This is a genomic window from Mycolicibacterium fluoranthenivorans (assembly GCF_011758805.1).
Lineage (GTDB): Bacteria > Actinomycetota > Actinomycetes > Mycobacteriales > Mycobacteriaceae > Mycobacterium > Mycobacterium fluoranthenivorans.
In genome coordinates this window covers 1,313,408-1,367,984 of sequence record NZ_JAANOW010000001.1, presented here as the reverse complement: position 1 = coordinate 1,367,984, position 54,577 = coordinate 1,313,408, and the positions used below count along the sequence as shown (strand labels likewise).

Annotated in this window: 59 protein-coding genes and 1 pseudogene (2 of these 60 cut by a window edge); 10 read left to right on the top strand and 50 right to left on the bottom strand. The window is 66.7% G+C overall.

Annotated features, from left to right (window positions below):
* From rplF to FHU31_RS06700, 14 genes are all read right to left on the bottom strand, one after another.
* Positions 1 to 515 carry the 5' portion of a 50S ribosomal protein L6 gene (rplF, locus tag FHU31_RS06765; RefSeq protein ID WP_090359839.1) on the bottom strand. Its footprint begins 25 nt before the window's first position, so the window shows 515 of its 540 coding nt (coding positions 1-515); the start codon lies at positions 513 to 515; its stop codon lies off the left edge, out of view.
* A gap of 11 nt (positions 516 to 526) precedes the next feature.
* A complete protein-coding gene (gene rpsH, locus FHU31_RS06760; protein WP_090359841.1) occupies positions 527 to 925 on the bottom strand; it encodes a 30S ribosomal protein S8 in 399 nt (132 codons plus the stop codon).
* Positions 926 to 1,013: 88 nt separating this feature from the next.
* On the bottom strand, positions 1,014 to 1,199 hold the full coding sequence (locus FHU31_RS06755; protein WP_083736047.1) for a type Z 30S ribosomal protein S14: 186 nt from the start codon (positions 1,197 to 1,199) through the stop codon (positions 1,014 to 1,016).
* Positions 1,200 to 1,202: 3 nt separating this feature from the next.
* Entirely contained in the window at positions 1,203 to 1,775 is a 573-nt protein-coding gene (gene rplE, locus FHU31_RS06750) for a 50S ribosomal protein L5 (protein WP_090359843.1), read from the bottom strand.
* A gap of 1 nt (position 1,776) precedes the next feature.
* Positions 1,777 to 2,094 (bottom strand): 50S ribosomal protein L24, encoded by a 318-nt coding sequence (rplX, locus tag FHU31_RS06745; RefSeq protein ID WP_090359845.1) that lies wholly within the window; start codon positions 2,092 to 2,094, stop codon positions 1,777 to 1,779.
* A complete protein-coding gene (gene rplN / locus FHU31_RS06740; RefSeq protein ID WP_018601827.1) occupies positions 2,095 to 2,463 on the bottom strand; it encodes a 50S ribosomal protein L14 in 369 nt (122 codons plus the stop codon).
* Positions 2,464 to 2,639: 176 nt separating this feature from the next.
* On the bottom strand, positions 2,640 to 3,050 hold the full coding sequence (locus FHU31_RS06735) for a RidA family protein (RefSeq protein WP_420372080.1): 411 nt from the start codon (positions 3,048 to 3,050) through the stop codon (positions 2,640 to 2,642).
* A 4-nt stretch (positions 3,051 to 3,054) separates the two neighbouring features.
* Positions 3,055 to 4,659, bottom strand: a complete 1,605-nt coding sequence (locus FHU31_RS06730) for a gamma-glutamyltransferase family protein (RefSeq protein ID WP_167156893.1) — start codon at positions 4,657 to 4,659, stop codon at positions 3,055 to 3,057.
* Complete coding sequence (locus FHU31_RS06725; RefSeq protein WP_090359849.1) at positions 4,659 to 5,015, bottom strand: Rieske (2Fe-2S) protein; 357 nt, start codon at positions 5,013 to 5,015, stop codon at positions 4,659 to 4,661. Before FHU31_RS06725 ends, FHU31_RS06730 begins: the two co-directional genes overlap by 1 nt.
* Before the next feature lie 53 nt (positions 5,016 to 5,068).
* Positions 5,069 to 6,514 (bottom strand): aldehyde dehydrogenase family protein, encoded by a 1,446-nt coding sequence (locus FHU31_RS06720; protein WP_167156891.1) that lies wholly within the window; start codon positions 6,512 to 6,514, stop codon positions 5,069 to 5,071.
* On the bottom strand, positions 6,511 to 7,755 hold the full coding sequence (locus FHU31_RS06715) for an NAD(P)/FAD-dependent oxidoreductase (RefSeq protein ID WP_167156889.1): 1,245 nt from the start codon (positions 7,753 to 7,755) through the stop codon (positions 6,511 to 6,513). The genes FHU31_RS06720 and FHU31_RS06715 overlap by 4 nt, the downstream gene beginning before the upstream one ends.
* On the bottom strand, positions 7,752 to 8,102 hold the full coding sequence (locus FHU31_RS06710) for a Rieske (2Fe-2S) protein (RefSeq protein WP_167156887.1): 351 nt from the start codon (positions 8,100 to 8,102) through the stop codon (positions 7,752 to 7,754). The genes FHU31_RS06715 and FHU31_RS06710 overlap by 4 nt, the downstream gene beginning before the upstream one ends.
* Positions 8,103 to 8,166: 64 nt before the next feature.
* Entirely contained in the window at positions 8,167 to 8,886 is a 720-nt protein-coding gene (locus tag FHU31_RS06705) for an iron-containing redox enzyme family protein (RefSeq protein ID WP_167156885.1), read from the bottom strand.
* Between the two features lie 193 nt (positions 8,887 to 9,079).
* Positions 9,080 to 9,532: a GlcG/HbpS family heme-binding protein gene (locus FHU31_RS06700; RefSeq protein ID WP_167156883.1), complete on the bottom strand. Its 453-nt coding sequence runs from the start codon at positions 9,530 to 9,532 to the stop codon at positions 9,080 to 9,082.
* 220 nt (positions 9,533 to 9,752) lie between these two features.
* Here FHU31_RS06700 and FHU31_RS06695 point away from each other — a divergent pair, with 220 nt between their 5' ends.
* On the top strand, positions 9,753 to 11,423 hold the full coding sequence (locus FHU31_RS06695; RefSeq protein WP_167156882.1) for a PucR family transcriptional regulator: 1,671 nt from the start codon (positions 9,753 to 9,755) through the stop codon (positions 11,421 to 11,423).
* A gap of 11 nt (positions 11,424 to 11,434) precedes the next feature.
* Here the strand turns inward: FHU31_RS06695 and FHU31_RS06690 are convergent, their stop codons facing one another.
* The gene (locus tag FHU31_RS06690; RefSeq protein ID WP_167156880.1) at positions 11,435 to 12,829 is read right to left on the bottom strand and encodes an MFS transporter; all 1,395 of its coding nucleotides are present in this window, start codon (positions 12,827 to 12,829) and stop codon (positions 11,435 to 11,437) included.
* Positions 12,830 to 13,231: 402 nt separating this feature from the next.
* Here FHU31_RS06690 and FHU31_RS06685 point away from each other — a divergent pair, with 402 nt between their 5' ends.
* Complete coding sequence (locus tag FHU31_RS06685) at positions 13,232 to 14,809, top strand: hypothetical protein (protein WP_167156878.1); 1,578 nt, start codon at positions 13,232 to 13,234, stop codon at positions 14,807 to 14,809.
* Positions 14,810 to 14,848: 39 nt separating this feature from the next.
* Here FHU31_RS06685 and FHU31_RS06680 read toward each other — a convergent pair whose 3' ends face one another.
* The 18 genes from FHU31_RS06680 to rpsJ all read right to left on the bottom strand — a co-directional run bounded on the left by FHU31_RS06680 (position 14,849) and on the right by rpsJ (position 31,358).
* Complete coding sequence (locus FHU31_RS06680) at positions 14,849 to 15,703, bottom strand: formylglycine-generating enzyme family protein (protein ID WP_167156876.1); 855 nt, start codon at positions 15,701 to 15,703, stop codon at positions 14,849 to 14,851.
* Positions 15,700 to 16,395 (bottom strand): hypothetical protein, encoded by a 696-nt coding sequence (locus tag FHU31_RS06675; protein ID WP_234901148.1) that lies wholly within the window; start codon positions 16,393 to 16,395, stop codon positions 15,700 to 15,702. The genes FHU31_RS06680 and FHU31_RS06675 overlap by 4 nt, the downstream gene beginning before the upstream one ends.
* Before the next feature lie 116 nt (positions 16,396 to 16,511).
* Positions 16,512 to 18,863, bottom strand: coding sequence for an arylsulfatase (locus FHU31_RS06670; RefSeq protein WP_167156874.1), 2,352 nt, complete (start codon positions 18,861 to 18,863; stop codon positions 16,512 to 16,514).
* A 136-nt stretch (positions 18,864 to 18,999) separates the two neighbouring features.
* Entirely contained in the window at positions 19,000 to 20,631 is a 1,632-nt protein-coding gene (locus FHU31_RS06665; protein ID WP_167160718.1) for an ArnT family glycosyltransferase, read from the bottom strand.
* 50 nt (positions 20,632 to 20,681) lie between these two features.
* On the bottom strand, positions 20,682 to 22,151 hold the full coding sequence (locus FHU31_RS06660) for a glycosyltransferase (protein WP_167160716.1): 1,470 nt from the start codon (positions 22,149 to 22,151) through the stop codon (positions 20,682 to 20,684).
* An 8-nt stretch (positions 22,152 to 22,159) separates the two neighbouring features.
* A complete protein-coding gene (locus FHU31_RS06655; RefSeq protein ID WP_234901315.1) occupies positions 22,160 to 23,596 on the bottom strand; it encodes a hypothetical protein in 1,437 nt (478 codons plus the stop codon).
* 85 nt (positions 23,597 to 23,681) lie between these two features.
* On the bottom strand, positions 23,682 to 25,625 hold the full coding sequence (locus FHU31_RS06650; RefSeq protein ID WP_234901147.1) for a hypothetical protein: 1,944 nt from the start codon (positions 25,623 to 25,625) through the stop codon (positions 23,682 to 23,684).
* A 364-nt stretch (positions 25,626 to 25,989) separates the two neighbouring features.
* Complete coding sequence (gene rpsQ / locus FHU31_RS06645; protein WP_167156871.1) at positions 25,990 to 26,298, bottom strand: 30S ribosomal protein S17; 309 nt, start codon at positions 26,296 to 26,298, stop codon at positions 25,990 to 25,992.
* 1 nt (position 26,299) lies between these two features.
* Positions 26,300 to 26,533 carry a 50S ribosomal protein L29 gene (gene rpmC / locus FHU31_RS06640; RefSeq protein ID WP_090359883.1) on the bottom strand — a complete coding sequence of 78 codons (234 nt, stop codon included), beginning with the start codon at positions 26,531 to 26,533 and terminating at the stop codon, positions 26,300 to 26,302.
* On the bottom strand, positions 26,533 to 26,949 hold the full coding sequence (gene rplP / locus FHU31_RS06635; protein WP_090359885.1) for a 50S ribosomal protein L16: 417 nt from the start codon (positions 26,947 to 26,949) through the stop codon (positions 26,533 to 26,535). The genes rpmC and rplP overlap by 1 nt, the downstream gene beginning before the upstream one ends.
* A 2-nt stretch (positions 26,950 to 26,951) precedes the next feature.
* Complete coding sequence (gene rpsC, locus FHU31_RS06630) at positions 26,952 to 27,782, bottom strand: 30S ribosomal protein S3 (RefSeq protein ID WP_090359888.1); 831 nt, start codon at positions 27,780 to 27,782, stop codon at positions 26,952 to 26,954.
* A complete protein-coding gene (gene rplV, locus FHU31_RS06625; RefSeq protein WP_167156869.1) occupies positions 27,782 to 28,249 on the bottom strand; it encodes a 50S ribosomal protein L22 in 468 nt (155 codons plus the stop codon). Before rplV ends, rpsC begins: the two co-directional genes overlap by 1 nt.
* An 11-nt stretch (positions 28,250 to 28,260) precedes the next feature.
* Complete coding sequence (rpsS, locus tag FHU31_RS06620) at positions 28,261 to 28,542, bottom strand: 30S ribosomal protein S19 (RefSeq protein WP_010908582.1); 282 nt, start codon at positions 28,540 to 28,542, stop codon at positions 28,261 to 28,263.
* 12 nt (positions 28,543 to 28,554) lie between these two features.
* Positions 28,555 to 29,394, bottom strand: coding sequence for a 50S ribosomal protein L2 (gene rplB / locus FHU31_RS06615; protein ID WP_090359890.1), 840 nt, complete (start codon positions 29,392 to 29,394; stop codon positions 28,555 to 28,557).
* A gap of 29 nt (positions 29,395 to 29,423) precedes the next feature.
* Positions 29,424 to 29,726 (bottom strand): 50S ribosomal protein L23, encoded by a 303-nt coding sequence (gene rplW / locus FHU31_RS06610; protein WP_090359892.1) that lies wholly within the window; start codon positions 29,724 to 29,726, stop codon positions 29,424 to 29,426.
* On the bottom strand, positions 29,726 to 30,385 hold the full coding sequence (gene rplD / locus FHU31_RS06605; RefSeq protein WP_167156867.1) for a 50S ribosomal protein L4: 660 nt from the start codon (positions 30,383 to 30,385) through the stop codon (positions 29,726 to 29,728). Before rplD ends, rplW begins: the two co-directional genes overlap by 1 nt.
* A complete protein-coding gene (gene rplC, locus FHU31_RS06600) occupies positions 30,385 to 31,038 on the bottom strand; it encodes a 50S ribosomal protein L3 (protein ID WP_167156865.1) in 654 nt (217 codons plus the stop codon). The genes rplD and rplC overlap by 1 nt, the downstream gene beginning before the upstream one ends.
* 14 nt (positions 31,039 to 31,052) lie before the next feature.
* A complete protein-coding gene (rpsJ, locus tag FHU31_RS06595) occupies positions 31,053 to 31,358 on the bottom strand; it encodes a 30S ribosomal protein S10 (protein ID WP_003883485.1) in 306 nt (101 codons plus the stop codon).
* A gap of 445 nt (positions 31,359 to 31,803) precedes the next feature.
* Between rpsJ and FHU31_RS06590 the strand changes: the two genes are divergently transcribed.
* Positions 31,804 to 32,277 (top strand): hotdog fold domain-containing protein, encoded by a 474-nt coding sequence (locus FHU31_RS06590; RefSeq protein ID WP_167156863.1) that lies wholly within the window; start codon positions 31,804 to 31,806, stop codon positions 32,275 to 32,277.
* 15 nt (positions 32,278 to 32,292) lie between these two features.
* On the opposite strand, the gene FHU31_RS06585 is transcribed toward FHU31_RS06590, so the two are convergent.
* Both FHU31_RS06585 and FHU31_RS06580 read right to left on the bottom strand, forming a co-directional pair.
* A complete protein-coding gene (locus FHU31_RS06585; RefSeq protein WP_167156861.1) occupies positions 32,293 to 32,631 on the bottom strand; it encodes a nuclear transport factor 2 family protein in 339 nt (112 codons plus the stop codon).
* A gap of 5 nt (positions 32,632 to 32,636) precedes the next feature.
* Positions 32,637 to 34,370, bottom strand: a complete 1,734-nt coding sequence (locus FHU31_RS06580) for a carboxylesterase/lipase family protein (RefSeq protein WP_167160712.1) — start codon at positions 34,368 to 34,370, stop codon at positions 32,637 to 32,639.
* Between the two features lie 118 nt (positions 34,371 to 34,488).
* On the opposite strand from FHU31_RS06580, the gene FHU31_RS06575 reads away from it, so the two are divergent.
* Positions 34,489 to 35,751: a cytochrome P450 gene (locus FHU31_RS06575; protein WP_167156859.1), complete on the top strand. Its 1,263-nt coding sequence runs from the start codon at positions 34,489 to 34,491 to the stop codon at positions 35,749 to 35,751.
* Here FHU31_RS06575 and FHU31_RS06570 read toward each other — a convergent pair.
* Positions 35,717 to 35,974: pseudogene (locus FHU31_RS06570) on the bottom strand (TetR/AcrR family transcriptional regulator); the annotation flags it as partial. The gene FHU31_RS06575 and the pseudogene FHU31_RS06570 sit on opposite strands and share 35 nt — an antisense overlap.
* Here FHU31_RS06570 and FHU31_RS06565 point away from each other — a divergent pair.
* Complete coding sequence (locus FHU31_RS06565; protein WP_167156857.1) at positions 35,967 to 36,182, top strand: hypothetical protein; 216 nt, start codon at positions 35,967 to 35,969, stop codon at positions 36,180 to 36,182. The pseudogene FHU31_RS06570 and the gene FHU31_RS06565 sit on opposite strands and share 8 nt — an antisense overlap.
* Here the strand turns inward: FHU31_RS06565 and mftG are convergent.
* The 7 genes from mftG to mftA all read right to left on the bottom strand — a co-directional run bounded on the left by mftG (position 36,172) and on the right by mftA (position 42,623).
* On the bottom strand, positions 36,172 to 37,554 hold the full coding sequence (mftG, locus tag FHU31_RS06560) for a mycofactocin dehydrogenase MftG (protein WP_167156855.1): 1,383 nt from the start codon (positions 37,552 to 37,554) through the stop codon (positions 36,172 to 36,174). The two genes, FHU31_RS06565 and mftG, sit on opposite strands and share 11 nt — an antisense overlap.
* Positions 37,555 to 37,562: 8 nt before the next feature.
* A complete protein-coding gene (mftF, locus tag FHU31_RS06555; protein WP_167156853.1) occupies positions 37,563 to 38,975 on the bottom strand; it encodes a mycofactocin biosynthesis glycosyltransferase MftF in 1,413 nt (470 codons plus the stop codon).
* The gene (gene mftE / locus FHU31_RS06550; RefSeq protein WP_167156851.1) at positions 38,972 to 39,715 is read right to left on the bottom strand and encodes a mycofactocin biosynthesis peptidyl-dipeptidase MftE; all 744 of its coding nucleotides are present in this window, start codon (positions 39,713 to 39,715) and stop codon (positions 38,972 to 38,974) included. Before mftE ends, mftF begins: the two co-directional genes overlap by 4 nt.
* A gap of 102 nt (positions 39,716 to 39,817) precedes the next feature.
* A complete protein-coding gene (gene mftD / locus FHU31_RS06545) occupies positions 39,818 to 41,005 on the bottom strand; it encodes a pre-mycofactocin synthase MftD (protein WP_167156849.1) in 1,188 nt (395 codons plus the stop codon).
* A 3-nt stretch (positions 41,006 to 41,008) separates the two neighbouring features.
* On the bottom strand, positions 41,009 to 42,217 hold the full coding sequence (gene mftC, locus FHU31_RS06540) for a mycofactocin radical SAM maturase (RefSeq protein ID WP_234901314.1): 1,209 nt from the start codon (positions 42,215 to 42,217) through the stop codon (positions 41,009 to 41,011).
* 2 nt (positions 42,218 to 42,219) lie between these two features.
* On the bottom strand, positions 42,220 to 42,522 hold the full coding sequence (gene mftB / locus FHU31_RS06535) for a mycofactocin biosynthesis chaperone MftB (RefSeq protein ID WP_167156847.1): 303 nt from the start codon (positions 42,520 to 42,522) through the stop codon (positions 42,220 to 42,222).
* 2 nt (positions 42,523 to 42,524) lie between these two features.
* Positions 42,525 to 42,623: a mycofactocin precursor MftA gene (mftA, locus tag FHU31_RS06530; RefSeq protein WP_167156845.1), complete on the bottom strand. Its 99-nt coding sequence runs from the start codon at positions 42,621 to 42,623 to the stop codon at positions 42,525 to 42,527.
* Between the two features lie 106 nt (positions 42,624 to 42,729).
* Between mftA and mftR the strand changes: the two genes are divergently transcribed.
* Positions 42,730 to 43,320: a mycofactocin system transcriptional regulator MftR gene (gene mftR, locus FHU31_RS06525; RefSeq protein WP_167156843.1), complete on the top strand. Its 591-nt coding sequence runs from the start codon at positions 42,730 to 42,732 to the stop codon at positions 43,318 to 43,320.
* Between the two features lie 113 nt (positions 43,321 to 43,433).
* Here mftR and FHU31_RS06520 read toward each other — a convergent pair whose 3' ends face one another.
* Positions 43,434 to 44,624, bottom strand: a complete 1,191-nt coding sequence (locus FHU31_RS06520) for an NAD(P)/FAD-dependent oxidoreductase (protein WP_167156841.1) — start codon at positions 44,622 to 44,624, stop codon at positions 43,434 to 43,436.
* A gap of 45 nt (positions 44,625 to 44,669) precedes the next feature.
* Positions 44,670 to 45,116 carry an Rv2324 family transcriptional regulator gene (locus tag FHU31_RS06515; protein WP_090359939.1) on the bottom strand — a complete coding sequence of 149 codons (447 nt, stop codon included), beginning with the start codon at positions 45,114 to 45,116 and terminating at the stop codon, positions 44,670 to 44,672.
* Between the two features lie 114 nt (positions 45,117 to 45,230).
* Here FHU31_RS06515 and ddaH point away from each other — a divergent pair, with 114 nt between their 5' ends.
* On the top strand, positions 45,231 to 46,076 hold the full coding sequence (ddaH, locus tag FHU31_RS06510) for a dimethylargininase (RefSeq protein WP_167156839.1): 846 nt from the start codon (positions 45,231 to 45,233) through the stop codon (positions 46,074 to 46,076).
* Positions 46,073 to 47,302 (top strand): ornithine--oxo-acid transaminase, encoded by a 1,230-nt coding sequence (gene rocD, locus FHU31_RS06505; protein ID WP_167156837.1) that lies wholly within the window; start codon positions 46,073 to 46,075, stop codon positions 47,300 to 47,302. Before ddaH ends, rocD begins: the two co-directional genes overlap by 4 nt.
* Positions 47,303 to 47,332: 30 nt before the next feature.
* Here the strand turns inward: rocD and FHU31_RS06500 are convergent, their stop codons facing one another.
* The 3 genes from FHU31_RS06500 to FHU31_RS06490 all read right to left on the bottom strand — a co-directional run bounded on the left by FHU31_RS06500 (position 47,333) and on the right by FHU31_RS06490 (position 50,459).
* Positions 47,333 to 48,187: a mycofactocin-coupled SDR family oxidoreductase gene (locus tag FHU31_RS06500; protein WP_167156835.1), complete on the bottom strand. Its 855-nt coding sequence runs from the start codon at positions 48,185 to 48,187 to the stop codon at positions 47,333 to 47,335.
* A gap of 54 nt (positions 48,188 to 48,241) precedes the next feature.
* Positions 48,242 to 49,501 (bottom strand): arginine deiminase, encoded by a 1,260-nt coding sequence (locus FHU31_RS06495; RefSeq protein WP_167156833.1) that lies wholly within the window; start codon positions 49,499 to 49,501, stop codon positions 48,242 to 48,244.
* A 109-nt stretch (positions 49,502 to 49,610) separates the two neighbouring features.
* Positions 49,611 to 50,459, bottom strand: a complete 849-nt coding sequence (locus tag FHU31_RS06490) for an SHOCT domain-containing protein (RefSeq protein ID WP_167156831.1) — start codon at positions 50,457 to 50,459, stop codon at positions 49,611 to 49,613.
* Between the two features lie 214 nt (positions 50,460 to 50,673).
* On the opposite strand from FHU31_RS06490, the gene FHU31_RS06485 reads away from it, so the two are divergent.
* Positions 50,674 to 52,911: a sensor histidine kinase gene (locus FHU31_RS06485; protein WP_167156829.1), complete on the top strand. Its 2,238-nt coding sequence runs from the start codon at positions 50,674 to 50,676 to the stop codon at positions 52,909 to 52,911.
* 143 nt (positions 52,912 to 53,054) lie between these two features.
* Entirely contained in the window at positions 53,055 to 53,747 is a 693-nt protein-coding gene (locus tag FHU31_RS06480) for a LuxR C-terminal-related transcriptional regulator (RefSeq protein WP_167156827.1), read from the top strand.
* 1 nt (position 53,748) lies between these two features.
* Here FHU31_RS06480 and FHU31_RS06475 read toward each other — a convergent pair whose 3' ends face one another.
* Together FHU31_RS06475 and tuf are read right to left on the bottom strand one after the other, a co-directional pair.
* Positions 53,749 to 54,150 (bottom strand): hypothetical protein, encoded by a 402-nt coding sequence (locus FHU31_RS06475; RefSeq protein WP_234901145.1) that lies wholly within the window; start codon positions 54,148 to 54,150, stop codon positions 53,749 to 53,751.
* Between the two features lie 178 nt (positions 54,151 to 54,328).
* On the bottom strand, positions 54,329 to 54,577 hold the final stretch of the coding sequence (gene tuf / locus FHU31_RS06470) for an elongation factor Tu (protein WP_090359967.1). Its footprint extends 942 nt past the window's final position; the window shows 249 of its 1,191 coding nt (coding positions 943-1,191); its start codon lies off the right edge, out of view — the gene reads right to left on this strand; its stop codon occupies positions 54,329 to 54,331.

Genomic DNA, 54,577 nt, shown 5'->3' with positions numbered 1-54,577 from the left:
CGGCGGATCTGCTCACCCTCGTAACGCACGCCCTTGCCCTTGTACGGGTCGGGACGGCGCAGGCGACGGATGACAGCGGAGATCTGGCCGACCTTCTGCTTGTCGATGCCGGAGACCGAGAATTTGGTGGGCGTCTCCACCGCAAAGGTGATGCCTTCCGGCGCCTCGATGAGCACTGGGTGGCTGTAGCCGAGCGCGAACTCCAGGTTGGCGCCCTTGAGCGCGACGCGGTAGCCCACGCCGAAGATCTCCAACTTGGTGGTGTAGCCCTCGGTCACACCGGTGACCAGGTTGGCGACCAGCGTGCGCGACAGCCCGTGCAGCGAGCGGTTGCGCCGCTCGTCGTTGGGGCGGGTCACGACGATGGCACCATCGTCATTGCGGGACACCACGATCGGCTCCGCGATGTCGAGGGTCAGGGTGCCCTTGGGCCCCTTGACCGACACGTTCTGGCCCTCGATGGCCACGTCGACTCCGGCGGGAACCGGAACCGGCTGTTTTCCAATACGCGACATGTTCTCTTCCCCTACCAGACGTAAGCGAGGACTTCGCCGCCCACGCCTTGTCGAGATGCCTGGCGATCGGTGAGCAGACCCGAGGACGTGGAGATGATCGCCACGCCCAGGCCGCCGAGCACCCGAGGCAGATTGGTGGACTTCGCGTAGACCCGCAGGCCGGGCTTGCTCACCCGACGCAGGCCGGCGATGCTGCGCTCACGGCTGGGGCCGTACTTGAGCTGCACGACCAGGGCCTTGCCGACGCGGGCATCCTCGGTGCGGAAATCGGAGATGTAGCCCTCACTCTTGAGGATCTCGGCGATATTGGCCTTGATCTTCGAGTGAGGCAGCGTCACCTCGTCGTGGTACGCCGAATTGGCGTTACGCAGACGCGTCAAGAAGTCTGCGATGGGATCGGTCATCGTCATGACAGCCGGTTCACCTTCCTCGCGGCGGTTCCCATCGGGTCATCCGACACCGTGGGCCTTCCGTGTTTTGAAATCGAATGAATGCTGGTTACCAGCTGGACTTCTGCACACCGGGCAGTTCGCCCGCATGTGCCATCTCGCGCAAGCAGATTCGGCACAAGCCGAACTTGCGGTACACCGCGTGCGGACGGCCGCAGCGGTTGCACCGGGTGTAGCCACGCACCGCGAACTTCGGCTTCTTGTTGGCCTTGTTGACCAGAGCCTTCTTTGCCATTGCTCAGTTCTCCTTGAACGGGAAGCCGAGGGCCCGCAGCAGCACTCGTCCTTCATCGTCGTTGGTCGCCGTGGTGACCACGGTGATGTCCATGCCACGGGGGCGGTCGATGGAGTCCACGTCGATCTCGTGGAACACCGACTGCTCGGCGAGCCCGAAGGTGTAGTTGCCGTTGCCGTCGAACTGCTTGGGGCTCAGGCCACGGAAGTCGCGGATACGGGGCAGCGCGATCGACACGAGACGGTCGAGGAACTCCCACATCCGGTCGCCGCGCAGCGTGACGCGGGCGCCGATGGGCATGCCCTCGCGCAGCTTGAACTGTGCGATCGACTTGCGGGCCTTGCGGATCTCCGGCTTCTGGCCGGTGATCAGGGCGAGGTCGTTGACCGCGCCGTTGATCAGCTTGGCGTCTCGGGCGGCGTCACCGACACCCATGTTCACGACGACCTTCACCACGCCCGGGATCTGCATCACGTTGGCGTAGTTGAACTCTTTGTTGAGCGCGTCCTTGATTTCCTCGCGGTAGCGCTGCTTCAGCCGCGGCTGCACCTTGGCGGTGTTTTCTACGGTGGTCATGTCAGATGTCCTTGCCATTGCGCTTGGAGACGCGGATCTTCTTGCCGGACTCCTCGTCGACGCGGTAGCCGATGCGGGTCGGGTTGCCGTCGGAGTCGACGACCATCACGTTGGAGACGTGGATTGCCGCCTCCTGCGTGACGATGCCGCCCGAGGACGCGCCACGCTCGTTCTGCGACTGAGCGGTGTGCTTCTTGATCCGGTTGACACCCTCGACGAGAACCTTGTCGCGGGTCGGGTAGGCCTCGAGGACCTTGCCCTTGGCGCCCTTGTCCTTACCGGAGATGACGAGCACGGTGTCGCCCTTGTGCACCTTCATTTACAACACCTCCGGGGCAAGCGAAACGATCTTCATGAACTTCTTCTCACGCAGCTCACGACCGACCGGCCCGAAGATGCGGGTGCCACGGGGGTCGTTGTCGTTCTTGATGATGACGGCGGCGTTCTCGTCGAACTTGATGTAGCTGCCGTCGGCGCGGCGACGCTCCTTGACGGTGCGCACCACGACGGCCTTGACGACGTCACCACGTTTGACGTTGCCGCCGGGGATGGCGTCCTTGACGGTCGCCACGATGATGTCGCCGATACCGGCATAGCGCCGCGACGAGCCACCGAGCACGCGGATGCACAAGATCTCCTTGGCACCCGTGTTGTCGGCGACCTTCAGCCGCGATTCCTGCTGAATCACTCGATCTCCTGACCTGGGTTGTGTGCACGCCAGATACCGACCTGGTCATGCGCGGTCTTGTTTCCGCAGGGCACGCAGGGTCATAGGAATATGACCGAGGTCTGCCCGCGGCAACCCCTAGAGTCTAGGGGACGCGCTGCTCAGCGCCAAATCCCAGCTCAGCCGGGGCTGCGCCGTCACACCACGGCGGCGGTCAGTTCCACCTCGACGGGCGCTCCGGACGGCAGAGACGCGACGCCGACAGCGCTGCGCGCCGGCAGTGCACCGACACCCAGTTCCGCGGCCAGCACGGCTGACGCGCCGTCAGCAACCGCGCTGAGCTGGGTGAATGTCGACGCGCAGGCGATGAAGACGGTCATCTTCAGACAACGTATCCCGGCGCGCTCGGGCAGCACCGAGCGTACGGCGGCCAGTGCATTGCCCGCTGCGTGCCCGGCCGCGGCACGCGCATCCTCGGGAGAGACGGTGTCACCGACGATGCCGGTGTAGAGCAGCGCACCGTCCCGTCGTGGCGTCATACCCGCGGTGTGGATGACACCGTCGTGCAGGACCGCGGGTACATAGTCGCCCTGTGGCAGCGGCGCCACGCGCTCAGTCGACACCGAGCGCCACGCCTTCCTGGCGGGGATCGGCGGCTCCGCTGAGCACACCACGGTCGTCCACCGAGATCAGTTGCGCGCTGCCGCCCGCTCCCCACCGCGGCTGGACGACCACGCGATGTCCCAGCGCGCTCAATTGGTCGCGCACCCCGGCCGGCACGCCGGGTTCCAGACGCAGCTCCTCGGGAGCACCGATGACGTCGGCGTCCGAGCCGGGAAACACCGTGAACCGTGGGGCGGCCACCGCCTCCGCGGGATTGCGCCCGTGGTCCAGCACGTGGGAGATCAGCTGCATGTTCCATTGCACCTGACCGTCGCCGCCCGGGGTGTTGCCGACGTGTGCGAGGGCGCCCTCATCGTCGGTGACGATCCAGGCGTTGAGCGTGTGGAGCGGTTTTCGGCGCGGTTTCACCTCGTTGGGATGTCCTGATATCAGGTAGGCGCCCCGGCCCAGCCGGTTGTTGAGCACCACGCCGGTGCCGGGCACGGTGAGTTTCGCTCCGAAGGTGAACGCCAGCGAGTGGATGAAGCTCACCGCGCGCCCGTCGGCGTCGACCGCCACCGTCGAGGTGGTGTCCCCCGCCGCGACCGCGATACGGCCACGCACTTCGGTGCGGCCGTCGAGATCGCGGCGTTGCACGTCCAGGCGTTCCGCGTTGAGGATGTAATCGACGCCGTTGCGACGGTTATCGCTGCCGCACAACGCAAATCGGTCGGCGAAGGACAGTCGGGCGGCGCGGGCCAGCCGGTCGATCGCGGCCGCGGACAGCCACTCCGTCGCACCGAGCACCCCGTCGCACAGTGCTGCCTGCTGCAGCACCATCCACCCGGGTGTCGGCAGTGGGGTCTGGTGCAGCACCATACCGGCGTAGCGTCCGGTGAGGGCAGGCTCGGGCGTCACCCGCGCCCCCGCGGTCCATTCGTCGCCGCTGAACGGCGCACCACCGGCTTGGAGCGCGGCCACGGCCCGCTCTGCGAACTCGCCGGTGTAGAAGCTGCCGGGGTTGTGCGCCAGCGTTCGGATGGTTGCCGCCAGTGCCGGCTGCGGGAGGCGGCGGCCGGCGGCCACCGGAACACCTTGCGGCGCATAGATCTCCGAGAGGCCGGGGTCTGCCGCGACCGCCTGGGCAGCCGAGCGGACATCGCCGGCGGCGCGCTCCGAGCAGGGCAGCCCGTTCTCAGCGATGCGGGCCGCGGGTTCCCACAGTTCCGGCAGCGACCGCGTGGCGCCGCCGCCGTGGAGTGCCCGCAGCGCGGCGGGTGCGCCGGGCACGGCGACGGCCAGCGGGCCATCCATCGGTATCGCGCTGAGGCCGAGCGCCGCATAGAAATCCGCGGTTCCGCCGTCGGGGCCGAAGCCGGATCCGTTGACGGTCCACACCCGCCCGTCGGGTTCCCGCACCACGGCGAAGGCGTCGCCGCCGATACCGCACTGGCCGGGCAGGGTCAGCCAGGTCAATCCGGCCATCGCCAGCGTGGCGTCGATGGCGTTACCGCCGTCGGCCAGCACCCGGGCACCGGCCAGACTGGCGGCCGGGTGGCTGCTGCTGACCATGCCGCCCACCGACAGCGCCGGCGGGCGTGGCGCCGTGCTCATCAGGCGCCCCGGCGGGCCCGGCGGGTCGGGCCGGCAGGCATCTCGCCCGGCTCCACGCCGACGAAGATCTCACCGTCCCGTTCCTCGCACGGAAAGGTCTTGATGGGCTCGGTGGCCGGCGGGCTGATCGGCTCACCGGTCTCCAGATCGAAGGCGCTGCCGTGGCAGGAGCAGCCGATACCGTCATCGCGCAGCTTGCCGGAGGACAGCAGGCAGTCCAGGTGTGTGCAGTAGTTCGAGGTGGCGTATGCCTTGCCGTTGAGCCGTGCCACCGCGAACTCGTGATCGCCGGAATAGAACCGCCGCACGATTCCCTCGGGCACCTGCCCGGATCGTGCTACCCGAACGAAATCCATTGTTGTTCTCCGTCTTTCTGTGGTCTCAGGCTGTGGTCTCAGGGCGCTGCGCGTCAGGTGTTGAGGTAGACGGTCTTCTCGGCGAGATAGAACTCCATCATCGAAGCCCCGGCCTGCTCCTTGAACGTCGCGGTGGACGAGGCCTTGTAGCCGCCGAACGGTGCGTTCATCGCCATCCCGGTGGTCGGCTGGTTGATCTTGACCAGACCGGTCCGCGACGCACGCACGAACCGCTGCGCGGTGACCAGGTCCGAGGTGACGATCGCCGCGGACAGCCCGAACTCGGTCGCGTTGGCCAGCTCGATCGCCTCGTTCAGTGACCCCGCCCGCTGGAAGGCCAACAGCGGGCCGAACACCTCTTCGGTGACGATGCGCATCGTGGGCTCGGTATCGGTGAACACGGCGGGCCGCACGAAATGGCCACCTGGACTGGCCGCCACATCCACGGTGGTGCCCCCACACCGCAGCCGTGCACCTTCGGCCACCCCGACCGCCACATAGTGCGCGAACTTGTCGAGTTGTTGCGCGCTCGCCAGTGCGCCCATGTCCACACCGTCAACCGCGCCCGGGCCGACCACCAGGGCGTTGGTGCGCCGGACGACGCGCTCGACCAGTTCGTCGTGCACCGCATCGGTGGCGATCACCCGGCTGGTGCCGGTGCAGGCCTGACCGGACAACCCGAAGGCGCCCTTGACGATCAGCGCCGCCGCGCGGTCCAGGTCGGCATCGTCGGCGACGAGCACCGGATTCTTGCCACCCATCTCCAGCTGAACCCGCCGGTGCGGTCCGACCCGGCCGTGGATGGCGCGGCCGACTTCCGTGGAACCGGTGAACGTGACCGCCGCGATGCGTTCGTCGGCGGCCACCGCGGCCCCGGCCACCCCGTCGCCCTGGACGAGCGCGATCACCGAGGGCGGCAGCCCGCCGGCCAGCAGTGCCTCGACGAGGCGTTGCCCCATGAGTGGAGTGAGCTCGGAAGGCTTGAACAGCACCGGGTTTCCGACCGCCAGTGCCGGTCCGAGCTTGCGCGAGGGAATGTTGAGCGGGAAGTTCCAGGGTGTGATCGCACCGACGACCCCGACCGGTTCGCGCAGCGTGTACACCAGGGTGTCACCGGCCGCGGGCAGCGTCACTCCCCCGCTGCGGGTCGCCTCGGCGGCGTAGAACCGCAGATTCGCCGGTGTGCGGCCGACCTCCATAGTCGCTTCGGCGAGAGTCTTGCCCTCCTCCCGGACCAGCTCGGCGATCAGTTCAGGGCCGCGCCTCTCCAACTCTGCCGCAGCCGATTCCAGGATCGCCGCGCGTCGCTCGGGTGGGGTGGCGGCCCACTCCGGCGCGGCCTTCGCCAACCCATCGACGGCGTTGGCGACATCGGCGGGCCCCGAGGCGGGGAAGGTTCCGATGAGATCGGTCGGGTCGGCCGGATTGGTCCGGGTGAAGGTGTTTCCGGACTGAGCGGGCACCCAGGCGCCGCCGATGAAGTTGAGTCCTGAGGTCATTGCTGTACCTGCGATTCTTCGTCGATGTCTGCGTAGGCGAGGTCCCACAGATCGGTGCTCTCGTCGCGCAGGGCAGCCACCTCGACCTCGCGGCCCAGCAGCTCCCGCGCGGCCATGATGTCCTCTCCACGGTCGACGGCGAAGGCGCCCCGCACGGTGGCGCCTTCGAGGTAGAAGCCGGTGAAGTCCCGTGCACCGATATCACCGCGGATCACCGGATCTCCGGTTGCCGCACCGATGAATTGGAGGTTGTGCCCGTGCTGGTCCGACCAGAACCACGGCGCGTCATCCGAGGGCATGTCGCGACCGAGTATCGCGTTCGACACCGCGACACCCTGTCTGCTGGCATTGTCGAAATGTTCCAGACGAACGTGGCGGCCCGCCCGCTCGGAGTACCGGCGTGCCACATCGCCGGCCGCGAAGATGCCCGGGATGCTGGTGCGGCCCGACGCGTCCACCACGATACCGTCGTCGACACCCAACCCGGACGCCTCGGCGACGGTCGTGTTCGGCGTGATGCCGATACCTATCACGACGGCGTCGGCCTCGAAAGGTTCTGCCGCACCGGCGATGTCGATGAGCACGCCGTCGGCGGTGGTCCAGATGCCGGCCAACCGCACCCCTGTGCGCAGGTCCACGCCGTGGTCGCGGTGCAGCCGGCAGACGGCCTCGCCCATGGCGGATCCGAGGATGCGGGCCAGCGGCACCGGTACCGACTCGAACACGGTGACCGACACACCCGCGGCGGCCGCAGTGGCCGCGATCTCCAGGCCGATGAAGCCCGCGCCGATGATGGCCAGCCGCCGCCCCGGCACCAGCACCGGGGCCAGCCGCAGGGCGTCGTCGAGCGTGCGCAGGTAGTGCACGAGATCGGGTCGCGGGCCGGGCACGGTCAGCGTTCTCGGAGTTCCTCCGGTGGCGAAAAGCACTGCGTCGGCTTCGATATCGGCCCCGCTGTCCACCGCAACGGTCCGTGACGCCGGCTCCACCCGCAGCACACTCGTTCCGGTGAGGATCTCCACGTCGTTGTCGGCGATCCAGCTGGGGCGCAGAATCCAGAGGGCGGCCTCGGTGTCGGTGCCTGCCAGGAACTCCTTGGACAGCGGCGGGCGCTGATAGGGCGCGTGTGGTTCGTCACCGATGAGCATGATGCGGCCGTCGAACCCCTGCCTGCGCAGGTTGCGGGCGGCGACGGCGGCTGCTTGTCCGGCGCCGACGGTGACGATGGTGCGCGGTGTCATATCCGCGCCTCCTCTTCGGTTCGGGCCGGCACGCGGCTTTCCGGCGCGAGGTTGACGTAGACGGTGCCGTCGTCATCGACGCGCACCGGGTAGGTGGGCTGACAGAGGCCCTGGTCGGCTTCGTAGCCGGTCTCCAGGTCGAACTGCCACTGATGGCCCGGGCAGATCACCTTGCCGTGCAGCAGTGTGCCCTTGAATAGCGAACGATCCTGGTGCACACAGAGATCGGCGAAGGCATACACCTTGCCCTCAGTCTGGAACAGGGCGACGGCGATACCACCGACCTCGACCCGCAGCTTGCGGCGTCTGCCCAGTTCGCGCGCGGTGGCGACCGCGGTCCACTCCATGATTCTCCTGTCCGATTTCGGCGCGCCCACGCTCGCGCAGCGGACGTGGGCGCGCCGAAATCACTCAGACCGCGACCGGCTCCAGCTCGGGTGCGACGTAGGTGTCATACAGACCCTTGGTGTAGGAGAACCGCATCTCGGCTCCCCACCGCACCATCTGCAGGCAACGCTGCTGCAGCTGCGGGGTGTCGGCGTGGTCCAGCACGATCTGGTAGCCGCGTTCGCCGTGCACCACGTCGGAGGTGATGTGCAGATCGAAGAACTCGATCTCGTCCTCGGTGAACTTGTAGACCTCGCGCAGCGGCACGATCTGCTTGGTGTAGATGCTGGGCACCTGAGATTCCAGCCCCACCACCAGCGCAGCCGTCGCCACCACGAAGTGCTCACGCTGCGACACCGCGTAGCACCAGGACTGCAGGCCGCGGGTGATGGCGTTCATGTTGTTGGGGTCCTCGATGCGTTGCTTGGTGGTGCCGCACGCCTCGCCGAACTTGATCAGCAGGTCGGTGTGCCGGATATCGGCGAGTTCCTCTTCGTACATGTTCTGCAACGTGAAGTCTTTGGCGCCGGTGAACTCGTCGGGGGTGTTGGCGTAGATGTTGGCCAGGTAATCGGCGAACGGTCCGACGTAGTGGAAGTGGTTCTCGGCCCAGCGGGCGAAATGATGGCGCTCCAGCCGACCCTCGGCCCACGCCTTGGAGAACGATGCGTTCTTGGCCTCGCGACCCTTGATCGCGTTCTCGAGTTCTGCGCGGAACTCCTCACGGCCCAATAGTTCGGTCATGGAATCGATCCCTTCGATCAGTTGATTTCGCGAAATCATCGGCAGAATAAGATGTTTCGCAATGGATGCGGCTGCGAGACGATGCGACGGTGCGAAGTCTGCTCTGCACCAACGACGTTAGCCAGCAGGCCGGCGTTGCGACATGGACAACTTCACCCCGCAGGAGCGACGTCACGAGTCATCGTGCACACCCTCAACGGCTGACGACGGCCGCGGTCAGCGCCTCGAACTCGGCCAGGATCGCCGCGCCGACCGCCTTGTCCTGTGCGCCGTTACCACCGCTGATCCCGACGCCACCGATGATCTGGCCGTTGAAGACGAGCGGAAATCCGCCCACGAAGACCGCGAACTTGCCCGGCAGCATGTGGCTGATACCGAAGGCCTCGTTACCCGGCAGTGCCGGGCCGTCGGGCGCCTCGTTGAACAGGTGAGTGGCCCGCTCGTGGCCCGCCGCGGTGAACGCCTTGGCGATGGAGATGTCCACGCCGGTCAACCGGGCCCCTGGAAGGCGAAGCAGGGCAAGGACATTGCCGCCGTCATCGCAGATGCACAGCGTCTGCTTGACCCCGATCTCTTCTGCCTTGGCCCGGCCGGCGGCGAGCAGGGGCAGGGCGTCGTCGAGGGTGATCCGGTAGATCTGGTGCATATCTGCTGACCTCCTGAAGTTTGTCGGTGATGACCGATTCGGGCTGTTCGCCTGGTGCATGTCTACCGGCGCAAGCGGGCGCCCGCCTTGGTCACAATGTCCGCTTTGTCGGCCGCATCATGGTCAAACTGCACATAGTCTGTGGGCAGTCGACAGTGTGATCGTGGTGGTTCGATCCGCCACCGCGACGACGAACGCGCCGCACAGAGCAGGTGAGGACATGCCAGCAGAGCACCCGCACGGTGACCGGATGACGGTCGCCGGACTGCTCGATGAATCGCTCATGTCGGGTGCCCGGGTGATGGCCGGGCACGATCACCTCGGTAGCGAGTTGCATTGGGTTCTGCCGCTTTCCGAGGTGTTGTCCGGCCACGAGCCACTCGACGGCGTCGCGGTCTACGCGCGTCCGGAAGCGCTGCTGGGCACCGCCGGCGCCCTGGCCGCGCTCGCCGCCCGCGGCGCCACCACCCTGCTGGTCGACGGTGCGGTCCCCGCCGATTTCCCGGCGGCCCTGCCTGTCGGGCTGGTGGTGATCGAGATGGCGTTTCCGGTCGGGTTCACCGCCCTGAACCGGCTGTTGGCGGAGCGGGCGCTGAGCCGGGAAGTGCACGTGATGCGGTACGCCACACACGTGCACACCTCCTTGGCGGGACTTTTTCACCGTGGGGCCGGGCTGCAGATATTGATCCGCGAGGTGTCCAACCTCGCCCGTAACCCCGCGGTCGCACTGGACGCCCGTGGCCAGATCGTGGCCCACAACGGCTTGGCCGCCGAGGCGGCGGGGGTTCTCACCGAGGTCATCGTGCCGAGGTTGACGGTCGACCTGCCGGCCGCCGCCCGGCTCTCGGGTCATCACGACACCCGTGTCGAGCACCTCGCGGACCCGCACGGCAACACCTGGACCGCCATCTCCACGGCCATCCGGCTCGGCAAGGCCTTCGAAGGCTGGGTCCTCGTCCTGGTCCCGAATTCCGCACCGGGTGCCCACGATCTGGCACGGCACATCGTCGTCACCGAGCAGGCGACCGCGATCATCGGTTCGGAGATGTTGCGACAGCACAGCGTCGATGAGGCCGAGGAACGCGCCCGCGGTGATTTCGTCCAGGCCCTGGTCCACGGCCATTTCTCCAGCGAGCACGATATGCGCGCACGGGCGGAGTACCACGACATCGACATCGATTCGCAGTTCGGCGTTTTCGTCGCGCCGGGCGCGATTCCCCATGGGGTGGACAATCCCGCGGCGAGCATGGTCCGGCTGGCCCGGTATGCCGCCAACGTGGCACCCGATCCCGCCGTCCGCTCCTATGTCACCGTGCTGGGTGACGTCCTGGTGGTGGTGCGCTCACTCCGTGGCGGCGATGACGCCGCGCGACACCGCGAGATGGTTCATTACGCCGAGGCGATGGCAGCCGAACTGGAGAATCGCCGCGGCGCTGCGGTCGCCGTGTCCTACAGCAGACCGGCCGGTGGTGCACAAGCCGTCTCGGCCACCTACCGCGAAGCCCGCATCGCGCTGGGTATCGCACGCAGGCTGGGGCTCACCGGCGCGGTGTCCTATCAGGATCTGCGGAGTTTCACGGTGCTCGCCGAGATCGCCGAGACCGAACAGAGCAAGGCACTGGTCAACGACCTCCTGGGCCCCCTGCGGGCCACTCCCGATCTGCGCGAGTTCCTGACCGGCTACCTGGCACACGGCGGGAACGTCAACGCCACCGCCCGGGTGCTCAATGTGCACCGCAACACCATGCTCACCAAGTTGGATCGGGTGTCGCGGGCGATCGGTCTCGATATCCGGTTGCCCGACAACCAGTTCACCGTCTGGCTGGCGATCCGGCTGGACCTGCTCAGCGAGGTGCACGCCGCTGTCGACCGGGAGGCCAGCTTCCACTGACCGAGGCGGCGCTATCGCTCGGACATCGGATCGGACCCGACGAACGAGCCCAGCAGTCCGAGCGCGGCAACAACGGAGACCATCGCGAACGCGAGCATGAAACCGATGGTGGTGCCCAGGCCCAGGGCGATCGCCACCCACGCCGCGCTCATCGCCGAGCCACCGAAGCGCACCAGGTTGAACAATCCGAGTCCGGTGCCCTGCGCCCCGGCAGGAGAGCGGGTGGCACCGGTGGCCGCCGGTGTCTGCACGAATGCCGTTCCGATGCCGATCAGGACCAGAACCCCCACGAAGCCGGCCAACCCCCAACGTTTTTCGACCAGATGCGTGCCGACGGCCGCACAGAGCAGGGCCTGGCCGAGGATCAGCAGCGCCAACCCGGTGCGTAAGACCCGGCGGGCCCCGACCCGGTCCAGGTACCGCCCGACCAGCGGGCCCAGGATCACCATCGAAGCCGGGATCGCCAGCAGCACCGCGCCGGCCAGCGACCCGGTCCGGCCGCTGCCGACAAGGTAGAGCGGCACCGCGAGCAGCGTGGCTCCGAGGCTGAACATGAACGCGAACGCACCCAGGGTGCTGCGCACGAACCGGGCCTCAGCCACGAGCCGGACATCGACGAACGGCTCCGGCACCCGCAGGCAATGCCGGACGAAAAAGATCAGAACCGCCACGGCCACCGTCACCGCGATGGCAACGACCGCCGAAAGACCTTGCTGCGGGACGAGTGCGACGCCGAGGATCAGCAGCCCCGACCCGAGGGTCAGTGAAGTCGCGCCGACGGTGTCGAAGCGCATCGTGGTGCCGGGATGACGCGGGATGTGGAGCAGGGTGCCGATCAGACCGGCCAGCGCGACCGGCACGAGCGGCACGAACACCCATCTCCACCCCCAGCCGTCAGCGACGAAGCCGCCCATGGTGGGTCCGATGGCCTGGCCGATGCCGTTCACCGAGGCCCACAGCCCCACCGCTCTGCCCCGCCGCTCCCCGGCGAACAGCCAGGTCAGCAGACCGAGCACCGCCGGCCCGAGGGCGGAGGCCGCCGCACCGCCCACGCAGCGCCACAGGATCAGCAGTTCCAGCGACGGAGCGGTCGCGGCGCCGAGGGCGCACACCGCGGTGGCGACCATCGAGGCGCAGTAGACCCGCCGCCTGCCGAACCGGTCGCCGATCCAGCCGACCAGCGGCATCGTCGCGGTGAACGTCATCAGGAAGCCGACCACCACGAATACGCCGCTGCCCAGCGGTGCGTCGAATTCGGCGAGGATGGCCGGCATGGGCACGTTCACCACGCTGTTACTCACCGTGCCGACCAACGTCCCGGAGAGCAGCGCGGCGAGGGCCAACGGCGTGCCGGCCTCGTCGGGGACCGCCGTGCCCGCGGGCACGCGGTTGTCTGTGTCAGTCATGGCAGGGCTTCCGTGGCCGATCTGTGTGGTGTGGCTGGGCGGTGGTGTGGCTGGGCGGTGGTGTGGCTGGGCAAGGTGCATGAGCACCCCAGAAGCCACTGTCTCACTCACGCCGCGGCAGAGGTGGCGCCCGTATGCGCCAAGGAGCACAGAGAAGCCGCTCTCAGTTGGGCATCGTGCACAGGCGGCTCTGGGCCCCTCATCGTGACGATCCGCACCCCGGCGCGGACTTTTAACGTTGGCGAAACACCGCGACATCAGGATGACAATGTCGGAACACGTTGCACAGGGGCGCACGCACAGCGTTGTGCACTCTGTGCGTTGACCCGTTCACGCAACGAGTCGAGCATTCCCCCATCAGACTGCACAGCCCACGAGCAGTTGTGAGTGAAAAGACCCTCGATGGATACACACCTCAGCGCAGCCCACTGGATCTATCTGGCCGGAATCGTGGTCATTCTCATCACGATGGCGCTGCGGAAGAACATCGTGGTGCCGGCGGTCGTCGCGACTCTGCTTACCGCCTGGGTGTTTTCGGGCAGCATCGTGACCGGACTCGCGTCGATCTTCAATGCCAGCCTGGTGGCCGCCCACGAGCTGTTCAATATCTTCCTGATCATCGCCTTCGTGACGGCGATGCTCGGCGCGCTGCGCGAGATGGGCGCCGACCGGCTGATGGTGGCCCCATTCCGGCGGGTGATGCGTGCGGGCACAAGCAGTTTCGTCGTACTGGCCATCGTCACCTACGTCATCTCACTGTTCTTCTGGCCGACTCCGGCGGTACCACTGGTGGGTGCCGTGCTCATCCCGGTGGCGATACGCGCCGGCATGAGTCCACTGTCGGTCGGCATGGTGATCGCCATCGCGGGCCAGGGCATGGCGCTGTCGTCGGACTACATCATCAAGGTCGCCCCGGGAATCTCGGCGACCGCGGCGGGTGTCGATACCGACGGTGTCGCCGACAAGGCCCTGGTGCTGTCGCTGATCGTCGGTCTCGTCGCGTTGGCCATCACCTACCTCACCCAGCGCAGGACCTGGCAGAAGCCGTCCCCGGACCTGTTGGTGGACTGGGAGAACAAGGCCGACAAGCTCGGCGTACCGATCAGTGCGGACAGCCCCGGCGATACGGGATCGGTCGGCACTCCCGGCTCGGGCCGCGGTGGTGACGCACCGGTTCCGGTCGGCGGCGCCAGCGGTAGCGCCGAAGTGCACGCCGTGACCGCGACGACCGTGCTCGCGCACGCCGAGTCCGACCCGGCAACAACGTCGAGATCATTGTCGGCCAAGGCGTTCGCGACGATTGTGCCACTGGCTTACCTGACACTGATCGTCTATCTGTTGCTGGGCAAGTTCACCAGCCTGGTACCGCCCCTGCAGGGCGGTGAGGCTGCGGGCATCGTCGGCGGTATTGCGGCGATGCTGCTGTTTGCCGCCTGCCTGACCAACAACAAAAGGGCATTCCTGGAGAGTTCCTCGACCCACATCGTCGACGGCCTGGTGTTCGCGTTCAAAGCCATGGGCATCGTGTTGCCGATCGCCGGATTCTTCTTCATCGGCAACGGGGACTTCTCCGCTCAGATCCTCGGAATGCCCAAGGGCACAACGGGACCGGCGCTCCTGTTCGACCTCATCAATGCCGCCCTGTCCCATGTCGCGCCGAATGCGTTCCTCATCGCTTTCACGGTGTTGTTCGTCGGTCTCATCGCGGGTCTGGAGGGTTCCGGGTTCAGCGGACTCCCACTCACGGGCTCGCTGTCGGGTGCGTTGGGCACGGCCGCCGGGATGGATCCCTCGACGTTGGCAGCAATCGGTCAGATGGGCAATATCTGGTCCGGCGGCGGCACGCTGGTCGCTTGGTCCTCGCTGGTCGCGGTAGCCGGCTTCGCGCGGGTCCCGGTCCTCACCCTGGCGCGGAAGTGCTTCCTGCCGGTGATGACCGGTCTGGCGCTCTGCACGGTCTTCGCGATTCTCGTGTTCTGAGGGCGCTGTCCCGGTCGGGCCGCGCGGGATTGCCCCCGGCTACGCCGCGCAGCGGAACCCGATATGCGTCGTCGCGGTGTCCCTGGACTGCGGCGACCTGGCCGCAGGGCGATAGCGGTGACAGTACTCCGGCGCGCACAGATGCGATCCGCCCTTGAGCGCCTGGCTCACCCCGGGATCGTCGGCGGGTAGGCAGCACGCGTTGGCAACCTGCCCGGTGAATTCGGTGGTCGTCCACTCCCACACGTTGCCGATCATGTCGACCAGCCCGAAGGCGTTGGGGGCGAACGTGCCGACCGGGGAGGTGCCCCGCCAGCCGGCCGCGCCGTCGTTGCGGTAGGGGAAGGCGCCCTGCCACGTGTTCGCCATCAGCTCTCCGCCCGGCTTCGCGTCATCACCCCACGCGTAGGTCGACTCCGATCCGGCCCGCGCCGCATACTCCCACTCGGCCTCGGTCGGTAACCGGCGGCCCACCCAGGCCGCGTAGGCCAGCGCGTCGGCGTACGCGACCTGAACGACGGGGTGATCGGCGGGGGCTTCGGCATGGTCCGGTCCGAACGGGTGGCGCCAATTCGCCCCGGGCGCCCAGTCCCACCACTGCCGCCAGTCCCCCAGATTCACCGGCCCGGGCGTCTGCCGGAAGACCATGGCCCCGGGTACCAGGTCAGCCGGATCCGCGCCGGGATAGAGCGCCGGATCCATCGGTCGCTCAGCAACCGTCCGGTAGCCGGTGGCATCGACGAATGCGGCGTACTGCGCGGTGGTCACGGGGTGCCGTTCGATCGCGAAGGGTGCGACCTGGACCTGCCGGACCGGTTGTTCCTCCGGGTAGAAACCGACGGCACCCATCCGGAACCGCCCGCCGGGCAGGGCGACGACTTCGGTCGGCGTCATGGCAGGAGGATCTCGAAATCTCCGGCGAGCAGTTCGGCAGCCGCGTCGAATCCGGTTGTCCCGGTGGGAGCTGTGGTGTGCACCGACACCAGATAGTTGCCGGCGTTGGTCCAGATGTGCACCACCCGATCGACGAACTCGACCGCATTCTGCGGCGTGTCCGACCATGCGCCGAGCATCTTCTGACCGCTGTACTGACACAACTCGGCGGGCAGCACGCTGATCGAACTGACCGCGGCCTCCCCCATCAGCCGGTCCGCATACTCGTCGAAGGCTTTCGCCGGCTCCAGCGCCGTCGGCGCGATGGAGATCGTCGAGTCCATCCCCTGAGGTCCCTTGAGATAGCCGCCGATGTCGCCGCTACCGCTTTGCATCGACCAGCCGTCGGGAACCGGCACCGTGATCACCGGCGCGGCCGCATCGGCCACCTTGGCGACGAAACCGACCCGCGGCTTCTGCTCGGGAGCACACGTCACCGCATCCGCCGGGATCGGCGCGCGGCTGGTGGGGACGACGCCGAAGCCCGACGAATCCGGAGCCGGCGCCGTCTTCGTCGTCGACGTACCCGGCCGGCCGGTGTCCGCGGCGACCGGGTTGCCCGCACTGGTGCGCACGCACCCAGCGGTGGCGGCGAGCACCAGACACGCCAGCACCACCGACACCGAGCGGGTCATTGCTTCGAGGTGTGTCATCAGCCTTTCGCGTGCATTTGAGCCGGTTCCTTGTTCCCCTCACGGTACGGCGCATCCGGGATGCCGACCACCACCGCCCGCAAGGCTCCGACCACGGAGCCTTGCGGGCGGCGTCCTCAGTCCTTCGAAAAGGCGCGGGCCAGTTCCCGTTCCACGTCGCGGTACGGCGTACCCGAGATGTCCACCACCACCTTGGCGATGGTCCCGCCGGTGAAGGCGAACGGTGCCTTGTAGGTGCTGGACACGGCCTGTCCGCTGTTGCGGCCGACCGCGATGCCGCCGCCCGAGAGGCCGAAACTGCCGGGGTGGCTGCGGATGCCGGCACCGGTCGCCACCACGGTGTCGTCGACGAACAACGAGACGTCCCCCAGCGGTGTGTGGCTCCCTTCGACGGTGCCGGTGCGCTCATAACGCACCCCGAAGACGTGACTGCCCAGCGGTACCGGCGCCAAGTCCGAGACCCGCTGCTCCTCTTCGCCCATGAAGTTGTAGACGTAGTGCAGTCGTCCGTCCTGGATGAACAGCACATGCCCGCCGTGCCCGGCACCGTGTTTGAACAACACGCCCTCAGCGTCAGCGGCATCCACGGTCACCTCGGCCAGCACCGAGAAGGACTGTCCGCGCAATTCGGCGGCGGCGCCGGCACCGACCTCGGCGATGTCCGGGTAGTAGGTGAAGTTGGTGCGATCGACCGCCAGGGAGGGGCGCCATCTGGCGAGCGTCTCCAAGATGTTCAGATCACCCAGCGGGAGCCCGTTGTACTTGGCGGCCTCCGCGAACCACAGTGCCTTGAGCTCCTCCAACTTCTCCGGGTTCGCACCGGCGAGGTCATGGCATTGGCTGCGATCGGACTCGATGTGGAACAACTCCCATCGGTCTTCGTCGAAGTGACCCCAGCCGGCCGGTGACGCCGCGTGCACGGCGTTGGCGAACCACCCGTCATGCCAGATCCCGCGCGTACCCAGCATCGAGTAGAACTGCGTCTGTTTGCCGGTGCTCGCCGTCGGATCATCAAGAGCGGCTTTGAAGCTCACCCCGTCCAGCGGCTTCTGTGCGATACCGCGCACCTCGCCCGGCGGGCTGATGCCGAGCAGTTCGTAGACCGTCGGGGTGATGTCGCAGACGTTGACGTAGTTGTCCCGGAACTCACCGTGGGCCTTGATTCCCTTGGGCCAGCTGATGATCGCGGTGTCCGCGATACCGCCTTCATGCGACGCATAGCGCTTGAACAGCTTGTAGGGCGTGTTGAATGCCATCGCCCAGCCGATCGGATAGTGGTTGTAGGTGTCCGGACCGCCGAGTTGGTCGTAGAAGCGCATGCTCTCTTCGACGGTGTCGATATAGCCGTTGAAGAACTTGTTCTCGTTGACCGAACCGTTGGGGCCGCCCTCACCGCTGGCCCCGTTGTCGGAGATGACGACGATGATCGTGTTGTCGAGCTGCCCGGACTCCTCGAGGTAGTCCAGGACCCGGCCGATCTGGGCGTCGGTGTAGGACAGGAATCCGGCGAACACCTCGGCCATCCGGGCGAACAGTCGCTTCTCCTGGTCGTTGAGCGTCTCCCACGGCCGGACGGTGTCCTGCAACGGCCACGGCTCACCGCCCGCGCCCTTGACGTCCAGGTACGGATTGATCGGGGACAGCTCGGTATCCGGCGGGACGATGCCGAGTTTCTTCTGGTTCTCCAGCACCAGTTCGCGATAGAGCTCGTAGCCCATGTCGAACTTGCCGGCGTACCGGTCCGCCCACTCGGCGAAGACGTGATGGGGTGCATGCCCGGCCCCCGGGCACAGATACGAGAACCACGGCTTGTCCGGCGCGATCACCTTGGAGTCGCGGATGAACTCGATTGCCTTGTCCGCCAGATCCTTCGACAGGTGATAGCCATCCTCGGGAGTCGCCGGCGGCGCGACCGGGTGGTTGTCGTAGACGAGGTCGGGGTACCACTGGTCGGTCTCGCCGCCCATGAAGCCGTAGAACCGTTCGAAACCGCGGCCCAGCGGCCAATGTCGTTTGGTGGCGGCGAGGTTGGACTCCTCCAAGGGCGTCAGGTGCCATTTCCCGACGGCGTAGGTGTTGTAACCGCGTTCGGCGAGCACCTCGGACAACAGCGCGGTGTCCAGCGGGATGCGGCCGTTGCAGTTGGGAAAACCGTCGGTGAACTCCTCGACGGTGGCCATCCCGACCGTGGTGGCGTTACGCCCGGTCAGCAGGGAAGCGCGGGTCGGCGAGCACAAAGCCGTGGTGTGGAACTGCGACAGCCGCACCCCCTTCTCCGCGATCCGCTGCATGGCGGGCATCTCCACCAATCCGCCGAAGCAATCCCAGGTGGCGATGCCGGTGTCGTCCCACACCAGATACAGCACGTTGGGCGCACCCTCGGGCGCCGTCGGCGCCGCGTACGGGCTCCAGTCCGGCTCCGAATCCCGGATGTCGACAGCGATCTTCCCATTGAACTCCGATGCCATGGCAGCCCTCTTGCAGTCGTCGGATCCGCCGTTCGCTCGACGGTCGCCCGGAGATTACACCCGTGGAGTAGGGCGCACCTGAGAAAATTGACGCCGACAACGATCGGAGGCGTTGAGCACGCGGTTCTGGCCTCCGTCAGGCCATCGGATTCACCGGATCGTGCACCCGGTACAGCCGCCAATCCGGTTGGCTGTCGCCGTCGTTGGGAATCTCCAGTTCCAACGTGGCGACATCGGATCCGGTGTCGTACAGCGTCGGGTAACGCTGATTCAGGGCATCGGAGGCCCCTCGCCCGCTGGGCGGAACCGACAGCAGGTACTTGATCCCGTGCGCGGACGGGTCGTTGAGCAACTCGACGAAATCCGGGTCAGAGGGCACGACGAAGATCTGCGGATTCTCGGAAGCCACCACAACCGCGAACCCGTACACGGTGTCGGTGATCACCGAGCTGTCCGGAAGATCGAGACTATCCAGGTACTTCGCGATCTCACGCTCAGTCGAGAAGGTGGCGACGATGCGCCGCTCGACGGCCTTCTGCGGACTGACCGAGTCGGGGTCCGGGCTCAGCACTGCGCCCAGCGCGTATTCCTGCGGTGCATAGTGCGGGGACATCATCCCCCGAGCGGCGACCGGCACCGCCACCGCGGCCAGCATCGCCACCGCCACATAACCGACCCTCGACCTATACGGAGCGGCCGCGGCGGTCGGCGGCGCGTGCCGTCCACGCCGTTTGGGTTCGGTCAGTCTGCCCTCCGGCACCGCGAGCATCGCCAGCGTCGACGCCAACGGGATCGCGGCAATGTAGAAACGCAAGAACGGAAAGGTCGCCCCCGTGGCGAAGGTGTAGGTCTGGAATGCGAGCACCGCCCCGTACATCAGTACCGGCACCGCCAGCACTCCGCGATGCGGGCTGTGCCTGCGCGCCACGCCCGCCCACAATGCGATCGGCAACAAGGTCGGCGCCAGCAGGGTGATGCACACCGCGGCGAACGCCAGACCGCCGGTGAAACTGGTGGCAGCAGCCCCGCCGGACTGTTTCAAGATCGCCGAATTCCCGTATTGGGAGCTGAACTGACCGAAGGCGTCACCGGTGATCAGCCAACTGGTCGCGGCCCAGCCGACGAAGGCCGCGGCTCCCGGCAGGCTGACCAGCAACAGGTCGAGCAGAGCGCGCCGGATGCGGGGTGCCTCCCGCGCGCGCAGGTAGGTCGTCGCCCCCACGAGCAGGCCGGCGGCCGCCACGGTGCCCACCGCGTCGTATCGAGTGAGGTAGGCCAAGCCCAACGCGATACCGCCCGCCGCCACCAGATGATGCACATCGTCATCGGTCATCCAGAGGATGAGACGGCGGACTGCCCAGGTCATGAAGAAGATGAAAGGCGCCTCGCTCATCCCGTTGGATCCGTAGAACACGATCATCGGGTTGAGGGCGAACAGCGCGGTGATCGTGACGGTATAGGCCCGGGGCAGGCCGCGGTCACTGCCAGTCGCGAAGATCTGCACCACAGCACCGGCCATGAACACCGCGGACATGACGCTGCCCGCGAATCCGCGCGCCGTCAGATCCGGGAAGAACGGCGACAACAACATGACCGGAATCTCGAGCATGGCTGTGAGAGGTGTGAAGATGAACCCGATCGCGGCCAGATGAGGATCACGGCTGTAGAGCACGCTTTCCGAGGCCTGCACCCGCGACAGCGCATCTCCGAGGATGAACCCGTTGCGCACCTGCAGCCAGTATCCGACGGCCAGGTAGGCCGTCACCATCGTGACGTACACCAGCCACTTGCACTGCCGGTCCGAGAGCAGCCGGAGCCTCACGTCGGCGCGTCCCCACCGTCAGCCGGTTTGGCCGAGAGACCGTGGAACGTCTTCTCCCAGTAGGACGGATTGCGGATGATCTGGTACACGCCCTTGGCCGCGGCGATGCTCATCATCAGCCAGAAAAGCGGCACCGTCATCGCAGCGACCAACAGGTCCGAGCGGTCGTCTTCACGCAGGGCGATGAGATTCATGTAGATCGTCGCCGCATTGCCCAACACCAACGCGACCAGGGCCGGGAAGTAGACGATCGGCGGGAACACCGCACCCACGACTGCCGGCTGACCCAAGAACCACAGCACAGTGATGAGCCAGAAGACCAGATTGAGCACGGCGATGATCGGGGTGCCGGCCAGTACCAGGTTGAATCGTAGAAAGCTACGTGGCCCGAGCACCCGGTAGAGCTGGAGTGGGTTGCGGATGTGCACGAGCCAGGTCTGCAGATAACCCTTGTACCAACGGGATCGCTGTCTGATCCAGTTGATCGGATCCGAGTTCGCCTCTTCCTGGGTTGCCGAATCGATCACCGCGGTGTGATAGCCGGATGCGTCGATGCGCAGACCGAGGTCCGCATCCTCGGTGACATTGAACGGGTCCCACGCACCGATCTCGTCGAGGACTTCCCGGCGCAGATGATTGGAGGTTCCCCCGAGGGGAATCGGGGACGTGCTCCGCATCATCCCGGGCAGCAGATAGCCGAACCACAGTCCGTATTCGGCCGTGAACCATCCCGTGAGGATGTTCTGGTGACCGTTGTGATACTCCAGTTTCGCTTGGACACAGGCGATCCGATCCGGTAACGATGCGAACGCCGCGACAACGCGGCGCAGTTGCAGTGGTTCCGGCAGATCCTCGGCGTCATAGATCGTGACGATGCTGCCGGTCGCGAAACACAGCCCGTAATTGCACGCCTTGGGCTTGGTCCGCGGATCCGCCGGCGGAACCAGCAGGATCGTGATGACATCGGATTCACCGCACGCCTGGGCGGCGGCGATGGTGACGTCGTCGTCCTCCTCAAGGAGCAGCAGCACCTGCAGCTTGTGCGCTGGATATTCCAGCGCAGACATCGCACCGATCAGATCGCCGACGACCTCGGGCTCGTTGTAGGCGGGCACCAGAATCGTGTAACGCGGAAGATCGTCGTCGGGGATGGCACGGGCTTGCTCATCGGTGATGGTGATCGGCTTCGACGCCAGACCTTCTCGGAAGATCAGTAGCCGGTCGGTCATGGTGAGCACATATCCGAAGGTGCACAGCCCGATCAGCGTCACCGCGGTCTGCATCGGAAACAACACGGCCGATATCAGCGTCACGCCGACCGCGGTGAGCAGCGTCGGTTTCTGCCACCCCCACACCGCACGCGAGGCCGACTGCATCGGATGCTCCTCGCGTAGACCGTTGATCGCCCGATCCAGCGCGAACCGTCGATGCTCCTCGGTCAACCCGACATCGACCGGGAACGGCATCTGCGGTGTCACGGGTCCACCCCCAGCGGCTCCAACTCGGCGCGCACCAGCGCGTGCCCGAATTCGGTGAGCAGCTCGTCGTCTTTGATGTTCGGATCGTCGTCGGCGGTGGCGGAATTTCCGCGGAACAACACCGTGAACATCGAGTTCAGCGTCGGAACCAGGCCACCGGTCGGCTGCGGGAACGGTGCCCAGTCCTCGTGGTTGTCCACCGCGATGGCCAGCACCCGGCGGCCCACGGTCCCGTTGGTCCACGTCCACTGCAGGCCGTCCCAACTCACCAGGATCTTGTCGTCGACCACCGAGAACAGGTCGGCCCCGGTCCCGTACCCGAGATCCACCGGACGAATGCCGCTGAGCCGGATGCCGTTGACCCGGTACATCATTCGGGTGGGATAGACATCCAACGAGAACGGCCGGAGCGTGGTGATGCTGTCGACCATCACGGTGCGCGGTCGGGAGAACTTGTCATAGTGCGGGTTCCCTCGATCGGCGACCATCTTCTGCCTGGTGAGCACCGCGCCGCGGCCGTAGTACCGGGTGACCCAGGTGTAGCGCTGGCTCTCCACGATGTGCCAGCCAGGCGGCGCCTTCATCGGCGCCGAGAAATCCATCGTGTCGACCCGCGCCGGAGAGGCGAGCCCGACCTCTGGCAATCGGACAACGGACAGCAGGACCGCGATGACGAGTACCAGTGGCACGGCCGACCAGATCTGGCGGGCGGCAAGAGGTTCCAGTTTGCGGTCGAGTACCCGCTTAGGTTCACCACGCCGGGCGGCCAGGTACATCAACGAGCCCACCACACAGATGGACGTGAGCGCGGGAACGTACTGATACAACCTCAGGTTTGCACTGGGCAGGAAGACCGCCATGAAAGCCAGGATCAGCAGACCGACCAGCCAAGCCAGATTGGAGCCCACCATCGCGCGACTGACCCGTCGCCCGACAGCCGTCGCGGTGGCCGTCGCGGCGATCACCATCGTCCCCACGCCGGCGGCAACCCGATTCCCGCCCAACACGATCACGGTCAGGTAGTACGGGAGCGGGAACACCATGAACAGCACCAGCCACGCCCAGCCGAACCGGATGACGGGGCGCAATCCGAACATCGCCACACTCGCACTGACGATGAACAGCCACATCGCCACCAGATCCAGCCGTAGGAGGTGAAAGTACAAGCCGTAGCGCTGTAGCAGGACGCCGTGTACCAGCAGCGCCATCACCAGACCCATCGTCGCGACGATGATGTCTGTCTGACGATCGTGGATGGGCAGCTCGGTGCGGTGCCGCCGTGCGATGCCGATCGCCGCCAGCGCCGCAGCAATCGGGACGATCCACACGTATCCGCCGAAGCCACCGCCGACGGTTGTCGCCCACGCACTCGCGATGGTGCGGTGGAATGCCGCGACCGTCAGGATCGCGATGAACCCCCACCGCAGGACCATCCGCGTCACCGGATGCAGGTTTTCCACCGACCGATTCCGGAGGGTCCATCTGGGCCGTTCGGAGGTGTCGGTGGCGGCGGTCACCTCAGCCGCCCTTGATGCGGCGCCGCTCCCGGATCCGCAACCAGACCGTCAACGCCAACACGATGACCAGCATCGACCCACCGATCCACCACCAGACGGCTCCGGAGGAAGTGTTGGTCGACGCGGGCTCCGCCGTCGGCTGTGGGGCAGTCACCGTGACGGGAGGGCGACCGGCGATGGAGACCAGGGCGACGCCGTCGACGATGGACCACCGACGTTCATCGGCACCCAACCACGTCAACAGCTCGTCGAGTTGAGCGGGCGCTCCATTCGACGTCGCCACCAGCACCGAACGCCGACCGTCGAAAATCACCTGCAGTGAGGCGAATTTGAGCGCAGGCTCCAGTGTCAGCGTCGTCGCGTTGCCGCCGTCGTCGTACACGTTGACGGTCATCGGGACGGCATCCGGCGCTGAGACGGGCAACGTGACCGCAGAGTCGGTCCACCCCGGTGGGGAGATCAGTACCGCGGGATTCGTGGATGCGACGGCCTCTGCGAGCGGTACCACCGAGGTGTCCATCGGCAGTGCGCTCAGCCGCTGCAAGCCAGTCATGATCTGCACCGCCCGTACGGTGTCGCCGAACCGATCATCGCCGATCCCGATCACCACGCGCGGCATCAATGCCTGCGGTAGCGACTGGAATCCGCCCGGCACGGGCGGCCGCGCCGGTTCGCTGCGCACCGCGCTCTCCCCGTCGATGATCAGTGTGATGGGCTGGAACTCTCCGCACCGACCGGTGTTGCCGGAAATACTCACCTGCACGGCCAGCGTCGTATAGCGCTGCAGCAGCCGATCGGGAATGTCCACCCAACGGTCGACCACGCCACTGGCGTCGGCAGGCCACCTGGCGATCGTCTCTGCGCCGATGGTGGCGACAAGTTGCCCACCGATGCTGTTCGGAAGCGGTGTGTAGGACCCCTGCAGATGCACTCTGATGTTGTGGGCGGCGCGGCCCAATCGGGTCTGATCCAGCGCGATCCCGACCTGCGGGTTGAGGGCGACGGCGTTCACGCCCGGCTGCCCCAGCTTACGGATCGTCGTCTCGTTGCCCGGCAGCTGCGGAGCGGAATCCAGCGGTCCGACAACGGCTTTCGATGACAGTGCGTACTTGGAGAGACCGCTGGTGAGCAGTCTTGCCTGATTCGTGAGCGCGGCGGCGGGGCCCGTGACGAGCAATGCGGGCATTCCGCCGCCGGGATACAGCGACACGCCTGCATCGGGTCCCTCGGAGACCACGATGTGGCGCTCGAGCGGGCGTGCCGAACCGGGTGGCTGCGCGGCCGGCGCAGGCAGCGGCGCCACTTCCACCGTCGGGTTCTGCTTCCCATAGTGTGAGGTGACCGCGGTGGCCAACTGCACGACGGCATTCGCTTCGGTTTGCGACGGCCGCCGGCTGGTATAGATCACCAGTTTTCGCAGGATGGGCGGCAGGAAGTCCGCCACCACGTCCGGAACCTGCTCGCGCCCGGTGTAACTCAGCGAGACGTCGGTCAGTCGTAACGGATTGGTGGGATCGAGGCAGTACCCGTCGAGCGGCAGCAGGTAGCTGCGCACCAGCAGCGATATCGCGTTGTCGACCACCAGCACCCCGCCCAGGGGTATGACGACAGGACCACGCTGCGCCGGAATGTCGGCCTGAGTGATCACCCGGTTGTCCTGGCTGACCGTGATCGTCGCGCTGCGCACGTCCACCGGCAATTGCGCGGTGAGGTTCAGCGTCGACGGCACCATCCCGGCCGGAACCGGGACCGTGAGGGTCGCGGTGCCCACTTGGCCGTACAGCAACAGATCGGGATCAAGACCCAGATCGGTCAAGGCCAGTGTGGGCGAATCCGCCAACCACGGCTGCTCCGGAACTGCGTGTGCCACCTGCACACCCGGCACCATCAGCGTCGCCACGACGACACTCAGTACCGCAATCAGCGACCGCAATCTCTCGATCATCAGGGCAAACCATATTCGCTATGCCCGCAGGTGGTAGACGAGTGGCGAAATTGATATCCACCGATTTCCAGCGTCGCGGGAAAGCCGCACGCAAAAAGGTATTTCGGCGAACTGCCGAGACAGTCAAAGCAATAACCAAAACGATTTATCCGAATTGGCAGAAAGGTTGTTCAGCAAGCATTCTCATCGGTAGGCCGAGTCGGTTTCGCCCTGTAACGATTGAAACAGCAACGTGCCATTCCACACCGTCACCCACTGCCGGCGACGTCCCTGTCGATCGGCAACTGCGGCAACAGGATCCGCGTGTCGGGCACGAGTACGCAAAAACCCCCGCCATCGGGCGGGGGTTTTCACTCATGCGGTCTTACTTGGCGCGCTCGAGCACCTCGACCAGCCGCCACCGCTTGGTGGCCGACAACGGTCGGGTCTCCATCAGCGAGACGCGGTCGCCGACACCGGCTACGCCGTTCTCGTCGTGCGCCTTGACCTTCGTGGTGGTCCGGATGATCTTGCCGTAGAGCGGGTGGCTCTTGCGAGATTCCAGCTCGACCACGATGGTCTTCTGCATCTTGTCGCTGACCACGTAACCGATGGCCGTCTTGCGACGCCCACGGGTCGTCTCGGCGGCCGGCGTGTGGTTGGGGCCTGCTGCTTTCGCAGTCTCTTCTGCCATTTTACGAATCCTCACCAACGGGTCCGGAGGCCAGACCCAATTCACGTTCACGCAGCACGGTGTAGACCCGTGCGATCTCCTGGCGGACGACGCGCAGCCGCCGGTTGTTGGCGAGCTGTCCGGTCGCCATCTGGAAGCGCAGGTTGAACAGCTCTTCCTTCGACTCGCGCACACGAGTGGTGAGCTCTTCGTCGGTCAGCTCACGCAGTTCGCCGGGCGAAATTCCCACTGCCATCAGAACTGCTCCTCTCGTGTCACGATGCGTGCCTTGATCGGCAGCTTGTGGATTGCGCGGGTGAGCGCTTCCTTGGCGATCTTCTCGTCCGGGAAGCTGATCTCGAACAGCACCCGACCGGGCTTGACGTTGGCCACCCACCACTCCGGCGAACCCTTACCCGAACCCATGCGGGTTTCGGCGGGCTTCTTGGTCAGCGGGCGGTCCGGGAAGATGTTGATCCACACCTTGCCGCCACGCTTGATGTGCCGGTTGATGGCGATACGAGCGGACTCGATCTGCCGGTTGGTGATGTAGGCGTGCTCCAGTGCCTGGATGCCGTAGTCGCCGAAGCTGACCGAGGTGCCGCCGCTGGCGATGCCACGCTGCTCCGGGTGGTGCTGCTTGCGGTGCTTGACCCTGCGGGGAATCAACATGATTAGTTCTCCGTGCTCTCGGCGGTTGCCTCGACAGCAGCGTCAGCGGTCGGCGCGGCTGTGTCGTCACCGCTCGCGGCGCGTCCGGCGTCGGTGCTCGTCGCCGTGGTACCCGATGCACCGCTACGGCGCGGACGAGTGCCCGACGGACGATCCCGGCGCGGACGATCTGCGGCGGGCGCGGCGGCGGTCAGCTCACGCTTGCCGCCGACGATGTCACCCTTGTAGATCCAGACCTTCACACCGATGCGGCCGAAGGTGGTCTTCGCCTCGTAGAGGCCGTAGTCGATATCCGCGCGCAGCGTGTGCAGCGGGACGCGACCTTCGCGGTAGAACTCCGAGCGGCTCATCTCAGCACCGCCGAGGCGGCCCGAGCACTGCACCCGGATGCCCTTGACGTTGGGCTGCCGCATCGCCGACTGGATCGCCTTGCGCATCGCGCGGCGGAACGCCACCCGGTTGCTCAGCTGCTCGGCGACGCCCTGGGCCACCAGCTGTGCCACCGACTCGGGGTTCTTCACCTCGAGGATGTTCAGCTGCACCTGCTTCTTGGTGAGCTTCTCCAGGTCGGTGCGGATGCGGTCGGCCTCCGTGCCGCGGCGGCCGATCACGATGCCCGGGCGCGCGGTGTGGATGTCAACGCGGACCCGGTCCCGGGTGCGCTCGATCTCCACATCGGCGATGCCGGCGCGCTCGAGGCCGGTGGCCAACAGACGACGGATCGCGACGTCTTCCTTCACGTAATCCGAGTACTGCTTGTCGGCGTACCACCGGGACTTCCAATCGGTGGTGATACCGAGGCGGAAGCCGTGCGGATTGATCTTCTGGCCCACTACTCCGAGCCCTCCTTCGCTTCTGCGGAAGCCTTGGTTTTGGTCGAAGCGGCCTTGCTGCCCTGGGCGCGGCGGCTGCGCGCTGACGACGCAGCGGCACCCGTCTGCTTGGGCGGACGGCTCTCCACGATCACGGTGATGTGGCTGGTGCGCTTACGGATCCGGAACGCACGCCCCTGGGCGCGCGGACGGATGCGCTTGGCGGTCGGGCCACCGTCGGCGTGAATGGTGGCGACCACCAGGGTCGCCGGGTCCAGACCGTCGTTGTTCTGCGCATTGGCGGCCGCGCTGGCGATCACCTTGGCGACCGTCTCGCTGGCCTCCTGGGGAGCCCAGCGCAGGATGTCGAGCGCCTCGGCCACGGACTTGCCGCGAACCAGGTCGATGACCCGGCGTGCCTTGGTCGGCGACATGTGCACGAAACGTGCCACCGCCGTCGCGGACGGATATTCCGTGCCTGTTTTCAACGGAGTACTCATTACCGGCGCTTCGCCTTCCGGTCATCCTTGATGTGACCCTTGAACGTACGGGTGGGCGCGAACTCGCCCAGCTTGTGCCCGACCATCGCCTCGGTGACGAACACCGGCACGTGCTTGCGACCGTCGTGGACGGCGAAGGTGTGACCGATGAAGTCCGGGATGATGGTGGACCGGCGCGACCAGGTCTTGATGACCTGCTTGGTGTTCTTCTCGTTCTGGACGTCGACCTTCTTGAGCAGATGGTCGTCGACGAACGGGCCCTTCTTCAGGCTGCGTGGCATCGCTGGCTACTCCTAGCGCTTATTCTTGCCGGTGCGCCGGCGTCGGACGATGAGTTTGTCGCTCGCCTTGTTGGGCTTGCGGGTGCGGCCCTCGGGCTTGCCCCAGGGGCTCACCGGGTGACGACCACCGGACGTCTTACCCTCACCACCACCATGCGGGTGGTCGACCGGGTTCATCACGACACCACGGACGGTCGGGCGCTTGCCCTTCCACCGCATGCGGCCGGCCTTGCCCCAGTTGATGTTGGCCTGCTCGGCGTTACCCACCTCGCCGACGGTGGCGCGGCAGCGCACGTCGACCCGACGGATTTCACCGGACGGCATACGCAGCGACGCGTAGGTGCCTTCCTTGCCCAGCAGCTGGATGCTGACGCCGGCCGAGCGGGCCAGCTTGGCACCGCCGCCGGGCCGCAGCTCCACAGCGTGGATGACGGTACCGGCCGGGATATTGCGCAGCGGCAGGTTGTTACCCGGCTTGATATCGGCGTTGGGGCCCTGCTCGATGACATCGCCCTGCTTCAGACCCTGCGGCGCGATGATGTAGCGCTTCTCGCCGTCGAGGAAGTGGAGCAGCGCGATGTTCGCGGTGCGGTTCGGGTCGTACTCGATGTGAGCGACCTTGGCGTTGACGCCGTCCTTGTCATGGCGACGGAAGTCGATGACGCGGTAGGCGCGCTTGTGGCCGCCACCCTTGTGCCGAGTCGTGATGCGGCCGTGGGCGTTACGTCCACCGGTGCTGTGCAGCGGGCGGATCAGCGACTTCTCCGGAGTCGAACGAGTGATCTCGGCGAAGTCGGAGACGCTCGAACCGCGACGACCGGGGGTCGTCGGCTTGTACTTGCGAATTGCCATTATCAGTTAATCCCTTAACTCCCGGCCGGTCAGGCCGGTGCTCCGAAGAGGTCGATCGGCTTGCTGCCCGGCGCCAGGGTCACGATCGCGCGCTTGGTGCTCTTGCGCTGGCCGTAGCCGGTGCGGGTGCGCTTGCGCTTGCCCTGCCGGTTGGCGGTGTTCACCGAGTCGACCTTGACGGAGAAGATCTTCTCGACGGCGATCTTGATCTGCGTCTTGTTCGAATCCGGGTGCACCACAAACGTGTACACGTTGCCCTCGATCAGTCCGTAGGACTTCTCCGAGATGACCGGGGCCAGGATGATGTCGCGGGGGTCGGTAATCGTTGCCATCAGACCGACGCTCCTTCTTTTTGGTCCTTCGTGTTCGCGGCGATGTACGCGTTGAGCGCCTCGACGCTGAACACGATGTCATCGGCACGGAGCACGTCGTAGGTGTTCAGCTGGTCGGCCGAGAGCACGTGCACCCCGGGGAGGTTGCGCACGCTCTTGGCACCGACCTCGTCGGCGCGGCCGATGACCACCAGCACGCGCTTGCGGTCGGTCAGCGTGCCCAGGAAACCCTTGGCGCTCTTCGTGGACGGGACCTGGCCGGCCACCAGTTCGGTGACGGCGTGGATCCGCTCGTTGCGCGCCCGGTCCGAGAGCGCCCCGCGCAGGGCGGCGGCGATCATCTTCTTCGGGGTGCGCTGGCTGTAGTCACGCGGCTTCGGCGCATGCACTGCGCCACCACCGGTGAACTGCGGCGCACGAGTCGAGCCCTGGCGCGCGCGGCCGGTGCCCTTCTGGCGGTACGGCTTCTTGCCGCCACCGGACACCTCGGCGCGAGTCTTGGCCGAATGCGTGCCCTGGCGGGCGGCAGCCAGCTGCGCGTTGACCACCTGGTGCAGCAGCGCGATGTTGGCTTCGGCGTCGAAGAGGGCAGCCGGCAGTTCCACGGAACCATCCAGCTTGCCGTCCGGGGTATGAACGTCAATCTTCAAAGAAGTCATTACTTCTCACCTCGTTTGATCGCGGTGCGAACCACGACCAGTCCACCGTTGCGCCCGGGAACTGCGCCCTTGATCAACAGCACGCCGTTCTCGGCGTCGACCTTGTGCACCTTCAGGTTCTGGGTGGTGATGCGATCGCTACCCATGCGGCCCGACATACGGGTGCCCTTGAAGACGCGGCCCGGGGTGGCGCAGCCACCGATCGAGCCGGGACGACGGTGCACGGCCTGCGCACCGTGCGAAGCACCCTGGCCCTTGAAACCGTGGCGCTTCATGGTGCCGGCGAAGCCCTTGCCCTTGCTGGTGCCGGTCACGTCGACATACGCACCATCGGCGAAGATGTCGGCGGTCAGCTCCTGGCCGACCTCGTACTCGGCGGCGGCGGCTTCGTTCTCCAGGCGCAGCTCCGCCAGGTGCCGGCGCGGGTTGACCCCGGCGGCGGCGAACTGGCCGGCGACCGGCTTGTTGACCTTGCGCGGGCTGATCTCGCCGTAGGCGAGCTGCACGGCGCTGTAACCGTCACGCTCGGTGGTGCGGATGCGGGTCACCACGTTGGGGCCGGCCTTGACGACCGTCACCGGGACGACTTTGTTGTTCTCGTCGAACACCTGCGTCATGCCCAGCTTGGTGCCCAAAATGCCTTTTCTAGCCATTTTTCTCGGGTCTCCTACTGGATGTTGACGTCGACACTCGCCGGGAGATCGATGCGCATCAAGGCGTCAACGGTCTTCGGCGTCGGGTCGAGGATGTCGATAAGGCGCTTGTGGGTACGCATTTCGAAATGCTCCCGCGAGTCCTTGTACTTATGGGGAGACCGGATAACGCAATACACGTTCTTCTCGGTCGGCAGCGGCACCGGGCCGACCACGCTGGCGCCCGTACGGGTGACAGTCTCGACGATCTTTCGCGCCGAGGCGTCGATCGCCTCATGGTCGTAGGCCTTGAGCCTGATGCGGATCTTCTGTCCCGCCACGCTTCTCCTACCTCACTACTAACGGGCCCACGGTTGGGCCATGTTCGTTCCTGCTTGGTCTAGCGCGCCACGCACGAGTGCGCCGCGCTGGCTATGCCGCCGCTGTTTACCTGTCTCTGGTACACCGACCCCCGCGCTCGGGTGTGTCGCCCTTGCGCACACTCGTCCGCGTTCGAGATTTCGCTCGCGATCGAGGTGGGGACCGGACGCGCCCGTGAGGACGCTGGTCGCATGCCCGACCAGGCGAACCCGGCTCAAGGCAACCCGAACAGTATGCCTCAGATCGGGGCGGCAGCCAAATTCCAGGCGGACGGCCCCGCGCCAACCGCGATCGGGACAGATCGGAGCACCGAGGCTGAGGCTAAGGAACCCCTCGCGGACCGAAATCATCCTGGCTTCAGCCTCGGCAGCCGGCTACATCTTACTCCGAAGTAAGGTATCGCACATGTGGCCTCCGAGCTCGACCTATCGCGCATGGCAACAGCTGTCCCGGCGGCCCGGCGGCACCCTCCTGTTCTCCGCCGCCGCCATGATCCGCGTGCCGTACTTCGCCTCGGTGCTGCCGCACGTGCGGCGGATGGAGCCCGGCCTCGCCGAGGTGACGGTGCCCAAGTGGTTCTTCGTCTACAACCATCTGCACACCGTGCATGCGATCGCGTCCTGTAACGCCGCCGAGGTGGCGATGGGGATGGCCATGGAAGCCACGGTGCCCGCCACGCATCGCTGGATCCCCAAGGCCATGACGGTCCAGTATCTGGCCAAGGCCACCTCGTCGCTGCGGGCCGTCGCGGGGTTCGAGGTGCCGGACTTCGGTGCGCTCGCCGAGGGCACCGAGATCGTCGTCCCGGTCCGGATCCTGGACCGTACGGGCGCGGAAGTGGTGCACGCCGAGATCACCACCTGGGTCACGCCGGCCTGAGCCGATCCAGTGCATCTACTCCAGGTAGGTGCCGTGGCCCTCGCACACCAGTTCCCCGTCGAAGATGAGGACCTCGTTGACCAGCTGTCCGCGCTGATTGCGGTAGTTGATGACGAGGGTGGACACACCCCGATAGACCGCGACCAGATCGAAGTGCAGGTCGGGAAGTTGCGCCAGTGCGCTGGTCCAGTACTCGCGCAACGCCGCCTTACCGCGCACCACTCCCCCACTTCCGGGCACGACGCGCCCGGCCACCGGCGAGCTGAACACCACGTCATCGTGGAAGTGCGCGAGCACGGCCTCGACATCGTGCCGGTTCCAGGCATCCACCCAGATCTGTGCGAAGTCGCTCATCGGCGTCAGCTCGGCAGTCCGGCCCAGAACGCACACTGGTGAGCCGCCGCGAAGTCGGTGACCACCCGACTGCCGTCGGGTCGCAGCTGCATCCACGACGAGAGGTCGGGGCGAGCGGAGCGACGGGGATCGAGGTCGGGGCGAGCGGAGCGACGGGGATCGAGGTCGGGGCGAGCGGAGCGACGGGGATCGAGGTCGGGGCGAGCATCAGGTTCGCCGTCGACCGTTGGCCACACCGGCCCACCCGGCACGGCGGGGACACCGGTGGTGACGAATTGCGTCCAGTACGACAGCATCTGATCGGACAGCCGCTGCTGGGCCGCGGTCAAGGCGGGCGCCCCGCCGATCTCGAACAGGTACCGCAAGTCCAGGGAGTGGCTGGCGCCCACCGAGAAGGGCAGGTGCCGCAACGGGTCCGGAGTCGGTGGAGCGGGATCGTCGAACTCGTAGCCGTACACCGGCGCCGACCTGCCCAAGTCGGTGGCCATCCGGTGCGCGACGCAGGCGAAGACACCGTCGGTGACCGCCGCGGCGTACGCCAGCGATGCGTCACCGCCGAAGCGAGTCAGCGGATATCGCGCGCCGACCGCAGCACCCTGGCGACCGAAGGTGTCCGCGAGCAGGCCCGGGTAGTCGGCGGGAGTGGACTTGTGCCCGGTACGCAGGTACTGCAGAGCCACGAACAGCGTGAATTCGTCGGCGGTGGTCCCGATGAGCACCGGGACCCTGGCCGCCTTTCCGTCGTGGATCATCGCGACCGGATCGGCCGGCAGGATCGGTGTGCCGGTCGTCGGGCCGGTCAGCCAATCACTGCCGATCCGGTAGAACCACGGTGGCTGATCGAGTCTGGCCGCGGGCAGCGCGCGGAGGCAACGCGCCGCGTCCGCCGGATCGGCGCAGCCCATCCGCGCGGCGTAGCGCAGGCTCTCGCGCCGCGCGGCGGCCAGGTCGGCCTGCGCCTGACACGGACCGCTCTGGATGATGACGGCCCGGAACAGTCCCGCCGAACCAGGCGCCACAAGGTGATCGCATACCGACATCGCCCCCGCCGACTCCCCGGCGATGGTGACTTTCGCGGGATCACCACCGAACGCACCGATGTTGTCGTGCACCCAGCGCAGCGCCGCCTGTTGGTCGGCGAGCCCGTAATTGCCGTCCCCGACGCCCGGGTGAGCGAGGAATCCCGGCGCCCCGAGCCGATAGTTGATGGTGACCACGATGACCCGGCCCTTGGTCGCCAACCAGCGCGAGCCGTACAGCTCGCCGCTGCCGTTGAGGAACGCGCCGCCGTGAATCCAGAACATCACCGGCAGCCCGACGGCACCGGCGGGCACCCAGACGTTGAGTGTCAGGCAGTCTTCCGAGATCTTGCGGCCCCAACCGGGATCGCGCGAGGTGTCCTGCACGCAGCGGGGACGGGGCTTGGTCGCGTCCCGGACACCCGACCACGGGGTGACCGGCGCGGGTGGTTGCCAGCGCAGCGGGCCCACCGGGGGCGCCGCGTACGGGATGCCTTGGAACAGAACGTAGCCGGAGGCGGCAGCCCCTTGAAGCCGGCCGTCGGCGATGTGCACCATGCCGCTGTCGAGCCCGGGGTCCGGTGTGGGCACCCGGCTGATATCGGCGACCTCGCCGGCACCGCGCGCGCAACCGCCGAGGACCAGCACGCCGATCACCGCGGTGGCCAGTAGGCGAGCGACGGAGCCGGACCACCGGCGCCCGAACGGACCGGACAGCATGATCGCCGAGCCTACGGCAGCCGATCGGCGCAAACCCGCCCGCGCGGTGGTGCGCATCGCCGACACTGGGGACGACCGGAAACCTGACACCCGTCAAGTCAACCGCAAGGAGCTGCCGATGAGCACCCCGACCACCGATCGCCCGGTAAGTCCGCAGAACCGCGTCCTGGCCGACCCAACCGCCTACGCCGATGAGGCGCGCCTGCACGCGGCGCTGCGCCACCTGCGCGCCGAGCAACCCGTCTCCTGGGTCGATTTCCGGCCGTACCGACCGTTCTGGGCGATCACCAAGCACGCGGACATCATGGCCATCGAGCGGGAGAACGACCTGTTCATCAGCGAACCGCGGCCGCTGCTGGCCACCGCCGAGGCCGACGACATGGCCAAGGCTCAGCTGGAGGCCGGGATGGGCCTGCGCACCCTGATCCACATGGACGATCCACACCACCGCAAGGTGCGGGCGATCGGCGCGGACTGGTTCCGCCCCAAGGCCATGCGTGATCTCAAGGTCCGCGTCGACGAACTGGCCAAGCGCTATGTCGACCGGATGCGCGAGATCGGGCCCGAATGCGATTTCGTCACCGAGATCGCGGTGAACTTCCCGCTGTACGTGATCATGTCGCTGCTGGGGTTGCCCGAGTCCGATTTCGGGCGGATGCACATGCTGACCCAGGAGCTGTTCGGCGGCGACGACGAGGAATACCAGCGCGGCAAATCCCTCGAGGACGGCCTGGAGGTGCTGCTGGACTTCTTCGCCTATTTCTCCCAGCTGACCGCCTCACGGCGGGCCGATCCGACCGAGGACCTCGCCTCGGCGATCGCCAACGGCACCATCGACGGGCAGCCGCTGTCCGATGTCGACACCGCTTCCTATTACGTGATCGTCGCCAGCGCCGGCCATGACACCACCAAGGACGCGATCTCCGGTGGTCTGCACGCGCTCATCGCGAATCCCGCCGAACTGGACCGACTGCGCGCACATCCCGAACTGATGGGCACCGCAGTGGACGAGATGATCCGCTGGACCACCCCGGTCAAGGAGTTCATGCGCACGGCGACCGCCGACACCGAGGTGCGTGGCGTCCCGATCGCCAAGGGCGAATCGGTCTACCTCGCCTACGTGTCGGGCAATCGTGACGAAGAGGTCTTCGAAGATCCGTTTCGCTTCGACGTCGGTCGCGACCCCAACAAGCATCTGGCGTTCGGCTACGGTGTGCACTTCTGTCTGGGTGCCGCGTTGGCCCGGATGGAGATGACCAGCCTGTTCGGTGAGCTCATCCCCCGCCTGGACGCCATCGAATTGGCCGGTACGCCCCAGCTTTCGCGCACGGTGTTCGTCGGCGGACTCAAGCACCTGCCGATCCGGTATTCGTTGCGCTGATCGAGTGGGTGGCCAGGAAACCGTCCACCGCCGCCCGGGCGATCTGCTCGTAGTCGAAATCCGCGAGCGTACTGAGCTTTCCGAGCACAATCGGCCCCAGTCACAGCGCCGCGGCCCTGGTGCGGTCGACATTGCCGAGTTGGGCGATGGCATCCGGACTGTCCAGGACGGCCGCCAACGGAGCGGGATACTGTTCGGCCACCCGTTCACGCAGGGTGCGCACCGCGGCGGCTGGCTCGATCGGCGAGGCACTCAATGCCGCAACATGTTTGGGGCCGAGCAACACCGATCTGGCCTTCGCCGCGAAGCTGTCGTTCCTTTATGCGATGCAGGGTTCGTTGACGGTACTGGCGATCGTGACGGCCGGAGCCGCGGTGCTGATCTCGATGTTCGCGCCCGGCCGGGACGGTAAGGCGCTGTTCAGGAGATGAACTCGGCCACCCGGTGACCGATCATCGCGATGGTGGCGTGCGGCCCCCGACTGGGCAATACCGGCATGATCGACCCGTCCACCACCCACAGACCGTCGATGCCGTGCACCCGGCAGCGCTCGTCGAGCACCGGACCCATCGGCGCGGTACCGCTCAAATGCTGCGTGGTGGACCAATGCGCTTCGCGCCCAGCCACTCCGGCGATCTCCCTGGCGAGTTCGGCACCGTGACGCAGGGCCGCCACATCGGCCTGCGCGCCGTCATAGTGGTGCTCGATGACGGGGGGATCGGCCAGATCCGCCGACAGCACCGAGAGCCGCCCCCGCGATTGCGGACGCATCAGAGCGATACCGATATGGGGACGATCGGCGGGACCCGCCCCGATCATCTCGGCGAAACCTGTGGTGTAGAGCCGGAGTTCGAGATCGTCCAGGTACAGGGCCGCCTCTACCGGGGGCCGGCCCGGTGCGGCCGGCCAGTCGACCGGCAGCACCCATTCCGGATGATCGCAGAACGCCGCCCCCACGGGCAGCCCGGTATGCACGGTGATACCCGCGTGCTCGAGGATGTCCGCCGGCCCGATACCAGAGACCATCAGCAGCTGAGCAGAACCAATCGCCCCGGCCGACAAGATAATTCGGTCAGCCGTCAGAGTATGCACCCCTGCTGGGCCCAGCACGTCGACACCGACGGCGCGCGCTCCGTTGATCAGGACACGCAGCACGGGAGCGCCGGAGCGCACGGTGAGATTCGGTCGGGACAACGCCGGGAGCAGGAATACCGAAGCGGGTCCCAGCCGGATCCCGTCTTCGATGTTGAGTGGTATCGCGCCGACTCCGGCCCCCTCGGGTTCGCCGTTGAGATCGTCGAGCCAGGGATACCCGAGGCCGAGCCCTCGTTGCACGAACGTCGCGCTGCCCGGGCTCAGCTGCGCGGTCCGACGGACTCGGATCGGCCCGTGCGCACCGTGCAGGGGGCCGGTGCGGTCCAGATCGGTCTCGATCGCCCGGAAATGGGGCAACACGTCATCCCAGCGCCAGCCAGGCAGCTTCCACCCGTCGAAGTCCGCAGCCCTACCCCGGCAGAAGTACCCGCCGTTGATGGCGCCCGAGCCACCCACCACGGCTCCGCGCATCACCGTCGCCGTCCGCTGGGGGTGATCGGTCAGCGAGGTGGCGTAATGCCGCGCGACCGCGCTGCCCGGCCCGATCGGGAGTCTGGTGGCATCGCGCAGGTGCGCCGACACCGCGGGATCATCGGCACTCGGCCCCACTTCGAGGACCGTGACCTTGCATCTTTCGTCGACCGAAAGGCGTTCGGCCAGAATCGAACCAGCGCTTCCCGCGCCGACGATCAGGACATCGCTGTGCAAGTTTCAGGTCACGACCGGATCTGCGGTTTGAGCGCCCCGACGTGCCGCTCCCGCACCACCCCGGTCCACAGGCCCAGCCCGTAGGCGATGTCGTCGAGGCGTTTGAGCAACAGGTAGCTGAGCACGCCGACCCGCTGCGTGTCCTGCTCGGCGTTGTTGTTGCGGCTGACCCAGTCGACGAGCCCGTCCAGGATCGCGGCCACCAGGACCACCTGCCGGCAACGCCGGAAGAACACGGCCGCCAGCAACGCCACCGGCCAGTAGTGCCGGCAGATGGCCGACGCAGCCTGTAACGCCGACCCCCACAGCCCTCGCGCCGCCATCGCGGCGACATCCCTGGGTGCGGTCTCCACCGCGTCCAGGGAGGTGGCGACCCGGCGGCCGAACAACAAGGTGATGACCGCGGCCGCGAAATATCCCAGGTTCGAACCGCTGGCAATCAGGATCCAGACCAGCAACATCCACCGGTGCACCACCATCGGCGCGGTCTTACCCGGGTGCCGCACCGAGAGCGGGGCCGCGGATTGCCCGTAGAAGGCCTTGCGCCCGAACCATTCCCGCAGCTGGGTCCGGTGATCGTGGCCCACCAGCGCGATGGGTTCATAGCGGAGCCGGTGACCGGCCTCGACGAATCGCCAGCACAGGTCGACGTCCTCCCCGGAACGCAGGGTCTCGTCGAAGCCACCCACCTCGGCCAGCAGGCTGCGCCGGCAGATGATGGCGGCGCTGGGCACATACGACACCGGTCCGTAGGGGACGACCGGCGCCTCCCGCATCCCCAGGTCCAGCGAGGAACGCACCGACTCGTACCGGGCCACCAGGTTGTCGGGCTCACGAAGACTCACGATGCGCGGTGCCACCAGCGCGACAGCGGGGTCGCAGAAGTGACCGAGCAGCGCCTCCAGCCACCCACGGCGGGGCACCACGTCGGAGTCCAGGAAAGCCACGAAGTCGGTGGTGCAGGCCGCCAGGCCGGTGTTGCGCGCAGCGGCCGGACCGCGGCTGCGCGCGTGCCGCAGCACGATCACCTCGCTGCGCACACCTTCGAAATCGGAATCCCGCACCGGCACCGTCGAGCCGTCGTCCACCACCACCACCCGCATCCCGCGCAGCGAGCGCACCAGCCGGCACAGGCCAAGGATGTTGTCACGCACCGGCACAACGACTGTGACATCGCGGTGGGACGGACCGGTGGCCGGCCGCGGGTGCGCCACCGTGGCATCCAGCAGGGTGCGGGCCAGCTGGGCTGACAAGGCGTCGTGCACCTCCAGGCGGCCACCGTCGAGCATGGTCTGAGCGACCGGCGCCAAGCGCAGCAGCCTGGTCGGCGACCCGCCGAGCAGGGCTGCGCCCTCGCCGAGGACCTTCACCCGGCGATCGACCTGGACCGCGAATCCGTCGGGCAGCCGCGGACCCGTCATAACAGCATCCCGCGTGCGTCCGGGCTCCACGCCGACACTCTGCGCACGCATCCGTCGACCATAGCGGCGAACAGCCGAGCGCCGTCCTGTTCTGTCGCAGTCGTCGGGTCCCCCAGGACCCCGATCTCACTCACCGCGGCCACCCCGCCGCGGCGCATCGCCGGCATCAACTCCGACAACGGTGCTCTGTTACCCGGCACGCGTTCCTCGATCCGCACATTCTCTGGTGAAATATGTAGCAATACAGAAGTTTCGGTATGTCCCGCATGAGCGTCGGCGCCCCGCACCGTACACGAAGACCAGGCGGCGTCGCGGCCTTCTGCTCGTAGCAGCGTCACCGCCGCGGCCAGCGCCTCGACATTTCCACCGTGACCGTTGACGAAGACCAGACGTGTCGCCCAGCTGCATGCCGACCGGCCGAACTCGGTCAGGACCAGGCGCAGCGCCTCAGTGCCGATCGATACCGTGCCGGGGAATCCCTCGTGCTCGCCGCTGGCGCCGTAGCTCACGGCGGGCGCGAGCAGCCAACCTGCGCCGATCCGGGGAGCCGCGGCGCGAGCGACCGCTTCCGCGATCCGGGTGTCGGTGTCCAACGGCAGGTGCGGCCCGTGCTGTTCGGTCGAGCCGACCGGGACGATCAGCGAGGGCTTCCCCGCGGGCGAGGAGCCATGCAGCCGATTCGACGTCGCGGTGCCGAGGTCGGTGGGGAGGGCCACCGGACGATGGTAGGCCCAATTCACCTGGCGTGCGCCGATTGTTGGCGCATGCGCTGCAATTGATTTGCATTGCGGGGCGCGGTTGCCGGACTGCGGGTCACGGCAGCCACGTCAGCCACGTCAGTATCAGCGGGCAGGAATCCCGAGGGCGCGAGTGAAACCTTGCGGAATCAAAATGTCGTCGGCGGTCAGATCGTGGATCGAGGCCTTGCCCAGCCCGCGCAGCGCCGAGTCGATCCCGCCGTGCATGATGTCGAGCACGTTCTCGACGCCGGTCTGTCCTTCGGCGGCCAGACCCCACAGGTAGGCGCGGCCGATCATGACGGCCCTGGCACCGAGCGCCACGGCCTTGACCACATCGCTGCCGCGGCGGACGCCGCCGTCGAGCAACACCTCGATCTGGTCGCCCACCGCATCGGCGATCGCAGGCAGGCAGCGGATGGCCGCCGGGGTCCCGTCCAGGTTGTTACCACCGTGGTTGGACACCGTGATCGCCGAAACCCCGGCATCCACAGCGCGTTTGGCATCATCGACGCGCACCATGCCCTTGAGCAGGAACGGTGCGTCGGGCCACTGCTCACGCAGCCACGCGATGTCTTCCCAGGTGGGCGGCGGGGTGCCCATCCACTGGCCGTAGGCCTCGAAGAAGGTCGGCCCGGGTTCCCCGCGCCTGCCCTGGTTGGGAACCCGCAGGTCCGGCGGACGCAGGTGCTTACCGAAACTCCAGAGCCACCGCGGCTTGGAGATCACCTCGGGTGACATCTTGATCATGGTCTTGAGATCCATCCGCTCCGGGATCTTGGGGCTGCCCCAGTCCCGGCCGTGGCTGAAACTCCAGTCCGTGGTCGCGATCAAACCGGCGGCGCCGGCGTCCTTGGCGCGCTGCACCCGCTCGGCGATCTCCTCGCGGCTGCCCAGCCAGTAGATCTGGAAGAAGACCTTGTCGTTGACCGCGGTCACTTCCTCGATGGGCTTGCTGGCGAACGAGGACAACCCCATGGCCGTACCGCGGGCCGCCGCCGCGCGAGCCACCGCGACCTCCCCGTCGGGGTGCACCGCTTGCACCCCGGTCGGCGAGATGATGACGGGCAGCGAAATATCTTGCCCCATCACGGTCGTCGCCAGATCGCGCTTCTCGGTGGCGCCGATGACGTGCGGGGCGAAGCCGAGTTCGGCGAACGCCTCGACATTGTCGGAGACCGACACACCCTTCTCGCTCGCCGAGATCAGCGAGGAATAAGCGGATTTGGGTAGCCGCTTCTTCGCGCGCTGCTGCGCGATGGCGACGGTTTCGAACCAGGTATCGCGGGCCATGATCTACACAGGACTTTCGTTACAGAACGACTTGGGCGGGCGAGGAGGAGTGGTGAGCAGTTTCAGCGGGATCGGGCCTTTGCGCCCGCCACTTCGCGAGTGGTCGACGCTGGGCTTGGGCTTGTCCCGCTCCAGCGCCAGAGCCGGCTCCCCGAAACCCTGGACGCACTCGGGATCCGGGCCGTCCATCGGCAGGCCGGTGAAGAACTTCGCGGCCATGCAACCACCGCGGCACGCGTCGTAGTGCCCGCACCCGGTGCAGGCCCCGGCCGACTGCGGTTCACGCAGTTCGTTGAAAAGCCGGGAGTTCTGCCAGACGTCCTGAAATCCGTTGCTGGTGAGCACGTTTCCGGCCAAGAACTGCTCATGGATGGCGAACGGGCAGGCGTACACGTCACCCACCGGATCGATCAGGCACACCACCCGACCCGCGCCACACAGGTTCAGGCCCGCGAGCGCGCCGGGCTCGCCGAGGCCCGACAGGTGGAAGAACGAGTCACCGGTGAGCACACGCTCGCCCTTGGCGACGAGCCAGTCGTAGAGCTGGACCTGCTGAGCGGCGGTCGGGTGCAGTTCGTCCCAGACGTCCGCGCCGCGGCCCGAGGGGCGCAACCGGGTGATGCGCAGCGTGGCTCCGTAGTGATCGGCCAATGCCTTGAAGTCGTCGAGCTGGTCCACGTTGTGCCGGGTGACGACCACGGAGATCTTCGCGTCCTGGAAACCCGCCGCGGCGAGATTCTCCAGCGCACGAACGGCCATGGCGAACGAACCGGGGCCGCGCACCTCGTCGTTGACCTCGGCGGTGGCACCGTCGAGCGAGATCTGGACGTCGACGTAGTCGCTGGCGGCCAGCTTCGCGGCCACCTCCGGGGTGATGCGCACGCCGTTGGTCGAGAACTTCACCCCGACGTGGTGTTCGGTCGCGTAGTCGACCAGTTCCCAAAAGTCCGACCGCACAGTCGGTTCCCCGCCGCCGATGTTCACGTAGAACACCTGCATGCGCTCGAGCTCGTCGATGATGTCCTTACACTGCTGGGTGCTCAGCTCACGCGGGTCGCGCTTGCCCGACGCCGACAGGCAGTGCACACAAGACAGGTTGCAGGCGTAGGTCAGCTCCCAGGTCAAACAGATGGGGGCGTCCAGGCCGCGCTCGAACTGATCGACCAGCCGGGGCACGGGTTGCATTGCCGGCGCGTGCGCCGAATCCATCATCGTCACTCGGAAGTCTCCCTCGGGACCAGCATCTGGGACTGTGCGAGCACGCTCAGCGCGTGCAGATAGGGGCCCTGCGCGTCATCGTCGATACCGGCGGCGCGGCAGGCGGACCGGACGTCGGGGTGGTCAGCCAGCGAGCTGACCACCTCGACGATGGTCCGGTTCTTGAGGAACGACAGCTTCCGGGTACCGAAGTGATACAGCAACGCCCCGAACGGTTCCGGCCGCACCGCCACCTGGCGGTGCAACGTCCAGGCCAACGCGGGGTCGAAGCCCGGTGCCGGGGCTGTCGGCGCCGACATGGTCAGTAGACCCCGCACATCCCGTCGATCGAGACCTCTTCGACGAGAGACTCGGTGACGAGCTGCGAAGTGACCGCTTCGGCCTGCTGATTGGGTTCCATGGACTGCCCCTTTCGTTACCGTGATAGTTACCGCAGGGTCTCGACAACTGTGACCCACGCCGCACACAATATGGCATCGAGTGCCGAAATGGAAGGGTGGTAGGCGATGAGCGTGGGACGGCGCCCTTCGACCACCCAGGGCCACATCAGCGGGGTCGCCCTGGAGCTCTTCGCGACCCGGGGTTTCGACGATGTCAGTGTCGATGATGTGGCCGCCGCGGCGGGCATCTCCCGGCGCACCCTGTTCCGCTACTTCTCGTCCAAGAACGCCATCCCCTGGGCCGACTTCGACGCACACCTGCAGTACCTGCGCGATGTGCTCAACGCGGTGCCGGCGGACGTACCGCTCGATACCGCCTTGCGCGCAGCGTTGTTGACGTTCAACGACTTCGGCGCCGAGGAGACCCCCCAACACCGGCAACGGATGCGAGTCATCCTGGAGACCGACGCGCTGCAGGCCTACTCGATGACGATGTACGCCGGGTGGCGCGAGGTCATCGCCGCCTTCGTGGCCCGCCGGCTGGGACTCAAGCCTGCCGACCTGGTGCCCCAGACCGTGGCATGGACGGCGTTGGGCGTGGCGCTGACCGCCTACGAGCAGTGGCTGGCCGACGAATCGGTATCCCTGCCCGAGGCACTCGGCGATGCCTTCGACGTGGTGGGCCGCGGGCTCGGCGAACTCACCCCGGAGAACTGACCGAGAATTCTTCGCCCAACCCCGTCGGAGTTCGGGCGCGCGGTTCTACCTCGGCCGGCACAGAGCGATTTGTGTACGTTCACCGGCGGTGGGCGCCGGTGAACGTACACAAATCACGGAAGAACGTCGGCGATCGGGGTGGCCGCGGCGATCTTGCCGCGGGCCTTCATCACCTTGCCGGGCATGCCGCCGCCGACCACGGCGGTCAGGACACCGTCGCGCTCGTAGTAGGCCAGGAACTTGCGGCCGTCATCCTCGACAAGGTGCACGATGTCATCGGCGGCAGGCTCGCCAAGACACTGGATCTTCACGTCGTACTGGTCGCTCCAGAAGTACGGCACCGTCGTCACCGCGGCACCGGCTTCCCGGCCGAGCAGCGCGGGCACCAGGGCGCGAGCCTGCTCGGCCACGTTGCTCCAATGCTCAACGCGCACTTGATGGCCCACCTCGGACCGCCAGGACGCCACATCCCCGATGGCCCACACGTGCGGCGCGCTGGTCCGGCCGGCGTCATCACAGACCACGCCGTTGTCGACCTCGATACCGCTTCCGTCCAGCCAGCCGGTGACCGGATGCGATCCGATGCCGACGACCACCATGTCGGCGTGGAGTTCGGTGCCGTCGGACAGCACGACCGTCTCGACCTTGTCGGTACCGCTGACCGAGGCCACCCCGACACCGCAGCGCACCTGCACGCCCTCGGCCTCGTGCAGCCTGGCCACCAGCGCGCCGATCTGCTCACCCAGCACCGAGGCCAGCGGCGTGGGCTGCGGCTCGACGATCACCACCTCGACACCGAGCTGACGCAGGCTGGCGGCCACCTCGCACCCGATGAACCCGGCACCGACGATCACGGCGCGCCGGGCGGTCGCCGCATGCGCACGCAGGGCCGCGCTCTCGTCGAGGGAGCGCAGGACCCGGATGCCCGCGAGGTCAGGGAAGGATGGAATGCGTTTGGGCACAAGACCGGTGGCGATGACAAGATCGTCGTAGCCGATGACCGACCCGTCCGCCAACGTCAGCGTCTGCGCGGCGGTGTCGACCGATGTCGCGGCGGAGCCCAGGCGCAGGGTGATGTCGTTGTCGTCGTAGAACTCCTGCGGCTTCAGGACGACGTCATGCGCGGGGTTACGCAGCACCTCCTTCGACAGCGGCGGCCGGTCGTACGGCAGGTGCGTCTCATCGCTGACGATGGTGAGGGGCCCGGTGTATTCGGCGCGACGCAATTGCTCGGCGGTGCGGGCCGCGGCCAGTCCACCACCGACAATGACGATTCCACCATTAGTTGTCACGTGGGTCTTCATACACGATGACAGCGGCGTTCTACGTGTCCACCCCACTGGTACTGCTCAGGACCGGGCCCGCTCGATGATGTTGGACAGCACCACAATGCTCTCACTGCGTTCGATATCGGCGCTGGCCCTGATGCGTTCGAGGGCCTCCTCCAGGTGCCGCATGTCGCGGGCGAGCACGTGCAGGATGGCATCCGAGGTTCCGGTCACCGTGGCCGCGCTGACCACCTCCGGGATATCGATCCAGGCTTGGCGCAACTCGGCGGGCGCGATGGTGCCATGGCAGTACACCTGCACATAGGCCTCGGTGCCCCAGCCGAGGGCATTGCGGTCGACGACGGTGGTGAAACCACGGATGACCCCGTGATCGAGCAGGCGATCCACCCGACGTTTCACCGCAGGTGCCGACAAACTCACCCGTTCCCCGATCTCGGCGAAGGTGGCGCGCGCGTTGTCGGTCAGTTCGGCCAGGATCCGCTCATCGGTGTCGTCCAACCGGTCCAAGGCCCCTCCTCGCGCAACAGAACGCCATTTATCGACACTGTACGCAATGAATCATTCTCTGCCACGCAATATATGGCGATTGATTGCATGCCAGGGCACGTTTACCGTTGAATCATGACGATTTCCGAGGTCGCCAGCCACTCCGCTCTGCCGCCGACCCGTGCCGCCCGCACCCGCCACTACGCCATGACGGCACCCACCCACTTCGCCGTCGAATACGCGATCAACCCCTGGATGGACACCTCGACCCCGGTGGACGCCGGACTCGCATGGCGACAGTGGGAGAACCTGCGGCACATCTATCTGGACCTCGGCCACTCCGTCGATCTGGTGGCACCCGAACCGGGCTTGCCCGATATGGTCTACGCCGCCAACGGCGGGCTGCTCGTCGGTGGCCACGCCATCGTCGCCCGCTTCGCCTATCCGCAACGGGCCGGCGAGGCCGATGCCTACGCCGCATGGATGAGCAGCCGGGGACATCAGCCCGTGCAGACCCGCCACACCAACGAGGGCCAGGGCGACCTCCTGGTCGCCGGATCGAAGATCCTGGCGGGACACGGTTTTCGCACCGACCCGCGGGCACACGACGAGATCGCCGACATCACCGGACTCCCGGTGGTCGGCCTGGAACTGGTGGATCCCCGCTTCTACCATCTGGATACCGCACTGACGGTGCTCACCGACGATGTCATCGCCTACTACCCTCCGGCGTTCACCGATACCGCCCGCGCCACCCTGGAACGGCTGTTCCCGGACGCCATCCTGGTCACCAGTACCGATGCCTTCGTGCTGGGCCTCAACGCGGTGTCCGACGGCCGCCATGTCGTGCACCCCGCCGCAGCCACCGGTTTTGCGGCGCAGTTGTCGGCCGCGGGCTTCGAGCCGATCGGCGTGGACCTGTCCGAACTCCTCAAAGGCGGCGGATCCGTCAAATGCTGCACCCTGGAAGTCCATTCATGACCATCCTGGACGGTGTGGAGGTGAATCTCACCCGCGACGCGATCTCGCTCGACGAGACGTACACCGCGCACAACTACTCGCCGCTGCCCGTCGTCGCGGCCTCGGCGGAGGGTGTGTGGATCACCGACGTGGAAGGCCGGCGCTACCTGGACTGCCTCGCGGCGTATTCCGCGGTCAACTTCGGCCATCGCCACCCGGAGATCACCGCCGCCGCACACGCCCAGCTGGACACCGTCACCCTGGTCAGCAGGGCGTTTCACTCCGACCGGCTGGGGCCGTTCTGCGCCGCACTGGCCCGGATGTGCGGCAAGGAGATGGTCCTGCCGATGAACACCGGCGCCGAGGCCGTCGAGAGCGGTATCAAGGTGGCCCGCAAATGGGGCACCGACGTCAAGGGCGTCCCGGCGAACGAGGCGAATATCGTCGTGGCACGGAACAACTTCCACGGCCGCACCACGACCATCGTGAGCTTCTCCGATGACGAGGCGGCGCGCGGCGGCTTCGGTCCGTTCACCCCCGGGTTCCGCGCGGTGCCCTTCGGAGATGCCGACGCGGTGGCCGACGCAATCGACGAGCACACCGTGGCCGTGCTGCTCGAACCGATCCAGGGCGAGGCCGGCATCATCGTGCCGCCCGACGACTTCCTGCCCCGGGTGCGCACGCTCTGCACCGAACACCGCGTGCTGATGATCGCCGACGAGATCCAGTCCGGACTGGCCCGCACGGGTCGCACCTTCGCGTGCGACCACTGGGGCGTGGTGCCGGATGTGTACCTGCTGGGCAAGGCGCTCGGCGGCGGGGTGGTGCCGGTGTCGGCGGTGGTGGCCGACCGCGACATCCTCGGCGTGCTGCATCCCGGTGAACACGGTTCGACCTTCGGCGGCAACCCCCTGGCCGCCGCCGTCGGCAGCGCCGTGGTGGGAATACTCGAAGGTGGCGAATACCAGGCCCGTTCGGCCGATCTGGGGGCCCACCTGCATGCCCGCCTGACCGCGCTGAGTGACCGTGGCGTACTCGCGGTGCGCGGCAAGGGCCTGTGGGCCGGCGTCGATATCGACCCCCGACTGGGCACCGGGAAACAGGTCAGCCTGCGACTGGCCGAGCGCGGCGTCCTGGTGAAGGACACCCACGGCCACACGCTGCGCTTCGCTCCGCCCCTCGTCATCACGAGGGACGAGATCGATTGGGCGATGGACCAGTTCATCGAAGTTCTGGCCACTGGGTGATGCCGTTGCAGGCCACGCCGGCCGGCACGGCTAGTACTTGAGCACACCCCGGTCGACGGCGATCTGGCTGCCCGACAGCGTCGCCGACGCGTCACCGGCCAACCACGCCACCACATTCGCGACTTCCTCGGGCGCCATGAACGCCGCAAGTCCCTCGTTCTTGCCGTCGGTCACCTTGTGATATGGCATCGGGGCGAAACTGTGCAGGAAGCTCGGGAACTTGGAGAAGATGGCCGCCATCGCCTCGGGCTCGATCATCGGGGTGTCGATGGAGTACGGGTGGATCGAATTGACCCGAATCCCGAACTCCCCCACCTCAAGTGCCAGCGAGTTGGTCAGTCCCACCAGACCGTGCTTGGACGCCGCGTAGTGCGAGTTGCCCGGGGTCGCCTTCACCCCCGCCGAGGAGCTGACGATGATGATCGATCCGCCGTTGCCCGCTTCGATCATCGCCGGCACGGCAGCCTTGATCGTGCGCCAGGTGCCGTTGAGGTTGACGTCGATGACGGTGTCCCACTGTTCGGGCGTCAGCTCCCACACCCGGCCCCAACTGAGCACACCGGCATTGGCGACCACCACATCGAGGCGGCCGAACTGCTCCACACCGTCGGCGACCAGCTGTTGCTGGGCATCGAAGTCACGGACGTCGACCGCCCGGGCCAGCACCTTGCGGCCGGCCGCCTCGACACCGCGCACGGTCTCGGCCAGATCGTCGGCGGTGGCCGCCGGATAGGTGATCGTGCCCGATACCGGCCCGCAGATATCGGCGGCGATGATGTGGGCGCCTTCGTTGGCCAGCCGGATCGCATGCGCCCGGCCCTGGCCGCGCGCGGCTCCCGTCACGAATGCCACACGTCCCTCGAGGGATCCGTTACCCGCCGCCATTGCCGGTCCTTTCGTCAACCCGGGCCCAGGCTAGCAGTCCGATTGGAACGTGTTCTAGTAACCGATCGCATCGCGGATGATCGGGCACGTCATACAGTGCCCACCGCCCCGGCCGCGCCCCAGCTCAGCGCCGACGATGGTGATGACCTCGACGCCGGCCTTACGCAACAGCGAATTGGTATGGAAGTTGCGGTCGTAGGCGAATACCACGCCGGGCTCGACGGCGACGAGGTTGTTGCCGCTGTCCCACTGCTGGCGCTCCGAGTCGTACCGAGTCCCGCCGGTTTCGACGACCCTGAGTTCGGTCAGCCCCAGCGCCGCCCCGACCACCTCGACAAAAGGCCTGGTCTCCTCGATCACCTCGATTCCGGGTGCGGCGTCCGAAGGCACCAGGGTGAACGGGGCGATACCGTCGACGATATCGGGATAGATCGTGACGACATCGTGGTCGGCGAAGGTGAAGACGGTGTCCAGGTGCATGGCCGCGCGTAGCTTCGGCATGCCGGCGACGATCACCTTCTCGGCCGCCCCGGCGGCGAACAACTCCGACGCGACCTGGGTGATGGCCTGGCGCGACGAGCGTTCACTCATCCCGATCAGCACCACGCCGTTGCCCGGGATCAGCACATCGCCACCCTCCAGAGTGGCCAGGCCCCAAGTCTTCTCGGGGTCACCCCACCACACCGTGGAACCGGTGTAATCGGGGTGGAACTCGTAGATGGCCTTCATCAACAGGGTTTCGTCATGCCGGGCCGGCCAGAACAGCGGGTTGAGCGTCAGGCCGCCGTAGATCCAGCACGTCGTGTCGCGGGTGTACAGGGTGTTGGGCAGCGGCGGCATCAGGTACTCGGTGACGCCGCTGTCTTCGCGGGCCAGCGCGCGGTAGCCGGTCCGCACCTCGGCGGGTAGATCGCGGGTGGCCATGCCGCCGATGAGGAATTCGGTGAGCCGACGCGGCTGCAGTGAATCGAGGAACCCCCGGGTGTCGTCGACCAGGCCCAGACCCACCTCGTTGGCGACGATCTTGCGGTCGAGCAGCCACGACCTGGCTTCCGGGATCTCCATGGTCTCGGCGAGCAGATCGTGCAGTTCGACGACTTCCACATCGCGCTCACGCATCTTGTCGATGAAGTCGAAATGGTCACGACGGGCGTTCTGCACCCACAGCACATCGTCGAACAACAGGTCGTCGCAGTTGGTCGGGGTGAGCCGTTCATGCGCCAGACCTGGCGAGCACACCAGCACCTTGCGCAGCTTGCCCACCTCAGAGTGCACTCCGTACGCCGCAGAAGGTGCCTCGTGAGGTGCAGCCATCGAAAAGTCCTTTCGCTCGAAGTCGCGATTCCGAGAAGGTCGGCGCCGCAAGCGAACCGAGCGCGGCCACCATCACCTCGGGGCGCACCGGCTGCGCACGGTCATGGAGTCACAACGCAGCGATGATCTGCTGTCGCTTGCTGGAGTATTCGTCCTCCGAGATCGCTCCGGTGGCCCGCAGCGTCTCCAGTTCCTGCAGACGCTGGGCCACCGACGGCGTGGGCGGTGCCGGTGGGACATAGCCGGCGGCCACGGGCGCCGCCGGGGGTGTGGGCGCAGGGGCGGAAGGCGCCTGCTGTGCGGCACCGGCCCGGCGAACCACAGCCTGCACCTGCGCCCGTGCCGCCGGATTGCTCCGAAGATCGATCATGCCGTTCATGCCGATGTTGTTGGCCTTGAGGATTTGCAGGATCTCCATCAGCGGACCGACCTGGCCGGACAGGTCGTAGGTTCGGTGGTCTTCGTCGATCGTGAACGTCGCGGGTACCTGCCCGTTGATCAAGGCGCTGCGCTCCCAGTCGATCTGGAACTGGTTCGTCGCCGGGTCCACCAGCACCACGACCTTGCGGGAGGTCAGCGTCCCCAGCCGGGTCACACTGGCGATGACGCGGTCCTCGGCGGTGAACGGCGCGATACCGGGGCCCGAAATGTGCAGATTGAGTTTCACCAGCGGTTGGTCGTTGATCCGGGTGCCGGTCTCGCCCATTCCGGTGATCTGCGCGAGCGCGAGCACACCGCTCGCTTCCAGCGCCTGGGTCCGCGCGGCCGATCTCGCACCGAAGTTGGCCAGCGCCAAGGCAATCAGGACGTCGGCCGCGGTGATCAGCAGACCTACCCAGAACATCCATTTCAGCAAAGAACTCTGGCCGGTGGCGAAGTACACGCCGAGAAAGATCGGCCCGACCAGACCGCCGCACAGCAACACCATCAGCTGCGCCTTCACGTATCGCCACACCATGTGCCACGCTCCGTTCGAAGTCGACGGAGCCAGACTAACGCCAACCAGCGCATTTTGGAGGCTCGCCAAAACGAATTGGGCACCTCCCATCGGACCAACTTCTTGCATATGCAATCAATGGCGGTCTTGTCCACCATTTGACCGACGGTGCCATAGACGTTCGTGCCTAGAATTGCGTGTGCTCAAGCCCGACCAGGACATCCGGGGTGTCCATGTGTCCGAGCGACAGGTGATCAGGCGCGGCCAGGACCTGGCCATCATTCTGCTCAATACGGTCACCCTTGTCGCCGCTTCGAGCACGCTGCTGCTGCCCTGGACGCCCGACTCCACGGCCGGCACGATCCTGCTCGCAGCACTGGGCTGCTGGGCTGGTTTCCGTCTCTTCACCCGGTCGCGCGCGCTTGGCTTCCAGCTGGTCGACTTCGGGTACGTGTTGACTGTCGCCGCGGCGATCCCCTGGTTCGAGTCGAATCCCGGCAATCTCTACACCAACTCGGTACCGCAGGTCATCGCCGGTACCGCCGTTATCGCCTTCACCATGGCCCAACCCCCGAAGGTGAGCTTTCCCGCGGCCGCACTGATCACACTGGCCTATGCGTTCGGCTGCGCGCAGATGATCGGCTGGCCCGACGCGGTTCGAGTGCCGATGTTGTTCTACATGCTCGGCATCGAGTGGGCCATCGCCGCGGCGCTGCTGGCGGCCGGTCTGGCCGTGGCCCGCCAGGTCGATCGGGTCCGCGCCGATAACCACGACGCCGCCCTGCGTGATGCGATCGCCGCAGCGGTGCGCAACTACGAACTCGAACACCTGGCACTGGTGCACGACACCGCCGCCTCGACGCTGTACCTCGTCGGCGAGGGCGCCGACATCTCGTCCGAACGCGTTGCGGCACAAGCCCGCCGGGATCTGGAGCTGCTGACCGGCGGCCCCACGGCACGGGAACCGCTGCCCGATACCGATATCGTCGCCGCACTCCGGAAGGAGATCGCGCACTTCCCGGTGGAGATCGCCCTGACCGGTCTGCCGAGACTCGTACTCACCGGGTCCCGGGCCCGTACCGTGCTGGCTGCCGCGCGGGAGGCGCTCAACAACGCCGAAAGGCATGCCGACGCATCGCATATCGAGATCAAGGTGGCAGCCACCTCCGTCACCGTGAGCGATGACGGGACCGGGTTCGACCTGGCCACCACCAGCCTCGGCCACGGCGTCGCCGAGTCCATCGTCGCCCGAATGCGCCGAGCCGGCGGCAGCGCCACCGTGTGCTCCGCCCCGGGCAGCGGCACCGAGGTGACGCTGACGTGGGCGCAGTCACCAGATATCGCCCCCGCCAACGCGATCGCCGACGATATCGATCACCTGACCGAACGCATCCTGGTCCAGTTCGGTCTCGGCATCATCGTCTTCGGCCTGGTTCAGCTGTTGGTCTCGGTACCGTACGCGGCCGCCCGCACCGGTTCCCCGATCCTCCAGCTCGGACTGGGCTGTATCGCGGCCCTGGTCATGATCGCGGGCGTGTCCCGGGTGCTCAACCGCGGTCCCGACGTCACGATTCCCGCCCTCGTGATCATGGCTGTGGTGATCGCCGTCCAGTCTCTGTCCGTGCCCGCGGACATGCTGGGCGGCCCCATCCAATGGCCACTCGTCGCGACGGGACTGTGCGTCCTGCCATTCGTCCTGCGGCTGCGGGTTCGGCACGGCGCCGCGGTCATGGTCGCGTTCTGGCTCGGTACCGCGATCCTCACCTTTGTTCGGCAGCCGGACGTCACCATGGCGTTCAACCTGGCTCTGTACACCGCCGGTGTCGTCATGGTGCAGATGTTCGCGCTGGCCTTTCCCGAGCTGCTGCGCAACGCCACCATCGCCGCCGCCACAGAGGCCAGGGAGCGATGGGCGATAGCCGACCAGAACCGTATCGCCGAAGCGCTGCACGACGATTACGTGCGCCGCACATCGAAACTGATCCGCGGGGTGTTCCCCCTGCTCCAGACGCTGAGCACCGGCGTCATCGACGCCGAGACCAGGCAGCGGGCGCGGCTGGAATCGCGGCGGCTACGGCTCTACATCTTCCAGTCCCGCACCTTCAGCCATCCGCTCGTCGCCGAATTGCGGGCCGCCGTCGACCAAGCCGACCGGCGCGGGGTGATCGTCACGATCAACACGGACAGCGACTTGCCCTCACTCGACGCGCACACCCGCCGCGTCGTCCTGACGCCGCTGCGAGACGCGTTGGGTCAAGCACGCAAACATGCCCGGATCGGTCTGACGGTGGCAGGTGGCGAGTTGGTCGCCAGCATCGTCTGCGACGTCGCCCGAGTCGCACCGCTGCGGGCGTACAGCACACATCCGAACGTCGAGGTCACCGTGATCGCCGACAAGGTGTGGATCAGCGTGCATCACCCCCTGGCGGTCACACCGACCACAGCAGAGGCCCAGCACCACAGCATCGCATAAAGCGCGTTAGGATCTGCCCATACATCAGTATGGTTAGCCGAGTTTCCTACTTCGGGCAAAGCGGGCGTTGCTGAGAGTAGGGTTCTGATCCGAAGACTGCGGGGGTGCACACTCGGTGATCTCATCGACTTCAGGCGAAATGCATGAATAAGGCCAAAGATCTGGGGGTGCCGAACCCCCGGACCGCCATCCCGGTCGCCCTAATTGACGACCACGACGTTATTCACGCCGGGGTCAAGGCGTGGTTTGCCGAAGCGGATCCGCCCATCGACCTCGTCGCCGACTACCCCGACCCGTCGTCTTTCCTGGCCGAGCACCCTCGAGGCGACGGCTCGATCGAGGTCGTGCTCTTCGACCTGCAGTACGAGCGTTACCGGCCCGAGTTCGAGAGCCTCAGCGAAGTCTGTGCCGCGGGGCATCGGGTCATCGTGTACTCCCATATGTCGACCGACGAGGTCATCCTGAGCAGTCTCGACGCCGGCGCGATGACCTTCCTCGGCAAGGGTGAAGACAAGCAGCACCTCTTCGACGCGATCTACGCCGCACACTCGAACACGCCCTATGTCGGTCCGCGGATGGCAAAGGCCCTGTTCAATGACCGCACCGTCGGCCGCCCCGGATTGAGCACACGGGAACGCGAGGTGCTGATCGCCTGGTTCCAGACCGAGAACAAGGAATTCGTCGCCAAACGCCTGTTCATCGAACCGTCGACGGTGCGCACCCACCTGCAGCGCGCGCGAGCCAAGTACGCGGCGGTGGGCCGACCCGCTCCCACCAAGGCGGCGCTGATCGCCCGGGCCGTACAGGACGGCATCCTCAGCATCGACGATCTGTAGCTCACATACCCGGACCTTTGACCCCCGGCGGGCACGGAGTGGGCAGGAACAACGACCAACACCAACCCTCGGGCAGTGGCGGCGTGAGGTTCGGCGGCGGAGGCGGTGGGGCCGGGGGCAGTTCGCCCTCGAAGATGTTCTGGGCCACATTGCCCTGACCGTGATAGACGTACCAGTACGTGTGGCAGACGTTGTTGTCCCACACCACCGGGTTCACCCGCAGGTTCCCGGTCTGCACCGGCGGATCGCCCGGGCACCAGCGGCACGGACCCTCCGGGCTGTCCGGCGGGCAACCGGGCCAGCTGCCACCGGGGGTTGCCTCGGCGGTGGTGGCACTGAACCCGATGCCGGCGACGGCCATGCCGATCGCCAGCAGCGGGGCGGCGACACAGGTGATCTTCATGCCGACGAGTACATCGCCTGCCAACGGCTACCGATCCCACATTCTCGGCGCCGAGATCGACATTCGGCCGAATTCCACTCGCACAAATCGGCCCAAATGTGCGTTTGGGCGCAGGGCACGCATACGAAAGCGGCGCCCACCCGAAGGTGAGCGCCGCCTCGTGCGACGTGTACCTAGATCACTTGATGATCTTGGTGACCCGGCCGGCGCCGACGGTGCGGCCACCCTCACGGATCGCGAACCGCAGGCCCTCGTCCATGGCCACGGGCTGGATCAGCTTGACGGAGATGTCGGTGTTGTCACCGGGCATCACCATCTCGGTGCCCTCGGGGAGGGTCACCACGCCGGTCACGTCCGTGGTACGGAAGTAGAACTGCGGGCGGTAGTTGTTGAAGAACGGCGTGTGGCGGCCGCCTTCGTCCTTGGA

What these genes read in the sequence shown, in the direction of transcription:
- rpsH (WP_090359841.1), bottom strand. Translation starts at nt 925, where the DNA reads ATGACGATGACCGATCCCATCGCAGACTTCTTGACGCGTCTGCGTAAC.
- FHU31_RS06755 (WP_083736047.1), bottom strand. Translation starts at nt 1,199, where the DNA reads ATGGCAAAGAAGGCTCTGGTCAACAAGGCCAACAAGAAGCCGAAGTTC.
- rplE (WP_090359843.1), bottom strand. Translation starts at nt 1,775, where the DNA reads ATGACCACCGTAGAAAACACCGCCAAGGTGCAGCCGCGGCTGAAGCAG.
- rplX (WP_090359845.1), bottom strand. Translation starts at nt 2,094, where the DNA reads ATGAAGGTGCACAAGGGCGACACCGTGCTCGTCATCTCCGGTAAGGAC.
- FHU31_RS06730 (WP_167156893.1), bottom strand. Translation starts at nt 4,659, where the DNA reads ATGAGCACGGCGCCACGCCCGCCGGCGCTGTCGGTGGGCGGCATGGTC.
- FHU31_RS06725 (WP_090359849.1), bottom strand. Translation starts at nt 5,015, where the DNA reads ATGGATTTCGTTCGGGTAGCACGATCCGGGCAGGTGCCCGAGGGAATC.
- FHU31_RS06720 (WP_167156891.1), bottom strand. Translation starts at nt 6,514, where the DNA reads ATGACCTCAGGACTCAACTTCATCGGCGGCGCCTGGGTGCCCGCTCAG.
- FHU31_RS06715 (WP_167156889.1), bottom strand. Translation starts at nt 7,755, where the DNA reads ATGACACCGCGCACCATCGTCACCGTCGGCGCCGGACAAGCAGCCGCC.
- FHU31_RS06710 (WP_167156887.1), bottom strand. Translation starts at nt 8,102, where the DNA reads ATGGAGTGGACCGCGGTCGCCACCGCGCGCGAACTGGGCAGACGCCGC.
- FHU31_RS06705 (WP_167156885.1), bottom strand. Translation starts at nt 8,886, where the DNA reads ATGACCGAACTATTGGGCCGTGAGGAGTTCCGCGCAGAACTCGAGAAC.
- FHU31_RS06700 (WP_167156883.1), bottom strand. Translation starts at nt 9,532, where the DNA reads ATGCACCAGATCTACCGGATCACCCTCGACGACGCCCTGCCCCTGCTC.
- FHU31_RS06695 (WP_167156882.1), top strand. Translation starts at nt 9,753, where the DNA reads ATGCCAGCAGAGCACCCGCACGGTGACCGGATGACGGTCGCCGGACTG.
- FHU31_RS06690 (WP_167156880.1), bottom strand. Translation starts at nt 12,829, where the DNA reads ATGACTGACACAGACAACCGCGTGCCCGCGGGCACGGCGGTCCCCGAC.
- FHU31_RS06685 (WP_167156878.1), top strand. Translation starts at nt 13,232, where the DNA reads ATGGATACACACCTCAGCGCAGCCCACTGGATCTATCTGGCCGGAATC.
- FHU31_RS06680 (WP_167156876.1), bottom strand. Translation starts at nt 15,703, where the DNA reads ATGACGCCGACCGAAGTCGTCGCCCTGCCCGGCGGGCGGTTCCGGATG.
- FHU31_RS06675 (WP_234901148.1), bottom strand. Translation starts at nt 16,395, where the DNA reads ATGACACACCTCGAAGCAATGACCCGCTCGGTGTCGGTGGTGCTGGCG.
- FHU31_RS06670 (WP_167156874.1), bottom strand. Translation starts at nt 18,863, where the DNA reads ATGGCATCGGAGTTCAATGGGAAGATCGCTGTCGACATCCGGGATTCG.
- FHU31_RS06665 (WP_167160718.1), bottom strand. Translation starts at nt 20,631, where the DNA reads ATGGTGACGGCCTACCTGGCCGTCGGATACTGGCTGCAGGTGCGCAAC.
- FHU31_RS06660 (WP_167160716.1), bottom strand. Translation starts at nt 22,151, where the DNA reads ATGCCGTTCCCGGTCGATGTCGGGTTGACCGAGGAGCATCGACGGTTC.
- FHU31_RS06655 (WP_234901315.1), bottom strand. Translation starts at nt 23,596, where the DNA reads ATGGTCCTGCGGTGGGGGTTCATCGCGATCCTGACGGTCGCGGCATTC.
- FHU31_RS06650 (WP_234901147.1), bottom strand. Translation starts at nt 25,625, where the DNA reads ATGATCGAGAGATTGCGGTCGCTGATTGCGGTACTGAGTGTCGTCGTG.
- rpsQ (WP_167156871.1), bottom strand. Translation starts at nt 26,298, where the DNA reads ATGGCAGAAGAGACTGCGAAAGCAGCAGGCCCCAACCACACGCCGGCC.
- rpmC (WP_090359883.1), bottom strand. Translation starts at nt 26,533, where the DNA reads ATGGCAGTGGGAATTTCGCCCGGCGAACTGCGTGAGCTGACCGACGAA.
- rplP (WP_090359885.1), bottom strand. Translation starts at nt 26,949, where the DNA reads ATGTTGATTCCCCGCAGGGTCAAGCACCGCAAGCAGCACCACCCGGAG.
- rpsS (WP_010908582.1), bottom strand. Translation starts at nt 28,542, where the DNA reads ATGCCACGCAGCCTGAAGAAGGGCCCGTTCGTCGACGACCATCTGCTC.
- rplB (WP_090359890.1), bottom strand. Translation starts at nt 29,394, where the DNA reads ATGGCAATTCGCAAGTACAAGCCGACGACCCCCGGTCGTCGCGGTTCG.
- rplW (WP_090359892.1), bottom strand. Translation starts at nt 29,726, where the DNA reads ATGGCAACGATTACCGACCCCCGCGACATCATCCTGGCCCCGGTCATC.
- rplD (WP_167156867.1), bottom strand. Translation starts at nt 30,385, where the DNA reads ATGACTTCTTTGAAGATTGACGTTCATACCCCGGACGGCAAGCTGGAT.
- rplC (WP_167156865.1), bottom strand. Translation starts at nt 31,038, where the DNA reads ATGGCTAGAAAAGGCATTTTGGGCACCAAGCTGGGCATGACGCAGGTG.
- FHU31_RS06590 (WP_167156863.1), top strand. Translation starts at nt 31,804, where the DNA reads ATGTGGCCTCCGAGCTCGACCTATCGCGCATGGCAACAGCTGTCCCGG.
- FHU31_RS06585 (WP_167156861.1), bottom strand. Translation starts at nt 32,631, where the DNA reads ATGAGCGACTTCGCACAGATCTGGGTGGATGCCTGGAACCGGCACGAT.
- FHU31_RS06580 (WP_167160712.1), bottom strand. Translation starts at nt 34,370, where the DNA reads ATGCTGTCCGGTCCGTTCGGGCGCCGGTGGTCCGGCTCCGTCGCTCGC.
- FHU31_RS06575 (WP_167156859.1), top strand. Translation starts at nt 34,489, where the DNA reads ATGAGCACCCCGACCACCGATCGCCCGGTAAGTCCGCAGAACCGCGTC.
- mftF (WP_167156853.1), bottom strand. Translation starts at nt 38,975, where the DNA reads ATGACGGGTCCGCGGCTGCCCGACGGATTCGCGGTCCAGGTCGATCGC.
- mftD (WP_167156849.1), bottom strand. Translation starts at nt 41,005, where the DNA reads ATGGCCCGCGATACCTGGTTCGAAACCGTCGCCATCGCGCAGCAGCGC.
- mftC (WP_234901314.1), bottom strand. Translation starts at nt 42,217, where the DNA reads ATGATGGATTCGGCGCACGCGCCGGCAATGCAACCCGTGCCCCGGCTG.
- mftB (WP_167156847.1), bottom strand. Translation starts at nt 42,522, where the DNA reads ATGTCGGCGCCGACAGCCCCGGCACCGGGCTTCGACCCCGCGTTGGCC.
- mftA (WP_167156845.1), bottom strand. Translation starts at nt 42,623, where the DNA reads ATGGAACCCAATCAGCAGGCCGAAGCGGTCACTTCGCAGCTCGTCACC.
- mftR (WP_167156843.1), top strand. Translation starts at nt 42,730, where the DNA reads ATGAGCGTGGGACGGCGCCCTTCGACCACCCAGGGCCACATCAGCGGG.
- FHU31_RS06520 (WP_167156841.1), bottom strand. Translation starts at nt 44,624, where the DNA reads ATGAAGACCCACGTGACAACTAATGGTGGAATCGTCATTGTCGGTGGT.
- ddaH (WP_167156839.1), top strand. Translation starts at nt 45,231, where the DNA reads ATGACGATTTCCGAGGTCGCCAGCCACTCCGCTCTGCCGCCGACCCGT.
- rocD (WP_167156837.1), top strand. Translation starts at nt 46,073, where the DNA reads ATGACCATCCTGGACGGTGTGGAGGTGAATCTCACCCGCGACGCGATC.
- FHU31_RS06500 (WP_167156835.1), bottom strand. Translation starts at nt 48,187, where the DNA reads ATGGCGGCGGGTAACGGATCCCTCGAGGGACGTGTGGCATTCGTGACG.
- FHU31_RS06495 (WP_167156833.1), bottom strand. Translation starts at nt 49,501, where the DNA reads ATGGCTGCACCTCACGAGGCACCTTCTGCGGCGTACGGAGTGCACTCT.
- FHU31_RS06490 (WP_167156831.1), bottom strand. Translation starts at nt 50,459, where the DNA reads ATGGTGTGGCGATACGTGAAGGCGCAGCTGATGGTGTTGCTGTGCGGC.
- FHU31_RS06480 (WP_167156827.1), top strand. Translation starts at nt 53,055, where the DNA reads ATGAATAAGGCCAAAGATCTGGGGGTGCCGAACCCCCGGACCGCCATC.
- FHU31_RS06475 (WP_234901145.1), bottom strand. Translation starts at nt 54,150, where the DNA reads ATGAAGATCACCTGTGTCGCCGCCCCGCTGCTGGCGATCGGCATGGCC.